Origin of the sequence: Streptomyces natalensis ATCC 27448 (assembly GCF_000935125.1) — a bacterium.
GTDB lineage: Bacteria > Actinomycetota > Actinomycetes > Streptomycetales > Streptomycetaceae > Streptomyces > Streptomyces natalensis.
In genome coordinates this window covers 1-52,888 of the sequence record NZ_JRKI01000035.1, presented here as the reverse complement: position 1 = coordinate 52,888, position 52,888 = coordinate 1, and the positions used below count along the sequence as shown (strand labels likewise).

The window sequence follows — 52,888 nt, the reverse complement described above, 5'->3', positions numbered from 1 at the left end:
CCCGCGGGGTCGTCGTCTCCCACGAGACCGTCCGGCAGTGGTGCGACCGGTTCGGTCCCGAGTACGCGGCCGCCCTGCGCCGCCGCAGGCCGCAGGCCGGCGATAAATGGCACCTCGATGAGGTGTTCATCAAGGTCGGCGGGGTGCGGCAGTACCTGTGGCGCGCGGTGGACCAGGACGGCAACGTGCTGGACATCCTGGTCCAGTCCAAGCGGGACGCGAAGGCCGCGAAGCGGTTCATGGCCAAGCTCATGAAGAAGCAGCGCCGCGTACCCAGGGTGCTGGTCACCGACAAGTACCGCTCCTACGGGCCGGCTCACCGGGAACTGATGGGCTCGGTGGAACACCGGTCTCACAAAGGGCTGAATAACCGGGCGGAGAACGCGCATCAGCCCACCCGCCAGCGCGAACGCGCGATGAAGTACTTCCGCTTACCCCGGTCGGCCCAGAAGTTCCTCGCCTCATTCAGTCAGATCTCGCCCCGTTTCCGGCCCCGACGCCATCTGATGGCCGCATCCGAGTACCGGGCCGAGATGAGCGTCCGCTTCGCTGTCTGGGACCGCATCACCGGCGTCACCACCCTGCCCACGGCGGCGTGAACCAGGGCCGTCACCCGGCCCCACCACGACCCACACACCTCAACCAACCCGCCAGCCCAACAAGTTGACAACGCCATCGGCACCTACAGTGCCCGGCCGGGGTACCGTCCGCGGTCCTGCGATCCAGTCCGAGGCGGGCGAGGTCTAGCCACCGTTCCCTCCACTGGATGAATCCACCCTCTGCTCGGCCTACCCAGCCGGCCCTCGGGGAAGGTCGCGAGGAACCGGCCTCGCGGACGGGCCGAAGCGTGCACCCGAGGGACGAGGACAGGGAGTCACCCAGCCATGACACAGCAATACTTTGACAAGGAGCAGTTGAAGGATCTGGTCGCCATCAGCGACTTCAAGGGCTTCCAGCCTGTGTCGACGGACAGCTACTCGGACGGCGAGATCCTCAAGACCATCATGGCCAAGGGTGGCATGAAGATGCTTTTGTTCTGCGCCATTCAGACCGCCGTTGTGGGGTCCGGAAACAAGGTTTTCGGCGAGTTCATCATGAATGGCGAGACGATCAACGTCAAGACCATCTACAAGGAGTTCGACGTCCGAGACGACCTGAGCCTGCAATCGAAAATCGACCCTGGTGAGCTGACGCCGCGCCGTCTGCAATGCTTCTACCGTGTCCAGATCAACGAGTATCTCCTGCAAAACCCGGATATTGCCCCGTATCTGTGGAAGAAGTTTTCCACTCTGAAAGAGGAGTTCCGGGCCATTACGTTTCCGGGTGCCGAGTCTCTGGTGGCAAACAAAGAGGAGGGGCTCTACCTGCTTGAGACGTACAAAACCCTCGATAACCGTCTGGATCTCAACATCGCTGAGCGCATCCGACGGGTTCTGCTCGCAAGGGGGATCATTACCATCCAGGACATCGTCGAATAGTGGCCGCGCCGCGGTCGGCGGGGGCCGTGCCGGGGCGCGGGGTGGTGTCGAGGTGGTCTATTCGGCGGAGAGCGCGGCGGCGGCCTGTTGGTCGGCGAGGCGGGCGGCGATGGCGGTGCGCAGTCCGTTGTCGGGGGCGCTGGTGCCGTCGACGTCGCGGCGCAGGTCGGCGAGGGTTTCGCGGAGGCCGGGTTCGAGTTCGTCGAGGTCGAGGCGGGCCCGCAGCGCGGAGCCCTGCGGCTTGGGTAGGCGGTCGGCGAGGGCGCGTTCGACGGCGTGCACGGCGCGGGTGGGGTCGGGTTCGGTGAAGTCGGCACCGGCCAGGCCGCTCGGCTTGGTCTGCTGGGTGGCGAGGTAGGTCGGCAGTTCGGTGCGGAGTGCGTGCAGGGTGTCGAGGTCGGCGCCCTTGATGACCTCGGGCAGGGTGCGGCCGGTGTCGAGCAGTGCGCGGGCGCGGTCCCATGCGCGGGTCTGCCGGGTCTCGGCGAGGAGCTGCTCGGCCGCGTCGCCGGCCGGGGCGGCGGTGGCCTTGTTGGCGACGGTGCGTACCAGGGTGGCGGCGGCGTCGGTTTCGCGCTGGATGCGGTCGAGGCCGGCGGCGGCCTGCTTGCGGGCGGCGCGCTCCAGTTCGGCGCGGCGACGGTGGTTGGCTTCGTTGGTCAGGTCGGGGTCGCGGAAGGTGCGGGCCTTGCCCAGTGCGGCATCCAGGCGGCGGCGCAGTTCGAAAGGTCGGTCTTGCGGGTCTGCTTGAGTCGGTGGGTGGCGGTGTTGGCGTCGATGTAGTCGGGGCCGGTAAGGGAGGGCATGGGGTCAACTCCGTTGGATTCGGGGGCGGTTCAGTAGGGGCGGATGTGGAGCGGGTGGCCGTCGGTGTCGAGGGGCGGGGTGCGGGCGGGGGTGAGGCCATGCCGTTCGGCGTAGCGGCGCAGGGCGTCGACCTCGGCGAGGTGGTCGCCGGGCGGACTGTCGGGCGCGTCCTCCTCGGTGGCTTGCTCGCCGGTCTTGCGGGCCTGGTCGTGGATGAGGGCGAGCCATCGGGCGTTGTCGGTGTAGAGGGTGCCCTCGACCCACCACGGGGCGGTGTGCACCATGCCGCGCTCGCCCATCGTGGGATAGGTGCTCAGCGGCCCGGAGCGGGCGTCAGGTGCGGTGATCTTGCGCCAGGGGATGCGGCGGTCGGCGGGGGTGCGGTCGTCCCACTGGGAGCGGTACACAGTGGCGGTGCTCACGGGTGGTGTCTCCTGGACGGCGGGTGGAGTCTGGCGGTGCGCGGGGGGCATGCGGCGGTGCGGCCGGTGAGCCGGTCGTACAAGGCGACGTCTTCGGTATAGACGCGGACGCGGTCGGCGTAACTCATGGATTCCAACGCTGCTGCTGTGATGGGTAGTTGGAAGGTCTCGACGGGCGGGTGTGTGTCGCGCTCGACCTGTTCGGCCCATTGTTGGTAGGCGGGGGAGAGGTAGTTGCCGATTTCCTGGACGCGGGGGCGCGGGGTGGCCTGGTCCTGGTGGAAGTTGTCGGCGGTGACGTGCGCGGGCTCGGTCACTGGGCGGCCTCGGCCTTCTGGTCAACGGTGATCAGGTGCAGGTGGGGGCCGCCGTACCGGCCGCGGGCGGCCTGCTCGCGGATCGGTGTGTGCACGAACCGTGGTTCAAAGTGCCCGGTGGGGATCGTGTGCATTTCGGTGTCGAGGTCGTCGAGCAGGACCGACAGGCGGATGCCGGTGCCGGTGGCGGAGACCTCGGCACCGTCGGGGAGCCGCAGCGACCGCGTGCGGCGGTAGCCCATGGCGCCGAACTCGGGTTGGTGGCCGTCGGTGCTGTCGGGGACTCCGGCGGCGGCCAGCAGCCGCGCGCCCTCGGCGATGGCGAGTTGTACCTCTCGGATGCGGTGACGAAGGCGCGCAGCGCATCGCGGGCGGCGATGTACGCGGCGGAGAGGCTGTCGGCGTCCAGCGGCCCGCCGGGCGCGGCCAACGCGTGGGCCTGGTCGCGGCGTTTGGTGCGCCGCTGCTCGGCGGCGGCCTGGGCGGCGCGCTCGGCCTTGCGGCGGGCGGCCTCGGCCCGCAGCGTGGCGAACCGGCCCAGCTCGCGCGCCTCGGTGACCTGCTGCGCGGTGATCTGTTCGTCTCCGTCGCGTACGCGCTCTTCCAGTGCGGCGAGCAACTGCTCGGCCTCGGCTACTTCCTGCTCGGCCTGCTTGATCTCGGGCGCCTGCTCGGGCCGGTCGGTGGTCGTGGTCGCGGTGGTCATGCTGCGCTCTGACCTCGGTGGTGGCGGTAGTGGTTCAGGGCGTCGGCGTCGATGGCCCACACGCGCGCTCCGACGCGGTCGGCGGGAAGTCGGCCGGCGGCGATCAGGGTGCGGACGTGCCGAGTCGAGCAGCCCATGAGGGCGGCGGCCTCAGCTACACACACCGTGGCCGACGTGGGGGCCGCGGTTCCGGTAGCGGAGGCGGCGCGATCGAACGGCGCGGTAACGGAATCGAACACCTCGGCGCGCTGTGCGGCCGTGTGCAGTGCGTACAGCACACGCCGGATGCCGGAGGTCACCTCGCCCCCGTCGGCGCGCACGCGGGCCGTCAGGTCGCGTACGAGGGCGCGCAGCACGTCACCGGCAACCGCGGCAGGCACGATCACGGCCCCGTCGGCGCGCGTCAGGTGCTCAGCGTCGGTATCGGGGTGGCTCATGTGTCAGCCCCCTGGCCGCCGTAGAGCGCCACGGGGCGCCCCTGGTCGTAGGCGGCGCACCACTCGGCGGCTACTGCGCGGGTGAGGCGTCCCATCATCGAGGTGTCATGCTCGGCGTCGAGTTGGGCCAGTGTGCGGACGAGGGTCGGCGGTGGCTCGGTGACGTGCTGGCCGCCGAGGGCGAGGCCGTCGTGCAAGACGTCGAGTACGTCGAGGGTGGGCAGACGCACGGTGCGGCCGTCGGTGAGGTGGTGGGTGTGCATGAGGCGGCGGCCATCGCGCTGTTTCTCGACGGCGACCAGGCGGCGGGATAGCGGGTCGGCGCGGCTCATCGGCGGCGGCCCTCCTCGTCGGCTTCAAGGACGGCGAGGCGCTGTTCGAGGTCGAGGGATTCGCGCAGTGACAGGCAGGCGTCGAGCAGCGTTCGGGCGGCCTGCACGCGCGCTTGCCCGCGTTCGTTGTCGAGGGCGTTGACCAGGGCGTTAACGGCTTTCGTCGATGCGGCGGCGAGGCGGCCGACGGCGAGGCGTAGCAACTCGGTCCGGTTGTCGGCGACTTCGCGCTGAAAGGCGGGGTCGTCGAGCCACCGCAAGATGGTGCGGCCGGAGACTCCGGCGGCTTTGGCGGCCTGTCCGTTCGTGCGTCCTTGGGCGAGGGCGAGCACGGCGGCGGGGCGGTTCCTACTGGTCACGGTCTTTGGACTCCAATCGGTCTCCCGCGCGCGGGTACGGTGCGACCGGTCGCGGTGCGGGGCGGGGTGCGGCCTCGCGCACGCGGCGCGAGACGCCGAACGACGCGGGCGGACATTCGGCGGTCGGGGATGTCTCTACGAGGGGCACGGCGTCAAGGTCGAAACCTGGGGTCACGCAGTCGGGTGGTCTTCGTTCGCTCGTTTCGCTTGGTGGGGAGATATCGATCCGGTCGAGTGGTTTCGAGACGGAGGAGGGCAAGGCATGGAAATCCCGGGAGTGGACGACGTCCTGGTGGAGGGACTGAAGGAGGGAATCGAGGGGTCGGTCCCCTTTGAAGGCTCCGAAGTGACGCCGGAGACGCTGGCGGCCCATAAGGAGAGCGTGGGCGATTTCCTGCACGGCAAGTGGAAGCAGGGGGTGCTGAAGGGCAGCTCTGCCGAGGAAGCGTTCGCTGTGCAATGCGACGAGAAGAACAACCCGCCGGCTACCCAGGCCAAGGGCATCGTGACGTGCCACATTGCCATCGCCCCGGTCCGTCCCGCGGAGTTCATCATGTTCGAAATCCAACAGACCACCTTTGAGACGGCCTGAATAAGCCTGCCGACGACGGGCGCGGTGCAGGGTTGTGGTGGGTTTTCCGAAACTCCCTACGTGCGCAGGCATGGGAAGAACCGGGAAACCCGCCACTACCCTGCACTTGCCTAGTCAGGGGCTTTCGTCATCGGTTCCGGCGAGCATCAAGTCGAGGTAGAACTGTCCGGCGCTGCGCTTCTTCTTCTCGTGTCCGCGCTTGGCCATCGAGTCGGCGAACGTGACCTCGCTCCCCCGGGGTCTCGCCGTTGTCGTGGCACCAGCGCGACCAGGCCGTGAACAGATCCCGGGCCCTGACGGCGCCATGGGGGGTGATGATGGCGCGTTCGTCGAGGAAGCGGGCCAGCGCGTCACTGGCGGCCTGGTAGGCGGCGGTGCGCATGCGTACGGCCTCGGGAGGGTTCAAGCCCTGGGCCTGGTAGTCGCGCCAACCGTGTTGCACCCAGGCGAGGATGGCGGGGGCCGCGCGCTTGAGCCGGTCGGGCAGTCCCGGGTCGCGGTCGTGCTCGGGGATGGTCACGTCGAACGGCACGACCAGGATGCGACGCCACACGGCCGGGTCGTCACCGGAGACGGCGGGCAGGAAGTTGGTCAGCATGACCAGCGTGTGGGACGGTCGAACGTGATCGGATTCTTGTGCATGAGGTTCGCCTCGATCGGGTCGCCACCGACCAGGCGTTTCATGGTGGCCTCAGCGAACCGCCGGCCCTTCTCGGTCTCCGAGCAGAACGCGAGGCGGGCACCACGAAGACGCATCTTGAACGCCCCGTGCCGCTCGTGCTTGGACTCCATGAGGATCGCCGGATCGACCTCGATCGCGTAGTCGCCAAAGGCCGACATGAGCGCGTCGCGGAGCGTGCCTTTGCCGTTGGCGCCGGTGCCGGTGAAGATCGGCATCACATGTTCACGGACCTCGCCCAACATGGCGTAACCGAACAGGCGTTGAACGAAACGGCGCACCTCCTCATCGGACAGGATGCGGGCGAGGAATGCGGCCCATTCGGCATCCGTGCCCTGAGCGAGGTGCCCGCCGGAGACTTTCGTGATCAGGTCGCCGCGGTCGTTGGGCTGCACGCTGCCGGTGCGCAGGTTCACGGTGCCGGTGGGGGTGTTGAACAGGTGTGGGTCGGCGTCCAGTGCTTTGGACGGGGTGGAGATCGGCGGCAGTGCGGATGCGATGCGCAGCATGTCCTCGATGCCGGCGGCGGATTCCGAGCGTCGTATGTCCTTGTAGAGGGCGTCGCGTTCTTGGCCGGTGAGGCGGTTGAGGTCGGCCAGGGCGGTTTTGACGGTGGTGACGGCGGCCTCGATGTCGGCGCGCTGCTCGTCGGCGGACCAGCGGGCCCCGTCCCAGCGGAACCAGCCCACCCCGTGTACGTGGCGTAGGTGGTCGGCGTGCTCAGTGAGGAATCGCTCGGCCATGCGCAGGTGTCCGCGGTGCCGCTCGGGGCCGGGCAGTGGCGCGTATGGCGCGGCGGACGGGGGAGTGTCGGCGGGTGTGGGCGGGGTGATCAGCATCCGTATCGCCGGGTCGAGCGGTGGGGCGGGCGTGTCGGGGATCAACGGGCCTTCTCCTGGGGGTGGTTGTGGGGGAGGTCGAGTTGTTCGCCGCGCGGGCCCACGTGGCGCCACCAGCCGGGGCGGCCGGGGGTGGCGACGGGCGGCCAGCCGGGGGTAGCCACGCCCGGACGTGCGGAGGCGCGCACGGTGCGGCGGGCGGCGAGTTCGTCGTGGGTCGGCCGGCGGGCGAGGCCGCCCACGAGGGTGCGGGCGTGGTCGTTGGCGTCCGCAGTGACGTACGCGAACCACTGCTCGGGATCGTGGGTCAGCAGGTCGTAGAGCCACGCCTCACGCGCGCTGTGGCGGCGCCACTGCTCGGCGGCGGTGAGGATCGCGACCGAACGGCGCGGGTCGCTCGCGCGCAACGCGCATCATGCGGGACTGCCGTACTCGGGAGCGTCCCGGACGTTGAGTGTGGTCACCTGGGCCGATGCCCACAGGGCTACCGGGTCGTGCGCGATCGTCTCGGGCGGTGCCGGGGAGAGGCGGGCACTGGGCGGCGCGGCGGGGCGATGCGTGGTCCGTGCGGTGCTCACGGGGCGGCCTGTCGGGTGTCGAACCGGGCGGCGAGGTCGGACTCGCTCCACCCCCGCCCCCGGCACCGGGCCACCTCGGCGGCGAGCTGGGCGGGCGTGAGGCTGTAGGTGCTCGGGCCGGGCGGCGCGGTCGGGCAGAGCAGTGGGTCACGGTGCCCGCAGGCGAGCGGGGGCAGGCGGTCGGCCGCATGGCGTCGCGCCGGGGCTATGGCGGGGTCCGTCATGCTGCTGCCTGTCTGGTGCAGGTAGTGGCGTGCGGACGGGCGCGGAAGACCAGGCGCAGCCGCTCACGCTGCCGCACACTCAGCGGCGGCGCGGCGTCCACCAACGCCCGTATCTGGTCGGCGTAGTCGTCGGCGGGGCGGGCGTGGTTCTTCGGCGAGGTGTCGCTCATGGGTCGGTACCTCCACGGTGTCTGGGCATGCGAAACGGCCACGAACCGCGGGGGTTCGTGGCCGTTCGGCGTAGGTGTGAGGTGGGTGTCGGGTCTACAGGTCGTGCTTCCAGGTGATCCGGATACGGGCGCCGGATCGCACCCGCTTGGTTGTCTCGGGCGGAACAAGGGCGGCCAGTTCGTCAGCCTCGGATTCCGCAGCACACAGACAGCACCACAGGCGCCGTCGGCGGTGATTCATCCCCGGGCGCTTTCTGCGTTGCTCACCTTGTGGACGGACCAGCCTGTGAGTTCGGAGAGTCGCCGATGCGTCATTCCCCGTGTCCCGTAGGCGCGCCGTATGGCGCGCAGGCGTCGGCCGAGTTCCTTTCGAGACTCCATACCGACTTGAAACGCGGGGTCCTTCGCCGTGAGTCTCGGCAGCATGGTTACGTCCATGAGTGCCTTGATCACCTCGCGTTGCTGGGTAAGAGGCAGCGTCGGCCAGATGTCGGCCACATCGGACCGGATGAGCCCCCGCAGCACGGGCGCGGTGCTGGCCTCCTCCGCTTACCGTTCGAGGGCTTCGGCCTCGGGTAGCAACTGCGCCTCGATCCGAGCGGCCATGGCCACGGTCATTTTCCCCTTGGCTACCTGGTCGGCGGTCTCGTCGAGGGTGGCGCGCTTCACGCTGGGTGTCAAAATGGGGGTGCTAAACGTCGAAGCGGAACGCCAGACAAACGACCACACACCGGCACGCGAGGAATGGATAGTGCGAGGGCACGCGGCCCCACAACCCACCCCGATGTGGCAGTTCCGCCGGATCCGCAAGTATCCACTCATCGGTGACCACCCGGTCGCAGCCTTGGTGCAGACGGTCCCCGACTGCACCAACATCGCGGACGTCATGCTCGCAGCGGAGTTGGAACACCGCATGCTCGGCATCCGCCGCTACCGCGCCAACCTGACACCCCAGCTCTCCAGCATCACCCTGCCCGGCGTACCCTTTGAACGCCCCCGCAACCAGCATTGCGCCGACGAGTGAGTCCCCTCCGAAGGCGATCGGAGCGCCGATTCTCGTCGACGAGAGCACCTTCCCGGCCTCTGCCCCGAACCCTTCCACGCGGCTGGCAAGGGCCTGGGATTCGAGCTGTACCGAATGATCGCCCAGGCAGTCGACGAATGCCGCACGGGTCAGCGGTGAGCAGCCATCGCTGACCGCGCTGCCCGCACACTACGGCTGCCACTGCGCGGTTCCGAACTTCCGCTGCAGCCTTACACGCCCGTCCTGAGGCAGGCTGGGAAGCGCTTACGGCTGTGCTGGGGGGTGTGGAAGCCTTTGGTGGAGACGGTTGGCACAGCAGATTGGGAAACGCTCCGAGTTCGCCGAGTCGCTTTGAGTGTCGGGAGCGATGCTGACTTTTTGCTGACTTTTCAGCGAGAACTCTGTGCCATCTTGTGATGATTTGATAGCGCCAGCGGGATCATTAATCCGCCAATAGGGTACAGTTCTGCCTGAGTTGACACTCTTCTTGGAGAACGCGAAGAACGTTGCGGATTTCGCTAATTCCTAATTAGGGGATTCGCGGGGACATGGACTACACCTGCATGCCCCTGGGGGAGCGACTCTACGATCTTCCCTGGTTGAGCGGCAAACATGCAGGTCAGACGGACTTTTCACGGCCCTTCGATCATGTGCAGGTGTGGCAGCGTGCGGCCCGGTCTGGCAGGGCTGGCGCTGACCCGATGCTGACTTTTCTGACGGCAAGTCAGGGAGGGTTCGGGCTCTCTTGGGCTAGCGGAGAACCCACATCATCTGGCGTGACCCGAGAGCAACTCGGGCCGACAGGCTGAAGGCCGGCACGCAGCATGCCGCCGGGCGGCCCCGTGCCACAGTCGTGCCAGATTCAGGGGTCAGCCACGGTCAACAGGGGTAGCTAGCGGACGCACTCGTGCCTGCTAGCTCGGTTAGCGAAGTCGAAGGTCCCGCGCCCGACGACCCAGCCTCGCTCCTAAAGCGGTTCCCGATCAGGGCGTGAGGGTATCGAAGCCGACATGAGCGATGATCAGAGGAATGCGTTACGCGACCTTGTCAGTCACTTGGGCGCCGGTATCCGCGATCCGCATTACCGACCTGCGTACGACGCAGCCGCGAACATCTGCTCCGGTGTCTACGAGATGATCCCCGTAGACGTCCACGACCTCGTGCACGAAGCAGTCATGGCCGGATACGCAGCCGCGCTTAGCGATCTGGAGGAAGGCAAGCTGGACGACCAGGTTCGAGAGCGGTCCGAAGTCCTCGAATGAGCTGTGACTCCAGCTGGATGGTGCTGTTCTTCGGCAGCAGTTTGCCGGAGTGGGCGGCAGCGTCGATCTGTGTGACGTGCCAGCCGCCCATGCGGAACTGGCCTCGCATGCGCAGAAGGCGATCGGGGCGCAGATCATCGGCTTCGACATGATTCTTCACCAGGGTGTGCCGATCGTCGTCGACGAGAACACCTTTCCCGGCTTCTACCCCGAACGAAACTCCTCCCCTATGGCGCGCACTACTGCAGCTCCCCGCTCTGCGAGCTCCTCAGGCCCCACCAGCCGAACCCGGATGCAAAGGTGACACCACGCACACCCGTCGGGCAGCCGCGCACGTATGAACTGCTTGCACAGGTCGCTCTCCGAGGAGCTTGCACGTCAGACGCCGGTCAGCCAGAAGAACACGTGAACATCTGAGTGGGTGAGTGGTATTCGGTCATGTCCCCTGCGGGGCTTGGGCTGCAGGCGAAACGATCGTGCGACAGTTCCCGGTTGTGTGGCCGCGCCGCATTGGGGCCCTGACCTCCGACGGAGGGCACGGTGCATACGGCCAGCGCCGAGCGGCGTGGAGTGGGTTTTCGGCCACGGAGCGCTGTAGCGAGGGGCTAAGAGCTTGCAGATCATCAAGGTGTTGCTTCCCGTCCCATGGCTCGTTGATGTGGTATGCGCATCCCGAACGAGACCCGTACCCAACTCGCCATGAAGTTCGTGGCGTTGTTCCCGCATCTGGATGAGCGGCAGCGACGGCTGCTGATGGCCGCAGAGGCCCGTGTCCTGGGACACGGTAGTGTTCGGGCCGTCGCGCGGGCGGCCTCGGTGAGTGAGACCACGGTCCGCAAGGGCGTGTTCGAGCTGGAGACCGGCGAGGAACCTCTGGGGCGGGTGCGGCGGCCGGGCGGAGGCCGCAAGAGGGTCTCAGATCTCGATCCGGGGCTGCGGCCAGCACTGCTGGCGCTGGTCGAGCCGGACGAGCGCGGTGATCCGATGTCGCCACTGCGGTGGACGGTGAAGTCGACCCGCACCCTCGCGCAGGAGCTTGCCCGGAGCGGGCACAAAGTCAGTGCGGACACCGTCGCAGACCTGCTGCGGGAGGAAGGCTTCAGTCTGCAGGCCAACGCCAAGACCATCGAGGGCAGCCAACATCCGGACCGGGATGCCCAGTTCCGCTATCTCAACGAGCAGGCCCGCGATCACAGGGACACCGGCCAGCCGGTGATCAGCGTGGACACCAAGAAGAAGGAACTCGTCGGCGAGTTCAAGAACAACGGCCGCCAATGGCGGCCTGCGACTGATCCGATGCCGGTGAACGTCCATGACTTCGCCGACCCACAACTGGGCAAGGCCGTCCCGTACGGGATCTACGATCTCGCGGCGAACACCGGCTGGGTCAACGTGGGCACCGATCACGACACCGCCGCGTTCGCGGTGGAATCGATCCGCCGCTGGTGGTGCGGCCAGGGCCGGGCCGCCTACCCGCAGGCGACACGACTGCTCATCACCGCCGACGCGGGCGGCTCAAACGGCTACCGCACCCGAGCCTGGAAGCTCGAACTCGCCCGGCTCGCGGCCGAAACAGGACTGACGATCACCGTTTGCCACCTGCCGCCGGGCACATCGAAGTGGAACAAAATCGAGCATCGGCTCTTCTCGCACATCACCATGAACTGGCGCGGCCGCCCGCTGACAAGCCACGAAGTCATCGTCCAGTCCATCGCCGCGACTACCACCCGCACCGGACTGTGCGTCACGGCCGAGCTGGACACCAACATCTACCCAACCGGAGTCCAGATCGGCGACGCGGAGATGGCGTCCCTGCCACTGACCCGACACGCCTTCCATGGCGACTGGAACTATGCCGTGCATCCCCTGCCGTGCCCTGCCGTCCCAGCGCCCCGGGCTCCGCAGAAGCCGGCTCCGGAGTGGGACCATGCTCTGCTGTCTGACCCCGTCCTGACCGGCATGTCCCGGCAGCAACTGAGCGATCTCACCGACACTTTGGCCGTCGACGGCGACGTCTAGCGCGGCCGCCCGCCCCGGCTCGCCTTCCCCGACCAGGTCCTGGCGGCCGTCCTTCACCTGCGGGTCGCCCTGGCCGCGGAACCCCTCGCGGTGCTGTTCGACAGCAGTCGGACTGCCATGCACCGCACTCTGCTGAAGATCAGGAGGTTGCTCAAGGCGCACAGCATCGTCATCCCGCCGGCGGCCACCCCGCCCGCCGTCTTCACAGCCCTCCAAGCTCGGGTTCGAGCTCAAAGCGACAACCCCAACAGCATGATCAAGACGACGTGTTAATGATCTGCAAGCCCTTAGCCGTTCGCCGTACGCCAGGCGCTCGTCTAGATATTCGCGCCTTCCTTGCTCGACGCTCAGGCCGGCCGGGAACTGGCGGGAACCGCCTTCGCCGTGGAGGAGTCTGCGGATCGAGCGGTTGCGGTTCTGGCTTGTGCAGCCGGTCGTGGGCGGCTGGCAGAATCTCCAAGAGTGCCCTCGCGGCCGCGGGGTTCAGCTCGGGCGGCTCCTTGTCGGCCGCAACTCCGGCGCCCCGGCTCCTCCGACACCTCGGCGTGTACGACAGCCCGGCCCCTTGCTTCACGACGGGGCCCGCCTCCCGGACGGCCGGGAGGCGGGCCCCGGTCTCCTACTGGAAGCCGCGGCCGGAGGTGGGCAGCAGTCCGAGGGAGACGGCGCCATCGGCGAGTTCGGAGGCAGGCTGTGGAGCCACGGCCTCCGTCACCGGGGGCTTGGTGTAGGCCGGGTCCTTGGCGAGATCTGATACGAACTCGTTGAGCTTTTCGTCGGTGATGCCGGCCATCAGGAAGACGTGAGCGTAGGGCCGGCGGATGGTGAGCTTTCCTTCGCTGTCCGGGAAGAGGACGTCCATCGTGGACAGTGACCACTTGGCCACCGTCTCGTCGCTGGGCCTGCGGAAGCGCACGGTCAGGGCGCCCTCGGTACGGGCCGGCCACAGTTCCAGGCCCTTGGAGTTCTCCAGGTCGACGAGCCGCTCCTCCATACGGATGGCGAGCGTCTGGGCCCGGTGGATCCGGTCCACCTGGTCCTTGTAGGAGTGGCGGGCCAAGTGGTCCCAGACCGCCAGAGGGGAGAAGCCGTTACGGGACCCTGCGAAGGTGGTGTCCAGGGAGCCGATGTACTGGACTTGGCTGGGCGGCATGAGCTGGTACTTGACCTTGGTCATCATGACACCGCACGGCATGGGGGCGCCCGGCCATTTGTGGCCGCTCATCACGAGGGAGCAGACCATGTCGACCTTCTCGTTCTTCGAGGTCGGCAGCTTGATTCCGAAGTCGAATTCCGGCAGATCCACGTCAGGCGTCCAGCCGAACTGTGCGTCCCGGTAGGCCATCCGCATGAAGGGCGCGTAGGCGGCACCGAGAGCTCCGTCGACATGGATCCAGAATCCACGGCGGTGGTCGATCTCGGGCTCTCCGGTCTTGGCGTTGATGTAGCGCACCGGGCGGTCGATCAGACCGTGCTTCTCGAAGAGGGGCAGCAATCGCTTGGACACGCCACGGACATCGTCGTAGGCGCCCTTGAAGGTGGAGCCGTAGTTGAGGCTGACCATGATGGGGTGGCCCTTGGCCGCGAAGAACTCCACCAGGGTCGCCAGCGCGTCGATGTCGATGGAGCCAGGACCGTCTGCGGCCGTCTCTGACGGGCCGATGCGGGAGGGCACCTCGGTGGGCCACTCCGCCAGCGGATGACCGTCCTTGTCCGTCAGCGGACACTGCCCCTTGTACAGGGTCTCCCCGACCGCGTGGAAGGTTTCCAGGTTGAGGATCCGCACCGCCTTGGCGAAGGAGTAGTGGGTGTCCTGGGAATAAAAGACGACGGGACGGTAGGCGTTGGGGTTTTCCGGGGCGACGGCCTGGACCCAGCGCAGCGGAGATGTGAGCGTGTCCTGGGCCTCAGGGGTCTCTTCCACGATCAGCGCTTTACCGCTGAGGTAGTCACGAGCGTTCCACAGGGCGTACATGTTCCCCTCGGTGGAGCCCATCGAGAGCATGTAGCCCCAGTAGGACTCGCGGTCCTTGGGGTCGTACGGCCACTTGGCGTGCCACAGAGCGGCGTAATAGTCGAGTACGGCACGTTCGACGACCTTGGTGTTGACCTTCAGACCACCGCTGGTGAACGGGTCGCCGATGTTGTTGATGTGGTTCTCCAGGAACCGGCCGAGATCCAACGGGTACCCGTTCATGTCCTCGGTGACCTGATAGCCCAGTAGGTGTTGGCGCTTCTCGGCGAGGTGCAGCTCCATCGCGCTGAGGGCCTTACGGCGCCGGGCGTCGCTCAGCCCGTCGGCCGGGAGCTCGAAGTCGTGGTAGTCCAGGCCCGGTTCCTGCGGGTAGCTGACGTTGGGATCCCCGACCGGCGGGGAGACGAGGGAGGTTTGCCCGTTGGACAGGCCCTGCGCCGCGAGGGCCTCCTCCCAGGTGTGGCCCTCCGGGCCGAACGGGATCTGCGGGATCTTCTGGGTGCGGGCGGTGATCTCTGTCATGGGAGACTCCTGAGGGTGCTGTAGGGGCAGGGGTGGGACTTAGGGGTAGGGGTAGGGGAGCCGTGACCGGTGCTCCGGCTGTCTGCGGTGGCGGGCCGGTCAGTCCTGGGGACGGTGGTAGTTCTCCAGCTAGGCAGGTGTGGGCATCGATTCCCGGTAAGACTGAAGGGGGCCGTAGGTCTGGCGGACGGGGATGACCCCTGTCCGTGACCCCTGTCCACTCGCTGTCCTCGCCCGGCGCCGGCTCGTAGGCGTGACCGGGTATCCGTGGTGGACGAACCCGACGTGCCAGCTGAAGCCTTCGCGGCGGCGTCTGGTCACTGCGGACACCGGCTCCCGCTGACATCGGCTCCCGCGGGCACGGCAAGCATCTGCAGCAGATAGCTTTCGGCCAGGGTCATCGACTCCAGCTCGTCAAGGCTTACGCTCTCGCCGGTGGCGTGGATGCGGCACAGAGGCTCCTCACACCCGATAAGCAGCACCGTAGCCTTCGGGTTGATCTCCTGAAGGAGACTTGCCAGCGGAATGGACCCGCCCTGCCCGGCGTGCTGCGCCTGTGTGCCCGGGTACGCCTTCTCCATGGCCTGCCTGGCCACCTCGTACCTCGGCTGCCGGGTCTCGGCCTGGAAGCCTTTGCCCTTGCCCAGTCCCTCACTTGAAACCTGGACGTCCACGTTGGCCTTCCACGGGTTGACGCTCTTCAGGTATGCGGTGAGCTGATCGACGGCACGCTGTGGATCCTCCTGGGGGGCGATGCGCATACCGACCCGCGCGGTCACCGTGTCCCGCAGTTGGTTGGCGGGATGGTCCATTGGCGGGACGCCCTTGAGGCCGACCACATTGAGGGAGGGCTTGGTGTACAGCCGGCTGCCCAGGGAACCGGTGCCGATCAACTTTACGCCGTCCAGTACGCCGGCGTCCGAACGGAACTGCTTTTCTTCCGGTTCCAGGTCCGTCCATTTCCCCTGAACCAGACCGGGGACGGTGACATTTCCGTCGTCGTCATGCAGTCGGGCCAGAATACGCACCAGTGCCATAAAAGCGTCCGGCGCCGGGCCGCCGTACATGCCGCTGTGACATTCGGCCTTCAGGGTGCTAACCGTGACATCCACCTCCACCACTCCCCGCAGAGATGTGGTGAAGGTCGGCTCACCGATTTTATGGTTACCAGTGTCCGCGATGACGATCACATCCGCCGTGAAGAGCTCCCGGTGTTGCTTCGCATAATTCTCCAGCGCCTCCCGGCCTGTTTCCTCCTCTCCCTCCAGTACGACCCTCAGGTGAACCGGCGGCTTCCCGTCGAATGCCTGGACGGCGCCTGCGTGCATCACGACGCCCGACTTGTCGTCGGCGGCACCGCGACCGGTCATGCGCCGGGCCTTCGCGTCGATCACCGGGCGGAATGCTGTATCGCCCCAGTCTCCGGGCGGCTGCACGTCATAGTGCGCGTAGAGCAGGACCATGGGCGTCCCGGGAGGCGCGCCCGCACACTCGTACTGCGCGTAGACCAGTTTGGCCTCGCCCTCGCCGAGAGACTTCAGTTCGGCGTCTTTGAGCCCGGAATCCTTCAGCAGTTTCTGCGCCGCGCCAGCCGCGTCGTCCACCCCCTGCAGGCTCCCGTTTTCGCCATACACGGAACGGATTTTCACCAAGGACTGGAGGGCGTCGATCAACCCGCCCATCAGACTCCTGACCTTCGCCCGAAGCTCCGGTCCGTGCGAGGCATCTGCCGCGGTTGCATTCATTTCGGCTCCCGTGACCCTTCATTCAGGAAGACATGCGAATGCCGTACCGCACGATTACCGAGAGAGTCCCCATCAGGGCATTGCGCGGTCAACTCGGCCGAGCTTAGGGCGTCTTGCATGCCTACCTTCGCGACTGGCCGCGAGGCAACCCGATCGAGCTACCGCCTGCGACATGCACCGGAAGGTCGACGAAATTGAAATTCGTCCACGAATCACTCGCTGAAACGTATCTGCAAGCCGCACGGTTCCGCCACGGACCACCCGTAAGAATTTCCTTTCTTCCGACGCCACCTGACGATTTCATGTCGCGGGGGACCGTGAACCCGTCCCAGTCCGGTTGAAGTCGGCGCAGCAGCCGAGGATTGCGGCCGACCCGCACGCCGGGCAACTCGTTGTTCCAGGAGAGGCGTGCCCTGCACGAACTCGTCCACCGCCTCGCTCCCCCCGGACCTGCCTGTCGGCCATATGGGGGCTCTTCGAAAGTTCCCCGGCAGCCGCGTGGGAGGCGGCCCTGGAAGCCGACAGGCGCGGCGGCTCCTTTTCCGAAGGCCACGACGCGCTCTTCCGATTCATCCTCGACCACCATCGTCATCGATAACCTGCGCACGACCGGGCTGCGCTGCATCGACGAAATGCGCATGGCGCGCTGACCTCGCGATTGCCACAAACGTCAGGCCCAAAGAGGAGGAGACAGTGCGTAACAGGAATCCACGGATGCCTGCCACAGTGCCCGCGGAAGCAGGTGCCTCGGGGGTCGGCGGCGGTGCCGCAGCGGCGGGGAAGCAGTACCCCACGAAGGCCTCCAGGGGGCCGGGTGCTTCGGGCGACAGTGCGCTGCGGGTACAGACGGTGTTGTTCGACGGGGCCGAGGAGCAGGACTTCATTGGTCCGTACGAGGTTTTCTCGGCAGTGGGGTACCTCCGGGAGGACGCCGTCCGGATGACGTATGCGGCGCTCGGCGGACCCCGCACCGTCACGGCCGCCCACGGCACGCGAATCGTGGTGGATTCGGGCTGGTCTCCCGAGTCCACCGACATCCTTCTCGTGCCCGGAGGCGGCTGGAACCGCGAGGGGCCCGGTGTAACGGAAGAGATCAAGCGGGGTGACCTGCCCCGGGCCCTGGCATCAGCTGTGCAGACCGGGCTGACGATCGCCTCCGTGTGTACCGGTGCCATGCTCTTGTCCGCTGCCAAACTCACCCAAGGGCGTTCCTGCACGACCCACCACTTGGCCCAGCAGGAGCTGGTCAAGGAGGGCGGCATCGTGAAGGACGCCCGCGTCGTGGACGACGGCGATCTGGTCACGTCGGGCGGCGTCACTTCGGGGCTCGACCTGGCCCTATGGCTGGTGCAGCGCGAGGTCGGGTCCGATCTCGCGGTGGAGCTGGAGGCCCTGTTGGAGTACGAGCGGCGCGGCACGGTCTGGCAGTCGTGACAGACACCTCAGGGGTCTCGCTCGTCATGCCGCGATCCCGAGTGCGGTGGGGGAGGGCCGTGCCTTCGTCGAAAAGCCACCGCTGCTGGAGGCAGTGGTACAGCCGGCCGATCACGCTGGCGAGCCGTGCGGGGTGGCCGACCGGTGCGCGTGCATCCCGTCGATGTCCCGGCCGGCCATCCCGCGAAGCCAGGCGGCCCGCCGGAGTCGACCGCCCGTGTTGTCCACCTGGTCTGCCGCTATTGAGGTGCGATCGTCTTGAGCCAGTCGTCGACGGTGACGACTTCCGCCCACTGCGGGAACAGTCGCTCGATGAGGACCCGGTGCACCTCTGGGTCGGTGTCCAGGCAGGCGTCGGGGAGGACGGTGAGGCCGAAGTCCAGGTCGTTCGCCTGGCACAGGGTGGACAGCACCACAGCGCTGGTGGCGATGCCGGTGAGCACGAGGCTGTCGATGCCGCGTGCCCTCAGCACTACGTCGAGATCGCTGCCCGAGAACGCGCTCGCCCGCCTCTTGGTGACCACCACGTCGTCTGGGTAGGGTGCGACCTCGGGGTGGATCTCGGTGCCTGGGGCGCCCTCGACGCAGAGGCCGGCCCGTGCGATGGCAGTGAGCGCCTTGTTGCGCGTGCCGACTTCCGGGAATCCGGGACGTAAGGCGATGACCACGTAGATCACGGGTATGTTCGCTGCCCGGGCCCCGTCGATCGCCCTGCGTAGGCGTGGCAGGTATCCGGAGCCGTCGTCGGCGATGTCCACGATGGCCTGTTGGACGTCCATCACGAGAAGGGCGCTGCTCATATCGTCTCCAGGAACGAAGTCGGTTCGGCGTTGAAACGGGCCGGGCTCTCCATGTTCGGATGCTACGCGGCCTCGGGCACGCTAGTGGTGCGCCCGTCGGGCAAGTGAGACGGGCACAGGCGCTCAGGCACGCCTGGATCCACGGCTTCCGCCGCTGCGGATCCGCTGCGAGATCCGCGACGACATCCACGAAGTCTTCCTGAAACTGGCCTGCTGCGGTGAGCTCCTCTAAGCCTCGATCCTGTCCCGCTCGAAAAGTCGTCGCCGCAGGTGAGCGGGGTGCGGTGGGTCCACTGGGACCATGTCCGCGTGATCGTGTCCTTGCTGTACAAGGTGGCTCGGAAGCTGCTGTCCATACCGTCGGTACTGCTCCGGAGGGAGGCAGCGAAGGACACGGAACTGCTGGTGCTGCCGCACGAGAAGGGGGTGCTGCGCCGGCAGTTGGCCGGTCCGGTCCGCTACGAGCCCGCCGACCGGTTCTGGTTCGCCGTGCTGTCCGCGCTGATACCCCGACGACGCTGGCGCGAGGTCTTCCCGGTCACCCCGGCACCCTGCTCGCCTGGCACCGCAGGTTCATTGGCGCGAAGGGGGACTACAGCGCGCGTCGGTGCACCGGACGCCTGCCTGCCCGAGCAGCGGTCAAGACGCTCGTCCTGCGGCTGGCCCAGGAGAATCCGAGGTGGGGACACAGGCGGATCCAGGGGGAGTTGGCCCGACTCGGGCACCAGATTGCCGCCTTCACGGTCTGGGAGATCCTGAACACCGCGGGTGTTGACCCGGCGCCGCGTCGTTCCGGCCCGACTTGGCGTGAGTTCCTCACCGTCCAAGCCGAGGGCGTCATGGTGGCAGATTTCTTCCACATCGACACCGTGCTGGGTGGGCGGTTGTACGCGCCGACGTTCCTCGGGCACGGTACCCGGCGCCTGCACAGCGCCGGGATCACCGCTCACCCGACGCGGGACTGGACAGTGCAGCAGGCGAGGAATCTCGCCGTCGACCTGGGCAAACGCATGGAGTCCCTCCGCTTCTTGCTGCGTGACCGTGATAGCAAGTACGGCGAGGCGTTCGACGGCGTCTTCCGGGCCGAGGACATAGGGATCCTCAAGAGTGCGCCGCGAGCTCCTCGGATGAACGCTCACTGCGAACGGATCATCGACAGCATCCGGCGCGAGGTCCTCGACCACGTCCTCATCGCGAACGAGGCCCATGCTCGTGAGGTCCGTGCCGCATACAAGCGGCACCACAACGAGCACCGACCCCACCAGGCCCGGCACCAGCTACCACCCGAGGCTCACGAACAGCCCGCCACGGTGCATGACCTCGACACCCGCAAGATAGCCCGTGAGTTCGTGAATACTGACGGGCCGTCTGGTGGGAACCCAGGCTCATCCTGGTACCGGTAGGGCTTCTGGTGTCGGAGTTCGCGCAACGAACCGCCGCGTCAACGTGCTCGACGTCAAGATCGTCGGCGTCGAACCGGGCCTGGTCTGGCAGCGCGCGGGAAGCTCGACGCGGAGGTGCTTCTGGAGTTCCCCTGCGCACGGCTGGCCGACGGGGCTGCCGCACTTGGGCCTGGCTGCGGTCGGCCCTGCGCTGCATGTGTGGCGGGGATCCAGGCCGTGCACGCTGCTGGACAACGTCGCGGCGTACGTGACCAGGGCGCTCAATGGCCGTCGCGAGCAACTGGCGAAGACTGGGGTGGAGCTGTTCTACCTGCCGCCGCGCAGCCCGGAGTTGAACGATTTCGAACACGTCTGGGGCACAGCGAAACACGAGGACTACCCGCGGCGCACCCAGACCAGCCTTGACGCCGCCTACGAGGCCGCCGACCGGGCGACGGTGCGGCAGCGAGACCGCATCCGAAGACCGATGCCGGACCTCACCCAGGCCCTTCAGTTCAAGCCATCTGCCACGCCGGCACCGATGAAGGATCGAGGACGGCCGAAAGTTGCCATCACGCAACGGAATCACACGACTACACTCGATCACCAAGAGGGGTTCCGGCATACACATTCAGGAGGGACAGTGGGCGTTCCCGCTGAGGGCACCTATCTCATCAAGCACAAGACGAGCGGTCTGTACATGACCGTGAGCGAAGGCAGTACGGCGAACTCGGCACACATCGAGCAGCGGGAGCTCAAGGAGAGGTGGGGCAGCCAGCTGTGGCGGCTGAGTAGGGCGGGAGACGGCTACCATCTGCGGAACCTGCACAGCGGCCTGTATCTGCATGTGAGCAGCCACAGCACCAGCAATTCCGCCCTGGTGGAGCAGTGGCCGATGTGGGAGGAGACGGGGCCGCTGTCGGTGAAGGCGGATCCCAACTCGGTGTCCAGTGGAAGCTGGCGGCTCAAAGAGGGTCCGGAGGCAGGCACTTACGCCCTGGAGAACCGTCAGAGCGGCCTGTATCTGAATGTCCGGGGATACAGCAGGGAACCGGGTGAGCTGCTGGAGCAGTACAACGATCCGGCCAAGGGTGCCGCCGGCTTCGCCTGGTGGTCCTTCGAGCCGACCCCCGCCCTGCCGGAGGACCACACCACGATCAGCTACCAAGCCATCGCGCAGCGACTGGAGTTGGACAGCTACGGCGACGACACCGGCGACAAGACAATCGAAGTGTACGGATCGGTCAAGGTGACCTATAAAGACCGGACCACAGCTCTGGTCGACACGAACGAGACCACATCCGTCGAGCTGTTCACCATCGGGCTGGAAGCGACCACCAGCATGGAAGGCCGCAGCGTCGACGTGCCGGTGAAGAAGGACGCCACGGCCATCTACTGGGGACCCGGCAAGTCAGCAGGGGACCGGTCTCCGATCGGGGTGGCCCTCGGGGACGTGGCCTTCGGCGATGACGAGGCGTTCACCCTCGACGTCCGTCTCAAGGACAGCGATCCGCCGCTTGAGCGCGACGACGACGTCGCCAAGGGCACGCTCACCCTCACACCCGACGACACGACCGCGTCCGCGGATGCCTTCCAGGAGAAGAAAGAGGACCTGGAGGGCGACGGCACGCCCAAGCTGGTCTACACGTTCCACCCCACGCCGCCGTACCTGGTGAAGTGGGAGCTCGGCCGCAACAATGCGAGTATCGCAGCTGCCGGCGTACCGGTGGCGCTCGCGGCCCTCCGCGACGACCTCCGACTGGAGCAGCGGTACGAGGACGCGGTCCGTGACCTCGCACAGGCCGCCCAGGCGTACAAGACGGCCACAGAAGCCAACGCCCAGAACACCGCCGGAACTGAGCAGGCCCAGGAGGCATACCGCGAAGCCCGACACCGCCTCGCCCAGGCGCAGCACGAATACATGCCATAGCGCGTAGCGCGGCGCGGGAATCCCTTCGTGTAGTGCTGGCAACATCGGCCCCGGCGCCGACCTGGGCACGCCGGGGCCGATGACGTGACCTCACCGGCGGTCTCACGGAATCAGCAGCGCACTTCACCGGGTCCGCTTAGGACTCCGGGCAACTCATGTGTCCTCGGGCGGGGCCTTCGCCCGGGGCTCGGGGGCGTGGTGCTGTTCGGCGGCCTCGATGTATCGGCGGGCGCCCCAGCTGGTCATGCCGAAGAGGTCCCAGACACGACGGATGTCGCCGTCGGTGGCGAGGACCTCGTCGAGGATGCGGTCCTCGCGGATGGCCTGTGCCGAGATCCCAAGGACGCCGGTCGCCCAGACGTTGCTGGTTGGCTCGGTGTGGTATCCGGTCTGGCCGTTGATGAACAGGTGGGGGTTGGCGGTGTGCGGCCATTGCCGTGCTCGGAACCCGAGGTAGGCCGCCAGCCTTTCGCGTACGGGAGCGGCGAGGAGGATGACCCGGTCGCCGCGGCGGAGCCGGCCGTCGCGGACGTCGGTGAGCAGGATCTCGCGAAGGTCCTTGACGGTCAGCGCGTGGAAGGCGATCAGGGCACCGAGCGCGGCCCGCGTTGGGTCCGCGTCGAGGAGACGCAACTCCAGCTCCTGAGGAGGGAGTTGCTGTGGGAGGCGCGTGACGAGCACGTAGCCCAGTTTCGTGGCGGGGTTCTTGAAGACGAGCTTGAGGGCCTTGAGTACGCGGAAGAGTGCGCGGACGGCGGTGATGGCCTCCCCGCGTGCCGATCCTTCGGCCGGCAGGGCGTCGAGGATGTCCTGCTGGTGATCTCTCGCAGCGACGGATGGGTCGGCGCCCACTGCTGGGCCATCGCGATGATGGGCTGGCTGTAGTTCCGGACGGTTTGGGCGCGCCTGGGCTTGAAGCGGGGTGGCGTGGTGCGACCGTGGTGGAAGGTGGTCAGCCAGGTGCGCAGTTCGTCCCGCATCGGCTCGGGAAGTTCGGCGGTCTGCTCGGTGAACCAGGTCTCCAGGGTGTTGCGGACACGGTCGTCGTCGAGGAATCCGGCGCCCTCCAGGACGGCCAGAGCGTGTTTGACCGGCAAGCCGGGCTTGGTGAAGAGCCGCAGCTCGCTGGCCTTGATCGCGGCCCCCGGTGTGTCCTGCAGAGCGACGGCGCATCGCAGCGTGGCGCAGACCCTGGTGGTGATGAATCTGGTCCAGCCCAGTCGTGCCGCGTGCTCCCGGGCGAAGAACGTCAGCGCGGCGGCCAGCTCGGTGTCGACGGGCGGAGGCAGACGGCCCGGCCGGACCGTCTTCCAGTCCCGCTCCGGCTGAAACAGCAGCAGTTGGCGGTGGGTGGCTGGGCGGAGCGGCCAGCCGAAGGCGGGGCCGGCGGGCTTGGGCCGGCGTTGCTGCTCGCGGACCGCCAGAGGCACCGAGAGGCGGACTCTGCGGTCGCAGTCTCCGAAAAACAGTTGCTGGCCATGGCGGTTGGAGCCGTCAAGGTCCAGCTTGTTGTGGTGCAGGTCTCGTTGGACCAGGCGGGCCTGGCGACGGCAAAGGCGGCAGACGCCCGCCATCAGTGCGGCGGTATGGCCGCAGATCCGGCACGGCTTCCTGTCGGGGTGGCGTTTGCGAAACATTCGGCAGGCCAGGCAGGTGCCACGCGACTGGTCGTAGACGCCCCAGGCCAGGCAATCCGGGCAGGAGGAAGCCATCAAGGGGCGGCCGGGGTGGCACCACAGACACAGTCCGGCGCTGAAGTAGTTGTCCGTGGTGCCACAACGTCGGCATGGTGGCGGCTTCACGGGTCCGTCGGGGTGGCACAGGTGGCAGTAGTCGACGTTGTTGCGCATCACCGGCCGCACCAGGCACCGGGGGCAGGAGCGGGGTTCGTTCATGCCGGTGGTGTCGTTCGGTTGCGGCCCAGGCGTGGCACGGGCAGGCCACTGGTGGCCTCCTGGGCCTCCGGCTTGACCGGACGGAGGGCCGCGACCTTCTCCGGCTCGCGGATCAGCAGTTCGGTGGGCTCGCAGTCGAGTACCGCGCAGATCACGTCCAGGTCGTCCAGCCGGATCGTGGTGGGTGTTCCCGTCCACAGTCCCGACATTTTCCCCGCGCTGATCTCCAGCCCGGCCTCCGCCAGGCGCCGCCTGAACTCCGCGGACTTCCAGATGCCCCGCTCCGCGGCCTTCATCCGTAGGTTCCAGCGCACACGATCACTTCCTTCCGTTCAGCAGCCGGGCCGAGACGCGGTCGTTCGACGACGCCCACGCGCTTTTGACATGGTCACTACGGACGTGTATGTACCGGGTCGTGGTGGAAAGCCACTCATGGCCAAGGGTTTCTTGAATTGCCTTGAGGTCCATGCCATTCAGGTAGAACGAAGACGCGCAGAAGTGCCGCAGGACGTGCGGGGTAAGGCGCCCGTCCCAGTCCGGAAGCCACGGCTGCACTGCTCTGGCCAGCCCCTGGCGGAGCGGGTTGTCGGTGACCCGCCCGCACAAGCCGGTATGGGGGTCGCGTCTCTCGCTGGGCAGCAGCGGAGCGTCCGGGTTGCGCCAGTCGTCGCCGAACTGGTGGCGGACGTCGGTGAGCCACCAGCCCATGAGGTCGTCGACCGCGTTGATGCCGGGTACGACGCGAGGCTTGGGGCCTCGCTTGCGGCTGCCTTTGCCGAAGCGGACGTGCAGCTTGCCGTGGTCACCCAGGTCCGGCCGCCAGTCGCGCAGATCGAGCATCCGCGACTCGTTGATCCTCAACCCGATACGCCGCCACAGCGAGGCGGCCATGTAGTTCCGCGCCGCCGGCAGGTACTTGCGTACGTTGGGGAGGCAAGCCCCCCCAGCAAGTGAACAAATGCACGACTTCGGAAGCACTGGGAGGGAGCCGCTCCTCCCCGTAGTCCGGCTTGGCCGGACGGTTGAACTCGTCGATCGGCTGCTGCACCGCGTAGCCGGTCAGGGCCAAAACGTCGCCCTGATAGCGCAGTTGCACGAAGTCGAAGAATCGGCCGATCCTCCCGGCCTTCCCGTACACCGTGTTGCCCGCCAGCCCCAGCTTGCGTTGACCGCACAGGAACCGGTCGGCGTCCTCAGGGTCCGCCGTCCACAGAGGTCGGCCGACCGACCGGGCGAACTCCAAGCGCGTCATCGACTCCGGCCCCGAGGCTGGCGAGCAGGTACTGGTCGACAATCTCCTGCTCAAAGTCCTGGGTCTCCTGCACCGTGTCCAAGCGGCGCGGAGAGCCGAGCGAGCGCACCACTGCCACAGTCATCCACACCACCGAGTTCGGAGGAACCGACCGTGCGTCGACAATCGCGCCAAGCAGTCAGGAATCCCGATGATTCGTCAAAGTTCCCGCTCCATCGAGTGAACCCGCTCTCAACTGCACCGCAGCCCACCCACGCCTTCTGCTACAGCGGAGAACTCGCGGCAGATCAGACAGTGATACGCACCCGGATCCTCGGTGGCCTGATCAACGAGTACAGATGTGCGGCGTGACGTGCGGCGACGACTTTTCGAGCGGCACAGGGCCGTAGCACCACGCTTGGCCGTGCATTGCGGGCTTGGTCCAGAAGCAGACCTGACCCGGCGCCCGCGGCCTGTGCGCTCGGTTCCGCGACCGCGGCCGGTGTGAAGCGTCGTACATGGCGCCGTGCCCGCGCCGGTGCTCGGCCACCAGCGTCAAGTCCACCGGCGCCGTCACCGGCCCGTCCGCACACAGCAATCCCAGACGAAGCCTGGATAGATCACCTCGATCGACCGGGCCACGAGGATTCGGACAAGGTTGTCACGGGCAATGCCCGGTCACCAGGAACAGGCTCCCGCTGCCGGGCGGTTGCCCAGCAGCAGACAGAACGGTGGCCCGCACCCGCTGGAATCCTGCTTCCGTAAGTACCTGCCGGTACGTGGCGCGGGACCAGAAGACATCGGTGACCTCCTCGTGCCTGCCGTCCGGCCGCCGCAGCCGGCTGCGGACCCTCTCGCCATCGCGGTACGGGCCCGGCGCGGTCGTCCAGCCCTCGAAGTGCGCTGTGCCGACGGAGTCCGGGTCCGCGCCCAGCACGGCGATACGGGCGCCGGAGCGCAGGACCCTGCGCAGTCCGGCGGTCAGGGCACCCAGTCGGGTACGGCTGTCGATGCAGACAAAGACGAAGCAGCACATGCAGGCATCCATCGACGCATCCGGCAGGAAGGACACTGTTCCGTCGGTGCTGAGTTGGTAGTCGACGAGCGGGTGGGGCTGCTGGTGTGCGATGTCCAGCATCGCCGGGGAGGTGTCGACCGCGCACACATGCACCCCGAAGGCCCGGGCCGCCGCTCGTGCCGCCGATCCGGGCCCGCACCCGATGTCCAGCAGTGCGTCCACTCTGCCCTCGGCCAGGCCCAGCGCCGTGAACACCGCGAGGTAGCCGACCGTCTGCGCCGTGGTCTGGGCAGCGGCGGCATAAGCGGCAGCAACACCGGGGTCCTGCCACGGCACCAGATCCGACGTCAACTCGTGGCCCACCAGTCCATCTTCCCCGCACGGGCAATCTCACCTCCGTCAGGACTGGCCGGCGGCGGACTGCGAGGTGCGTTTTCTGGATACAGAAGCGATCAACAGCGCCACGATCACGTTAGGCAACCGCCAGGACCACTGAACACGGCGTGCATGCCGTACGCCACTTGAACGAGTGACGTACAACTCACACGCCGCCGGATGCCCTCGCCTTGTGGTCCCCTGCACGGCCAAGTGGCCCCTCAGAGGCCCCGAACGCTGGGAATTGGCCCCTATTCGGGGAAGCTACAGGACACTCAGCCCTGCAGTTCACCCCCTTCGACGCCGCTGCGGAACGCGGACCACTCGGCTGCGGTGAAGCACAGCGCCTCACGGTGGGGGTTCTTGGAGTCGCGTACCGCGACCGCGCCACCAGGCAGCTGCGCCACCTCGACGCAGTTCGCGTTATTCGTGCTGAAGGACGACTTCTCCCACCTCACGTGCGAGAGGTCCAACGCGTAAAGATCAGCCTTCTCCATGGTGTCCTCCTCGTCAGGGCCGGTTGTGCCGCATCACTACCCGGCTCGGACGGCACCTACCGGCCATACCTCCGAGCCGGACGACCCCTCGGACAGGCTCTACTCCCGAAAGACGCTGACCTGCGGCGAAGCCCTTAGCTTTCAACTCAGCAGCAATACCGGGGGGATCCTCTTCCCTTCAAAATGGTGTAGCACTGGGCGCTTCGCCTTCTGCGCTGCCAATATCGCATCCCTGCGGTGACCCGGTATCGGGTGGTTGATACTGGCCGGGTGGATGACCCGCAGACAGCGCAGCGGCAACTGTCGACCAGGGCCGCCCCCATTCGGCTACCAAAGTGGTACGGCAGCGCCGCACCCGGCCGCGCCTGGGGCGTTGTGTCCGACCTACTCGTCGGGCGACGCCGCCTGGCCGGGCTGGGGCCTGCTGTCACGGTGGTCGGCTCGGGCCGGCCCGCGCCCGAAAGCACCGAGTACGCCGCTGCCGAGAAGCTGGGATACGGCTTGGCCACGGCCGGGTACGCCGTCGTCACGGGCGGCGGCTCGGGTTTGATGGCGGCGGCCAACAAAGGAGCCCAGGACGCTGGCGGGCGATCCCTCGGCCTCGGCATCGTGCTGCCCCGCCCGCACCCGGTCAACCCGTACGTGGATACAGCTGTCGCCTTCCATACGTTCGCTGTTCGCAAGGCGATGTTCCTGCGCCATACCCAGGGCATGGCGGTCCTGCCCGGAGGCGTCGGCACGCTGGATGAACTCTTCGAGGTTCTCGCACTCACCAGCACCAGCACAGTGACGGACTTCCCAGTCGTCCTGCTCGGCACTTGGTATTGGAGCGGACTTCTGGAGTGGCTCGCCGGCCCGGCCCGCACCCAGGGCAAGGTCTCGTCTCACCATCTGGCCCTGGCCCGCATCACCGACGACGTAGAGGAAGCAGTCGCGTGGCTCGGTTCGGCTGCCGAACCAGCAGCCGACGCTTCAGGACCCGGAGCCGTACGCCGGGGCTGGCAACGCCGACACCACGAACGTGAGCCTGGACGTGTGGGTGAGGTCGAGGTAGCCGGTGGCGAAGAAGACCGGGCCGATCGGACCGACATGGGCGAGAACCTGGCTCGCCTTCCACAGGGCGAGTAGCCATGTCGCGCTGATCACCCCACCGAGGGAGGCGGCCCTGCGTGAGCTGGAGTTAGCCAGCCCGGATGACAGGGGGCGCACGGCGGCACGTATGAGCACTGGGGTGGTTGCAGGAAGGTGATTGGCGGGGCCGGGCTGCGGCCGCGCACGCCTCAAGGTGGTGGCCATCGCCGCCGGAGGGGGCGGCCGCCACAAGCAGTCCGATACGCCTGGCCCCGGGGGAGGCCGTGGCGGGGGCGGCATGTCGTGCACCCTGTCCGTGAGCGCAGGCCAGGTAGTGGTCATCCACGTGTGTGCCGGAGGCGGCAAACGCGGCAATGGTGAGCCGGGCTCGGGCGGCGGCTACTCGACCGTATGGGTCGGCGACGTCCACCGACATGAAGTCCCACAACGGCGACAAGGGCTGGGGCCATACTGGTGGGTTTTCGAACACGAATGGCGGCGCAGGCGGAGAGGCCAATCACGTCCCGTCCAACTGCCCCGCAGAGGCCGGGACCTGCGGGCGGGGCGGCAACGGCGGCCACATCGACGCCCCCAACGGCAAGGGCAGCCAGGGCGGCAAGGACGGCTGCGTGATCTTGCCCCATAGGTCGTGCTGCAGCGCGGACCAGTCTAAGCAGAGCAGCCCACAAAGTGCCGGGCTCCGACGTGGCATCTCCCGTCGGAGCCCGCACCTGCTCAAGAGCACCCTGTGACCCGCGGCAGCTGCCGCCGTCGCAGAACCCGATGTCGGGCTCTCTCGCGAAACCAGCACGACGTGCACAGCCCACTCTGGCGGACCTGGCTGTTTGCCCAGAAGACAAGTTCGATGCCGCGGAGGTGGGCCCAACGGCCTTCAGCCACTCAGGACCTCAAGTTCACCCCGGGGCGAGTTTGTTGCGTATCTCGGTCATGCCCTAACAGCAGTCGGGCCATAGCCGCTTGCCCGGGAGCGACCGCGTTCTGACCATCCTCGATGTCACGCAGCGCGTTCTGTAGCACCCGGCCCAGCGTCCAGCGCACCGCCCGTCGGCGGTCCAGAGCCAGCGCGTCCGTCATCAGATCGAACCGGCGCAGCACCTGTCGGGCTGGGATCCTTTCTTCCCAACGGTTGCCGATCGCGGGGAGCAGGTCGAAGCCCGGGTCACCGACCAATGGTTTGGGGTCAATGGCCCGCCACGGCTGTCGGTCCGAACCTGGCAGGGGGGCCAGGACGTTGTCGCAGTGCAGGTCCCCGTGCAACAGCAGGGCGCCTGCTTCACCGGACACCTCCCGTAAGGCGCCGGCGCACGACAGGAGCAAGCGGTGCTCAAGAGGGTCAGCCAGGGACAGTAGGGCTCGGGGCGCAGCGTCGAGCAACGCGGCCGAGATGTCGGTGAGCGTGCGTAACCCGGTCGGTGCGGGCGTCCGTAGTAGCCGGGCCATCAGCTCACTGAGGGCCAGCAGGGCGGCCTCCGCATCTGGCACGCGTGCCAGGGAGCGCCTGGCATCCAGCCGTTCGAGCAACATGGTGCCGCTCTCTGCGTCATGGTCGAGAAGTATGACGGCCCCGGTGCCGCCCCAAGCCCGGAGTGCCTTTGGCTCTCCCACGCTTTCCCGGGTGGGTGGCTGGAGTTTGAGGGCCGCCGGCGTGCCGTCCTCACGCTGTACGGGCAGGACGAGCGCGTTCATGCCGTGTGCCGCCGGGCCATCCAGCCGCAGCCTCCAACCGTCGAGGAAGCCAGCTGCCAGCTCAGGCACGGCAGCAACCCACTCCTGCCGGTCCTCGCCCAGGAATGCGGCCAGCCCGGCCGGAACAGTTACCCGCGAAGAGGTACGTCCAGGAAGCTGACGCCAGGGGTCCAAGCCGCTCAGTGTGCTGCTTGGCCATCGCACCGCGTTCGCTTCCTCCGTTCGGTGAGGGTCAGCACCAGCGCGTCTACCTCATACGACTAGGTTCGCTGGCAGGGAAGGCCGAACGACTGGGTTCGCTGTCAAACGACCGGATTGGGTGTGTGGGTTCTCATTCCGGGTGTCACACACAGACGCCGTGATCTGGACGTTCTTACGGTGTCTCATGCCATGTCATGCGGCCGCGGTGCTCAGATCCGTGTCACTTCCTCGGCCCCCCTGTCACGGCCACGCCTCACCCCGCCCTGCTCCAGCGGCATGGTCGAGGGCCACGTGAACCGCGTGAAATACCTCAAACGTCAAGGGTATGGACGGGCTAACTTCGATCTACTGCGACGCCGCATTCTGCTCACACCGTGAGCCGATCACGCACGGTCATCCAGAAATGTCGATCAGAGCCATTCGAGTTGGCCGCTGTCAGGGCAGAGATTCAACCGAATCAACCTCCCCAACTAAGGTATCTTCGCAGGTCAGGGAGGGTCAGGATGAGGGCAGCCCCTTGATTCCCAAGCTCAGAGCGCGCCTCATTCGGCCGCTGCAGCCGCGCCTGCCAGGCCATCAAGATCAGCAGGGGACTGATGCTGACATTTTGCTGACTTTACAATGCGAGCTATGCCCTTTTTGTATCGATTTTGTATCGCAAAGAGGGCCTCGAATTGCCAACAGAGCGTACCGCTCGTTGAGTTCTTGAGGGTGAGGTAAATGTCGCAAAACTCGTAAATTCCTAATTGGGAATTTCGGGGACATGGACTACATGTCATCACTGCTGGGAGCAGGATGGGACCCGTTCTGCAGTCACAACTCAGTCGGAGGCAACCCACCCGCCAGCCGCGTAACAACGCCGCAGGTCACTACACTTAGACTGGCGGTGCGACACGATAGGGGCAGACCTGCGGCCGCGCTAAACGGCCACATGCAACGCCAAGGGATTCTATTCGCCCTTCATGGTTGCTTCCGCGGGATCGAGCGTCGGGGGCCGAGGTGATGTGTGGTGAAGAACGAGAGAGTCGCGGCCCTGGGCTGTTCGCCCTTCCAGCCGTCTGTGTCGAAATCCCGTACCGACCCGGCGCAATGCCCCCGAGCGAACCGGGAGGCGCCGCAGCGGGACCAGCACGAAGTCGGCAATGCACGGCTTGGGCTCCTTCTCAGCGAACGAGCCCAAGCTGTTGGCCTACACTTGTGTCATCGCGCCCAGCGTCTGCTGGCGTCGCATCCCAGCTCGTGAACCACTGGCGACCGCAAGCAGGATGCTGCTTTCTCCGCCTCGTTCCGGTGAATGTCGGGGTCGCCTCTTGCGCTGGTGGCTGTAAGGGTGCATCGTCCGTCGTGGAGGCGTGAATTGCCCACCATCGGATGAGGCTGACGCTGTGAATCGACTACGAGAGTGCGATTTCGCCGGTGAACCAGGGATGGTTGGTGAATGGTTCAACTCGGTCCAGTGTTTGTTCAGGTGAGGGCACCCCACGTGCGTGGGGAGAACACCCTGCGGAACACGGCGTGCAGGGCCTCGTAGGAAGGACCGCCACGTGCGTAGGGAGAACCCTGGTTCACCTGCGGCTCTGTAATGTGCCGACCGTTTCTTTGCTCACTTTACTCGATGCATCGCGGTGATGGTTCATTGCTCACTCCAGTCAATCTGCTGGAGCAGATCTCGGGTTGGCGTGTGGTGGCTTGGCCGTAGGCGTGGTGCGTTGGTTGGCCTGATTGGCCGGATCTGATCGCCGCCGATGACGAGGGGCTGATCGTCGTGCAGCGGGAAGTCCAACCTGCTGAGGAGAACCGGAAGGCGCCGACCGCCGTCCCGCATGGGCAACGGTGCTATGCGAGAAGAGTGGTCGGCTGACGGAGTGTGGGCGGGCCGGGCGGCTGCGGCGGGGGCGCCTCGACCGTCATCCGCGTATGGATCACTCGCCACAGCCCCTGCAAGACCAGGGTGCAACGCACACCGCATCGCGCTCCTGACCTGTCTGGTGCCGTGACCGGAAAGGTTCACCGGCTCGCGACACCTCCGGTCCGCCCGCACGGCTCCGGTCCGCCCGCACGGCTTCACCCAGGGCAGAACGCAGCTCCCTTCCCCCGGCGCCCCCGATCCGTAGGCTGAAGGGGTGAGCACTCATGCGCCGAACGAAGCCCGCGTCATCCCCCTGCGTCCGCACGCCTCGCCGCCCCGTTCCGGTGGGGCGACCCGTGCCCCGCAGCGACCGGCGGGAGCCCCACAGACACCCGCGCCGAGGGAACCCCTGTGGCGCAACCTCGTCGGCGATGTGCTGCGGCGCGAGCGGCTCGCCCAGGAGCGCACGCTGAAGGACGTAGCGGAGGCGGCCCGGATCTCGATGCCATACCTGTCGGAGCTGGAGCGCGGACGCAAGGAGGCATCCTCCGAGGTGCTCGCGGCCGCCGCCCAGGCTCTCGGGCTCGGCCTCACCGACCTGCTCTCGCTCGCCCAGGACGAGCTGACCCGGTACACCCGGAGCCGGGTGGGCGGGGGCCGCAGGTCGCCCACGGCGCAGTACGACGGCCTCTGCCTCGCCGCCTGACCGGGACCGGCGGCCGGTACGGGGGAACCGGCGGCCGGTACGGCGGGGGCACCACCGCCGTACCGGCCGGCTCGCCGCCCTTCGGCCACGGCCGCACGAGGTCGGACCGAGGTCGGACCGGGGTCTGACCGGGGTCGGACCGGGTCAGACGAACGCGAGCCGTCGGCTCAGCACCTCGTCGGCGAGCCCGTAGGCGACGGCCTCCTCGGCGGTGAGCACCTTGTCCCGGTCCATGTCCGCGCGCAGCGTCGCCACGTCGTGCTGCGTGTGCCGGGACAGGACCTCCTCCACCTGCGAGCGGATGCGAGCCATCTCCTTGGCCGCCAGGCTGAGGTCGGAGACCGTGCCCTGCCGGCCGCCGCTGGCCGGCTGGCCGAGCAGCACCCGCGCATGCTGGAGCACGAACCGTCGCCCGGGATCTCCGCCGGCCAGCAGCACCGCCGCCGTCGACGCCGCCTGACCGACGCAGAACGTCGAGATCGGCGCCTGCACGAACGTCATCGTGTCGTAGATCGCCATCAGCGAAGTGAACGATCCACCGGGCGAGTTGAGATAGATCGAGATCTCGCGCTCCGGGTTCGCCGACTCCAGATGCAGGAGTTGCGCGATGACCACATTGGCGACCCCGTCGTCGATCTCGGTGCCGAGGAAGACGATCCGCTCGTTCAGCAGCCGGCTGAAGACGTCGTAGGACCGCTCACCCTGCGCGGTCCGCTCGATGACGTAGGGAACCGTGTACGACCCCATGTCACAACCCCATCCGTCGGCGCGACGCGGCCGGGCGGATGTCGGCGAGCGACTCCACCACCCGGTCCACGATCCCGTACTCCCTGGCCTGCTCGGCCGTGAACCAGCGGTCCCGGTCGCCGTCCCGCGCGATCGTCTCCTCGCTCTGCCCGGTGTGCTCGGCAGTGATCCGCTCGACGGCCTTCTTGGTGAACTCCAGGTTCTCCGCCTGGATCTCGATGTCCGCCGCGGTGCCACCGATACCCGCCGAGGGCTGGTGCATCATGATCCGCGCGTTCGGCAGTGCCAACCGCTTGCCGGGCGCCCCCACGGTGAGCAGGAACTGGCCCATACTGGCGGCGAACCCCATCGCCAGCGTCGAGACGTCGTTCGGGACGAGCCGCATGGTGTCGTAGATGGCCAGACCCGCGGTGACCGACCCGCCGGGGCTGTTGATGTACAGGCTGATGTCGGTGCGCGGGTCCTCCGCCGACAGCAACAGCAGTTGCGCACATACCCGGTTGGCCGACACGTCGTCGACCTGTGTGCCGAGGAGGACGATCCGCTGGGCGAGCAGCTGTGCCGCGAGGTGGTCGTCAAAGCGGCTGGGCGGTGTGTCACCCTCCTCCGCACGGGGCGGCAGCGTGGTGAGTGAAGTCATCTGGTCTCCTTGTCTTGCCGAGGCAGGAATGCCGTCGACTCCACTCTTGACCTCGGGAGACCCCCGGATGCGGTTTCTCTGCCCACCGCAGATTCGCCACGGGCAGAGCCGACGGCTCAGCCCTTCTCGCGCGGCCGCCGGAAGAACGCCCGTACCTCCTTCACCAGCAGGCCCGGCTCCTCCAGGGCCGCGAAGTGCCCGCCCCGTTCGAACTCCGTGCGGCGCACGATGTTCTCCGTCCGCTCCGCCATGTGCCGCAATCCACGGCAGTTACTGGCCCTATCCTGCAAAGAACCCCCGTATGTTTGAGGACATCTGATGACTCCTTCACTCGAACACGTCACGCAACTCATCCCGCCACCCTCGGATCCCCGAGAAACGGACTGGGACAACGCAGAGCAAGCACTCGGCGTCCAACTGCCCACCGACTACAAGGAACTCATCCACGCCTACGGAGGCAGCAGCTGGGACGACTACCTCTACGTCCTGGAGCCTGGCTGCCCCAATGACAACTACGACCTCATCGAATGGGAAGACCAGCAAACAGAGGCACTGGACGGACTGTGGGAGTTCGAGAAGAAGCCGGTAGAACTCGAAGAAGAAGGCAGCCGAGTCATTCCTTGGGCCAGCACCGACAACGGAGAGTGCCTCTACTGGCTTGTCCGCTCCGGCCGGCAACCAGATGACTGGACGGTCATGGTCAATGAGGCACGCGGGGACCGCTGGGAACACTTCCCATATACGTGCACGCAGTTTCTGGCCTCGGCCCTCACAGGGGACCTGCGCTCCACCATTCTCTCCTCCCGCTTCCCCCTCCCCGTCCACGCGTTCCGACAACTCCACGCGGTGTAAGGCCGACCAGCCGACTCCCGGCGCACCACGCTCGAGGTACTCCGCGGCTCGGCACATATATCCCGGCGCTGTGCTTACGGCAGCTGCGCCGGCCGGATTCGGCAGCCCGCGTGGCAGTTACCACAGGAGCGGGCGATTGCGGGTGACGGGCCTGCGTCGCTGCCGGGCGTGGCCCATGGGCTGCGCTGGGACACGGGTACGTACCTGGCCAGGGTGGAAGTATCGATCGTCAACACCAGCCAGCCCCATAGGATTTGCGCGCGTGTGCGGATCACCGACGGGCGGAGCGCCGACACAAAAGTCGAGGATGTCGACGCGTTCCGCAGTCCACAACACTCCCTGTACGGGCCGCTACGCCGCTACGGGCCGATACGGCCGCGCATCGGCCGTACAGGGAGCGTTGTGGCATCACAGCCCGGTATTCTCTTCCGCGGACCAGGGAGGCTGTAGGAACAGCAGAACGTGGCTGCACCGGTCACACACCAAGACCCTGGTTTCGCGGTGACGCGCCAGCCTCTTGCCCGCCATACGGACCTTGATGAACAGCCGGTGCTGACCCGCGCCAACTCTCTCCGCCCTGACGAGCGGTCCCTCACACAAGGGACATTGAGACGGGTAGCGGCCTGCCACAGGTTCACCACTCAGCTCGTCACGCATTAAGCCCCCTTCATAGCCCAGCAGTTGGCCCGAAGGCTATCCACGGCAGATGACTCCGATCCCCTTGAAGTTCTCCTCAGTCCATGCGCGAGGCGCCAGATGGATCAACGCTCCTTTCGCCCGTCCCGCACGGCCAGGGATACGCCACCGAAACCGTACGCGCCGTGCTCAGCCGCATCTTCTGCCGGGGGCTCTATCGGGCCTCCGTCGTACGACCGCCGGCAGAAGCCGGCACCTTGGGTGTGACCGGTTGGCGGATTTGCCGGTCATCGACCCTGGGGTGGGGCATTCTCGGGCAGGGAGATGCATGGGTACTGGTCGTGGAGGAGCAGCATGGGGTGGCAGACCGAGGAGTTCGGGTCGTCGCACGAGGGCATGGTGGGGGCGGTGCTGGCTGACGGCAGCGAGCCCAAGCCGGTGTTTTTGGACATCGGGAGTGGTTCCCATATGCACCGGACCACGGAGTGGTGGGCCTACGACGGGAAGCTCAGCCGGCCGCGGGCGGATAAGGCGCGGGGTTCGTGTTCGTGCGGCTGGCGCGGAGCGAACCTCTACCCGATCGACTGGACCCAGCGGGATGGCGACGGCCTCCACGATCTCGACACCTCCGGGCCACGCGACGACTGGGCCCAGCACATCGCCGAAGTCGAGTCCCGCTCGGTACCGCTGCCCAGCGAAGTCGAAGACCTGCTTCACCGGCTTGAGGACCAGCTTGACGCCCTCGCCGCCGGAGCGCCACTGGCCGCACTGAAGGCCGTGGCGGCACTGGAGCGCCTCGTCGGGCGCATCGGGCGCGAGGCCGCCTCTACGGTGGAGGCCGACGAACTGTCCTGGGAAACGATCGGCAGGGCCCTCGGGCTCACAGCCAAGGAAGCACGGTCCCGCCTGACCCACGTCAAACTCCGGCGCTGAGAGCGGCACGTCCGGCTGTCGCCGTGCCTGCACTCACTTGGAGGTGGTCAGGGCACGGTCCAGCGGCAAACCGGGCACGGCCCGGTCCGTGATCGGATGAGCGCGGTGAGTGCCTCCTGGTGTGCGAGGGGCCTGTCGGTCCGCTGTGTCTGGGCACAGTGCCCGGTGTCGGGGAGGCGCGGGGCGCATTACTCCGGCCTCTGGGCGAGCGCGTGCATGGCTCGGCCCCTGCTGACGGGGTGAACGCGACGGTCGGCACTGCGGCAACCGCCCATGCGTACAGCCACGGGTCGCCCCGCGACTCCGTTGCCGGGCTGCACGGCCCCATCCGGCGGTGGAAGAGGCGCCGCCCGCTTCTGCTGCGCCGTGCGCCGTGCGCTGTTCGGCGATGGCGTCTGCCCCGGACGTGTTCGGGGCGGCTGGTCTGAAGCGACGTCTCCGGAACGCGGAGGCTGTGCACGTCCGGGATGCATCTACATCATTCATCTATATCGTTCATATATTCGATTTTGCGTCGGCGGGCGGGCCATCCGCCTGATCGGGCCCGTTTTTGCCGGGGCAGGCGGCCGACTCCGATCCACCAAAGCGCTATGTCCTCTTTGCGTAGATACTCTGTGAAGTGTGATCGAGTCTGGACGGCCGAGGCTCCGTCGTCGCCGCGGCCGAGGGAGGCTTGTGCGGATGTCGCCGGTCATCCTGACCGTCGTCATCGCCAGCCTGGCATACGCCACGCCCCCGGAGATGGCCTTCAGCCGCCTCCTGCCCGCGGCGCCGGCCCTCGCCGCCGCTATGTGGCCGGTGCTCCCCACCGTCCTGCTGGGGACGGTCTGCCTTTTCCTGATGATCGGCCTCAGCATCGTGTTCCACGGTCTGGGAACGTGGTGGACGGCGGCGGGGATCATCGCGGTCACCGTGGCGGCCGCGTATGGAAGTCATGTCCGGCTCCAGCGGGAGCGGACCCTCATTCAGGTGCGGCTCGTCGCCGACGCGGCGCAGCAGGTGGTGCTCAGTCCGATGCCGCGCCGCTGCGGCAACGTCGAGATCGAGTCGCTGTACCTCGCGGCCGCGGCGGAGGCCCGTATCGGCGGAGACTTCTACGAGGTGGTCGACACGCGATACGGGGTCAGGCTGCTCATCGGCGATGTGCGGGGCAAGGGCCTGCCGGCAGTGGGGGCGGCCGCGGCGATCGTCAACTCCTTCCGGGAGGCTGCCTACGGGGAGGCCGACCTGGTCAGCGTCGCGCGCCGGCTGGACGCCAGCAGCACCCGTTACAACGCCGCCTATCCCCCCGAGGGGCCGATGGAGCGCTTCGCCACCGCCCTTCTCGTCGAGATCCCGCACGGGGGCGGGCGTATCGACATCCTCAACTGCGGACACCCCCCGCCACTGCTCTTGAACCGCGGGGAACTCCGCGCCCTCAAGCCCACCACCCCCTCGCCGCTGCTCAACCTCGCGGAGCTGATCGGCGATCACTACACCATCGACACCTTTGACTTTGCCCCTGGCGACCTGCTGCTTCTCTATACCGACGGGGTCGCCGAGGCCCGCGCCCGAGGCGGCGAGTTCTTCCCGCTGGCGGACTGGATGCGCCGACGGCCCCCGGCGCCGCCCCACGAGCTGCTCATGGCTCTTCACCGCGACCTCCTCCGCTACAGCAGAGGACGCCTGGACGACGACATCGCCGCCCTCGCGGTGCGGCTGCGCGAGCCCTCGGAGTAAGCCCGGCCCAGGTCACGGCCATGTGACGCCGCCATGTGACGCCGCCACGTGACTCCTCCGTGTGACGTCCGCAGGCGGTGTACTGCTGGTGCCTCCCACGGACGACCTCACGGGTGCGTACGCGACCTGCCGTCCGGCGCAGAGCCAGGCGCGGCTGCCCGGATGATTCTTTGGGTGGAGTGCGCGCTGCAATGGTCCTTCGCCCTGCCGCCAACCGTATCCGCATCCGCATCCGTATCCGTATCCGCATCCGCATCCGCATCCGCATCCGCATCCGCATCCGCATCCGCCCCCGCCCCGCCGGACAGATGCGATCATCACCGTGCCCCGGTCACGACCACGAAGAGGTGACACCCATGGCACGGCAGTCTGCCGCCACCACCCCTTACAACACTGGCATGTTGGGCAATGACAGCCCTCGCGAACGTGAGCGCTTGAAGTCGATCCAAACCAGCGTCGACGCGTTCACCACCGGCGTCGTTGATGGCCTTCCCATCGAAGCGTCCTGGAACTGCCTGGAACTGGGCGCGGGCGCCGGCTCCATCGCGTACTGGCTCGCCGGACGGTGTCCGGACGGACGCGTGGTCGCCGTCGACCTGGACACCCGCCACCTGGATGCGGGCCAGGCTGCGAATCTGGAGATCCAGGAAGCTGACATCACGTGCGAGGACTACGCGCCTGGCAGCTTCGACCTCATCCATGCCCGCTACCTCTACTGCCACCTGCCCGCCCGCGACGCGACGGTCGAACGGGCCGCCCGCTGGCTCGCCCCTGGCGGCTGGCTCGTCATCGAAGAGCCCTACCACCTGCCCGCAGGGACCTCCCCCTTCCCCGCAGTCCAGCGCGTCCTGGCTGCCTATCAGCGCATGTACCGCGAACACGGGGCAGATATGACCTGGGCGCGCAGCCTCCCTGCCCGGCTCGCTCGCAGCGGACTGAGTGAGGTGTCCTTCACCGGGAATCTCGGCTGTATGGGAGGACTCGACAAGGACCGCTGGCGTCCTGTCATCGCCCAGGCCGCCCCCGCCCTCCTGGCCGAGGGCCTCGTCACCGAAGCCGACCTGAGCGAGTTCTCCGGCCTGCTGGACGACCCAGCGTTCATCGACATCCCGCAAGTCACCGTCTCCGCATGGGGGCGCCGCCCTTCGCACCTCCCGGACGGGTCTGCGCGCGCTGGCCGCGGATAGCGAGGGACACGGTCGTTGCTCTTGAGGGACAGCCTGCCGGCATGCTCACGTCCTGACGCAGCACACGGGCCGTCGCGGGGTGGGGGAGTGGGGGAGTGGGGGAGTGGGGTATCTCAGCAGGTCAGGAACCTCGGTGATGCGGCATCATTCACTGCCGCCTCGTGCGACGGCAGCGTATCGTTCGCCCAACTCGTGCGTGCTGCCGGCGCACCCGCAACTGAGCGTCCTCAGGTTTCAGCGCGGCTGGGGCAAGACGACATCACCACCGTTCGATCCTGCCCGAACCACCTTTCCGTTCACGCTCCCGCTCAAGTGGTTGCTGACGTCCCCTCGCTCTCTCATGTGACAGAAAGCAGAGGAGAGCGCCAGCCACTGCCATCAACTCGCGGCGGTACGCACCGCATTCTCTGATAGGTGCGATATCGGCGAACAACTCCGGAGAGCGGACGCACACTCGATAGAGCAGCGTCTTGGTGCGGAGCTACTCCTGGGCGGGTGGGGGTGGGGTGATGAGGTGAACCGGCTGTCGTTCGGCCTCGCGCTCTTCGGTAGCAGCAGTGGGGGGTGGGGTGGGGTGCAGGCCCTCGACCGGTTCCCATCGGGGTGTGGGGGTGGGGGTGGGATAGAGAAGTGGCTTGGCGAGTTTGGAGAGTTTCCGGCGGCCTTCGGCATCCTTGAGCATGCTGGTGCGTGGGGTGCCAGCCGCTTTGGCCTCAAGCCATTCGCGTGCCTCTGTGGTGCCCAGTGCGCCGATGAGTGAGGCGACGAAGGCGTGTGTTTCGAAGAGGTCCAGGGTGGGGCCGTCGTAGGGCTGGATGCCTCTTTTCCAGTTGTACAGAGACCTGCGGTAGCCGCCCGCCAGTTGTGCGGCCTCGGCCTCGCTCACCCCGAGCCATCCCGCGATGTCGTTGACCGCTTTGATGGCCCGTGCGGCCCGGTCTTGTGACACGGGGGCCTCTTCGGCAGCCGGTTCGGCCGGTGGAACGGCGGCGGTTGCCTGCGCGTGAGCTGTGTGAGCAGGTGCTTCCAGCTTCGGAAGGAGCGTTGTCTCCTCGTCCACCGTGGTGGTCCATGTGCACAGCGGGCGCGGCGCCAGCAACTGTGTCAGGCATTCGCTTCTGGTGACGGTCCGCCGGCACAGATCCAGGTAGGCCATGAGCCAGCCGGAGGGAGCCTGGGCCTCCAGCACACTGGTGAGGTTCTGGGTCACTTGGGCCGCAGCATCCGCTGCCGGTTGCAGGCTTCCCGGTGTCGGCCCGTCCAGCAGCGGTCTACAGACCGGCGTCTGGTCGATCCCGGAAAATGCGCCAAGTGCCGCTGTGGCGTCTCCCATTCTTTCCCCCTAGGAGTAGAAGTCGCGCAGGGCCTCCGTGGTCCCCTTCTCGAAGGCGCGAAGTGCCGAGGTGTGCAGTTCTTCCGCCGTTTCCATGATCGAGGCGGACTCGAACGGGCGCGCTCCTTGGTGTGAGCAGTCGTTGTCCAGGATGTAGGTCAAACGGCCCGTGCTCTGGTCCTTCTGGAAGCCGTGCCGGACGACCAGGCTCTGTTCGGGAGTGGGCTGGAACTCCATCACTTGCATCGCTGCGCTGATCGACGGCCCCACCGAGCTGTAGAGCTTCTCTTGGAAGATGTCTTCTCCGATGAAGCGCTTCCAGTCGAGTGGCGAGCGGACCTCGGGATGGGAGAGCTGATTGACGAACCGCAGACCCACACGGTTTTCCACCCGCGGTGAGATCACCTTCTCCACGGCTCTCACCAGCCGGCCCAGCGTGGCGGAGAACTCCTCCCACCCTGGGTAGTCCGTGGTCTCGATCGCGAAGTGATCGTTCTGCAGCGTGACCAGCCAGCCGCCGTTCTGCAGACGCCAGCCCCGGGCCAGGGGGTCGGAGCTGGGGCGCACGCTGACGTGCTGGTCGACCTGGACGTTTATCCCCTGAATGACATGTTCATTAAGAGGGACCTGCCAGCCGAGAGATTCCCGGATGCTGACGGCGCGCTCGATGGAACTGGCTGCATATTCCGTTTCGTGCCGGATCTGGCAGACAACCAGTCCCACGGGGGGTCGCTTGAGAGGGCGATCGTGCGGAGCGCCGGTGAGCCAGCCTGTCACATCTCCACCTCGCTCCCCGAAGCGAGCTCTCCCCTGGCTTGCAGCGGCAACTTTCACGAACTTGCACTCCTCACTGTCTCGCGGGGATCTACTTCCTGTCAACACAAAACAGGACAGTTTGGTGACTCTTTGAAGACGTGCGGCTACGCCTTGCTCAGGCTTCGGTGTGGCTTGCCCAGCACGGTGAGCTCCCGGTACTCCGTCACGGTGATCACATCCAGCCGCTGGAACTCGGGACCTGTGATGATCAGCGTTTTCTCCGCTGAAGCCCGGAGGCGGTCCACCGTCTCCCGCCACCACCGCACGCACTCGCTGCTGGGGGCTTCCGCGGTGGAAAGAAGGACGATCTTCGCGCGGGTCGGCTCGAGCCTGCTGTCGCAGGCGACGGCCCACTCCGCTATCTCGCGGTCAACGGTCTTCCACAGGGCTTTGTCGCTCCGGCGCAGGCTCTCCAGTGCGTCGTTCACGGGCTGCTGGACGTGCTCGATGAACGCGCTCCCCATCGCCGGGCGCCGCCGCAGCCAGGAAAGGGCCTCGCCCACCACTTCCTGCTCGACCTCGCTGCCGAAGCCCTGTACGGGGCGCTGCCGGGCCAGCCAGCTCTTCTCCACCGGCTGATCGAAACGCAGGTCGGCCACCCAGAACCCGGGTGTGTGCAGGTGCAGTGCCGGCAGGTGAACGTAATGCACCATGTTCCCGTTGGCGATCTGGCCCCGCTGTCCGTCGCCCAGGTGAGCTAGATCCACCACAGGTGCCACCTGGGCAAACGGCTTCCTGGGCCGGGGGACATCGGGTTCGGCGATGTCGCACGTCGCGGTAGTGATCATCGCCCACGGTGCAGCGTCGACCGGATCCACCATCATGGGCATGTCCGCCGAATGCGACTGGCCGTAGCGCTTCGACGTCCGGGTCAAGGGTGCGCCCGGCGAGCCGAAAAAGACGAATAACGGGCTCGGGATCACGTCGCCCTGACGGAACTGCTCCAGCCCCTCGAGAGTTCCCTGCGGCCACTCATCACGAACTGACGGCATGCCCTCGTCGACAAAGCTCGCCATGACACCCCCGATCGCACGCTGCTTCGTCAGGCGAAGCCAGGCTCCTGAACCGACCCCCGGCACTCCCGTAACCCAAGAAGTACGCAGAGTCACAATAAGGGATACGGTCGTATGACGTCACCATTCACGACAACTCCCATAGATCAATAAATGAGGTGACCAACCGTCGGGACGCCTCTACCCCGGCACGAACACGCGCCGAGCTCCCGCCGAAAGCGAGAAGGGGTACCCTCCGCGCCCCAACGACGAAGCACACAAGGGACGAAGCGCACCAGGAGCGCAAGTCGCAGAAGAATCAATGGACTTGTGTCGCGCCGGCGACCGGCCCGGCGCACCTCCCGGACCCGCCGGTCGCTGCAACGCCCCCTCCGCAGCCCGGAACATACCGATAAACGGCCCCTGCGCAAGGCCGCCTTCGGCGCTCTCGCAGTGACCGCGTGCCCTGCGCCTGCCCCCCGGACAGATTCAGCCGGCTCCTGGGGACGGCCCGGCAGGGCGACCTGCCGGACTCCCGTTGCACGCCGGCCGACGCCGTTGCGGATCCACGACCAGAGCCTGTTCGATGGGTCGGGGTTCGGGTGATGAGCCGCGGGTCAGTGCAGGTCCGCCTGGAACGCGTGACGGTGGTCGGCGGGGCAGACGAAGACGCGCAGTTCTCCCCACCGGCCGACGACGACCCCTGTCTCGTCGTCGCTGGCCACGGTGAACAGGAGCATCATCGCCGTGCCACAGTCACCGCAGGCAAAGGCCATGGGGTGCGTCAGATGCCAGGTCGGCCAGCCGCCGAGTTTCCAGCCGGCGAGGCGGGTGATGGCGTCACCGCCGTCGCCGGTCTCGCGGACCAGTTCCTCAAGCCGCGGACGGAGTTCCGCCGGCAGCTCCTCACGGAAAGGGAAGTCGGTCACGCGCTCAGTGGTGATGGCGCACGCCTGCGGAAGGTATCCGTCCTCGTCGTACCGCGAGGGGGTCGGCGGAGTCGTCAATCGGCTGATCACGTCGGCGGCCCGACGCCATCGCACCTCAAGCACAGGGCTGACGTCGGCCTGCTGGGCCGGAGGATCCCAGTGCTCATTGGGACACCAGAGGGACCTGTAGGAGGTCGATGCCGACGGGCCACCAGGGTCCCGGCGCGTCGCGCCGGAAGATCTGCGCGACCGGCACCATCGCCGTGGCAGGCACCCCGGCAGAACTGTTCTCGTCGGGCAAGGAGCATTCGGGCCACAATTCGCCACTAGGCCACAGCAGTGGTCCGCCGATCGAACTGCTTCGGCAGTCCGGCTCTGCCCGCTCGGGGTGGAACAGGACCGCGTCGCGCGCGTAGGGAGCGAGTTCGGGAAGCGCCGCGAGTATCGCTTCGGCCGTCGGTCTGGGGGTGCGGGTCATCGTGCCTTCCGGCCGGCTTGTCGTGGATCGCTCGCATGCTGGGCAGGCCGGGAGAGCCTGCCGCTGATCCGGGGCGGTCGGTTGCCGACGCCGGCCGCGTGCTGGTGAACCCGGCACACGGTGGAGTCCACACTCACCATGGATCCATCGATGCGCCCCAAAAATCGCTATCGGCGTCGGCCTGCACGGTACGCAAGACCGTCTCCCACGTGCCGTCCGCCGACCAGCGCCTATGCCTGTCGGCGACCGTCTTCCAGTTCCCGAAGTGCGCGGGCAGGTCACGCCATGGCACAGCCGCTCCCGACCGCCCGTCGCCTCCACGGCTTCATGGTTGAGGTGTCCGGCAAGGGCACCGTGTGTTGCTGCGCGTGTTGCGCTGACGTCGTTTTGGTCTCAGGCAGAAAGGCGGCCTTGCTCCGCACCGACGTGGTTCGAGTGCTGGTCCAGGACGGCACGCAGCTGGTCGGTGTCGGCTGCCGTACTGAGCCCGCGCTTGGGCAGCAGGGTCATGGTGGAGGCGTTTTCGTCCCCGCTCAGCAGGAGGAACATCCCAGGAGTTTCGGCGTAGCGGGGCGTTGCCTGCCAGGTGAGGGTGTTGGTTGCATGGGCGGTCGAGACGGTCACACCGGAGTCGTCGATGACGATGTGTTGCTCTCCCTTGGCTGCCGCCAACCGGTGAAAGCTGCGGGCGTGGAGGCGGGTCTGGCCACCCAGCGCGAGCAGGGCAAAAACTATCAACCCGACGACGAGGGGTATATCGACGCTGCCGTCCTTCGTAATCTTCAGCACCGCCGCAGCAGTCAGGCAGAACGCCGTTGCGGCCATCAACCAGCGCGTGCGCCGAGCGGACTTCGAGGCTTTGGCCCGTGCGCCCAATGCCTCTTGGAAATCCTCAACTGTAGGTGTATACGACAGCTCTATTCGTGCCACGACGGCCTTCCCCATGTGATCTCTCCGGCCAAAGCGACCGGCAAGGGATCCTATATGTCCGAGGTTGCCCAAGCCAGCCGCCGGTTGAGCCGTGCGCTGACGAACCGCCATCGTGACGTTGCTGGTCGTGGGGCAGGTGTGGGGCCTCGATCTGATGCTCGTGCTCGTGCTCGTGCTGGTGGTGGGCGGCTGTTCGTGCTCAAGATCGTCTGGCGTTCCAACGTTCAGGGATTTTGGGGGTATCTGGCATACGAGCGACGTCAGCGTGCTCAGCCCGCGCTTGTGAACACCGTATGAACTCAATTAGGCGGCCTGACCTGCGAGTTACTGCCCAGTTCGGTATCATCCGGAACCGACAGTCGGGTAGGTTTCGGGGGTCGCCGCCACACCGGGAACACGGGGTTCCCAGGGACTAGCGGCACGTAGGGGCATCGTCTCTTGACGACAGCGACCGAGATTTTTCACGTTCGTCCGTACACCCCGCACTGCCAAGTCATCACCGACGAAGGTGATCACGCCGTCATCGGCATCTCGCCGGGGAACTCCTACTTCACCCATCAGCGAGTCCTCGGCCTCGCCACCTGGGGATTGGACAACTTCCGTCAGGTCGATCTCATCTATACGGATCTGCACGTCGCCGACATGTATGAGGCGCTCGGATATCCGGCTGTCGACGCCCAGCGCAAAGCCGTGAAGAACCTACGCGGTGTACGGGCCAAGGTGACCGCCGCCGTTGCCTCGCTCGACCCGGACGGCATCAGGCTCCGCGGCCGCCCCATGTCCGCGCTCCTGGACATCCCCGCCTATCGGGTCATACGCGAGAGCCTCGACGACCGGCTGACCACCGACCCGGGGTTCCGCGATGTCTGTGATCAGCTCGTGGTCCAGTTCCTCACCAGCAAGGTTCTCGACGGGCAGCAGCCCACGGACCGTCAGCGTCAGGTCTGCCTCGACTACATCTGTGCCGAAGCACCGCTGTTCATCGACACCCCCGCGATCATGGGCGTCCCCTCCTCGCTCAACTGCTACCACCAGGCATTGCCGATGGCCGACCTCCTGTACTCACGCGGGCATGGCCTGCGCGCCACACGCAATCAGGGCCACGCCGTCATCACCCCCGCCGGCACTCCTACCGAAGGACACGACCAGTGACGACCGCCCCGACCCTGATCGACTTCCCGTTCTCCCCGCGCGGCGACCGCCTTCCCCCGGAGATCGAGCAGCTTCGCGCCACCCCGGTCACTCGGGTGCGCACCATCGCCGGGGACGAGGCGTGGCTCGTCTCCTCCTACCAGCTGTGCAGACAGGTGCTCGAAGACCCCCAATTCAGCCTCAAGGACACCTCCGCCCCCGGCGTTCCCCGGCAGTACGCGCTGACCATCCCGCCCGAGGTGGTCAACAACATGGGCAACATCACCGGCGCCGGTCTGCGCAAGGCCGTACTCAAGGCCATCAATCCCAAGGCCGGTGGCCTGACGGAATGGATGACCGACCACGCCGCCCACCTGGTCGACGGTCTCCTCGGCTACGGCCCGCCGGTCGACCTGCGCGGACAGTTCACCAACCCCTACGCCGAGCACCTCCACTGCCACATCCTCGGCATCCCCCGCGATGACGCACCGCTGTTGGCGTCCAGTCTCGACATCGCGTTCATGAACTCGGCATGCCCCATCACCGGGGCGCGCCTGAACTGGGACCGGGACATCGCCTATATGGCGGGGCGGCTCAACGACCCCGCCACCGACGGGCTCATGGCCGAACTCGCCGCCCTCCGTGGTGACCCCGACTATGCACACCTCACCGACGAGATGCTCGCCACCGTCGGCGTCACCATGTTCGGCGCCGGCGTCATCTCCACCATGGGCGCCTTGACCATGGCCGTATTCACGTTGCTCCAGAACCCCGAAATATGGGAGCAGTTGTGCGCCGAGCCCGGCAAGATTCCGGCCGCCGTGGATGAGCTGCTGCGCGTGAACCTGTCCATCGCCGACGGGCTGCCCCGCCTGGCCATGAAAGACATGCAGCTCGGCGACACAGAGATCAAGAAGGGCGAACTCGTCCTCGTCCTGGTCGAGGCCGCCAATACCGACGAGAGCGTGTTCCCCGACCCGCACACCATCGACATCGACCGTCCCAACGCGGCCGCTCACCTCTCGTTCGGTTACGGCGGGCACTACTGCCCCGCCGTCCCACTTGGGAAAAAGCACATCGAGACAGCGATCGAGGCCCTCACCACCCGCATGCCCGGCCTGCACCTGGCCGTCCCCGTGGACCAACTCGTATGGCGCACCCGTTTTATGAAGCGCATCCCCGAGCGGCTTCCGGTGGCCTGGTAGGAGCAGAGTAAACGGCGTTAGTTGGCGCCCAACGCCATGCGGTGGCCCTGGCCTGAGGGAGGTCGGGGCCATTGTGTGGTGGGAATCGTGGGGCGGCTCGGCAGTTGCTGGGGGCCGGCTCCACCAGGAGATCCCGCACCGGCTCGACGATGCGGGCCTCCTCGGGTGAGGCGGATCGGTGTGTGGCGTGAGTAGTTGCGTTGTGAGCACGGGCTGGTGGCACCGGTGTTGCTGGACGGGGATCTGCTGGCCTGGCTGGTGTTGGGCTGCGACGAGTTCAAGCAGGTGACGTCCCGTCCTTTGCAGTTCACTCGTGACTCGGGCCAGTGGATCACGTTCCGGCGGGCGGGTGCCGGCCGATTCCCCGCTGTGGCCGGCGTTGCAGCCCCAGCCGGTGTGTGTCTTTGTGGATGGGGCCGAGCATGCGCGGTTGCGTGGCGCGGTCACCGACAGCCTGGAGCAGTTCGCGCTGCGCGGGACCCGCTGCTACACCGTCCGCTGATCGAGGAGTTCGCGGCGGCCGTGGTGAGGAGTCGGGCCGGGTGCTGGTGAGGTGCCAGGCTGGGTGCGGGGGGCCTCTATGTCTTTCGTCAAGCGAGGCGTGGGGTTCTGGGTTCGTAGAAGGTGCCGTCGCGGAGCATCGCGAACAGCACGCTGATGCGGTGGCGGGCCAGGCGGAGTAGAGCCTGCGTATGGGTCTTTCCGCGGGCCCGCCAGCGGTCGTAGTAGGTGTGGGAGGCGGGGTCGTGCAGGGCGGCGAACGCGGACAGGAACATCGCGCGTTTGAGTTGTCGGTTTGCCGCCTCTGGGTGCGTGTTCGCCGTGGATCGAGGTCCCCGACGATTTGGTGGCTGGGGCGAGGCCGGCGTAGGAGGCCAGGTGGGCGGCGGTGGGGAAGCTGGTGCCGTCGCCGACGGTGACCAGCAAGGTGGCGGCGGTCCTGACCGCGACTCCCGGCATCGAGGCCAGGACCTGGGAAAGAGGATGGTCCTCCGGCAGGGCTTTGATCTGGGCTTCCAGAGCCCGACGCTGTTCGTGGACGGCGGCCAGGGACCGGGCCAGGGACGGGATCACGACGTCGAGGGTGCCGGCCCTGGGAACGACGACGGTCTGTTCGTCGAGCGCGTCGAAGATCTCGTCGATCAGCCGGTCGGCCATGCGCGGGGCCTTGGGCCGGATCGCCTCAACGAGTCTGCGGCGACCGGCTTTTCGCAGTGCGGCCGGGGAGCCGTAGCGTTCGAGCAGCCAGGTGATGGCTTGTTGGTCCAGGCGCGGCCCCAGCACGCGTTCCAGGCTGGGGTGGAACTGGGTGAGCAGGCCGCGTATCCGGTTGGAGGTGCGGGTGGCCTCGGCTGCGAGGTCCTGGTCGAAGCCCACCAGGACGGTCAGTTCGGCGGTGATCTCGTCGGTCAGCTCAAGCGAGCGCAGGGTGTGCGGCATCGTGCGGGCGCGTCCGCGATCACCGCGGCGTCCTTCGCGTCGGTCTTCGCCTCGCCCGGATACAGGTCGGCGATCCGCCGCATGGCAAGTCCTGGCAGGTAGGCGACCTTGCAGCCCGCGTCCCGGGCGACGGTGAGGGGGAGGGCGCCGATGGAGGCGGGCTGGTCCACGATCACCAGGACGGTGCCGAACTTCGCCGCGAGTTCGTCGAACACGGCCCGCAGCTTGCTTGTTGCCTGTTACCCGTTTCGCGTTGTCCGTTGCCTGTAAGGCAGTTGGGGGCTGCCGTGCCTTGCACGGCGGTTGGCGGGGTGCGAGTTGTCCGTCCTCGGCGGGAGAGGAGTGGTGGGTTGCCGTGGTGTTCTGCCTGGTGTTGCTTTGAGTGTTTCAGGCGGCGGTTCAGGGGATCGCCTGTCGGTCTTCGCCAGTGTTTTCCTCTCTGGCAGTGGCTGGAGTGTCTGTTTCGTTTGCCGGGCACGTCAGCCGGCCGTGCGGGATGGCAGAATCCCGGCATGACTCATCAGCACGGTCTGCTTTCCGGCAAGGTTTCCCTGATCACAGGAGCCAGTAGTGGGATTGGCGCGGCAACCGCGAGGCTTTTTGCGCGAGAAGGTGCGGCGGTGGTGCTTGCGGCCCGCCGGGTGGACCGCCTCCGCGCTCTTGTGTCGGAGATACGTCGGACCGGAGCCGAGGCGGCGTACATCGCGACGGATGTGTCTCAGGAGGAGGACGTGAGACGTGCCGTGGAATTCACTGTGGAGAAGTACGGGCGCCTGGATCTGGCATTCAACAACGCGGGCGTCGGCTGTGATCACGAGTCCATGCACTTGATGCAACAGGATACGTACGACGACGTGATGGGAACCAATGTCCGTGGTGTGTGGCATTGCCTGCAACACGAGATTTCCGCGATGCTGCACAACGGCGTGGGCGGTTCCATCGTCAACAACAGCAGTGTCGCCGGACTGCAGGCGATCCCTGCCGGGGCGCCTTACATCGCCTCCAAGCACGCCGTCATCGGGCTGACCAAGGCGGCTGCGGCCGAATACGCGCCGCAGGGCATCCGCGTCAACTCCGTGGCGCCCGGGACGACCCGTACCGAGATCATTGCCGGTTGGTTCGATCGGAACCCCGGGCTGGAGGAGCAGTTGCACCGTGCGACGCCGCAGGCCCGTACCGCCGAACCCGAGGAGATAGCCCAGGCCGTCGCCTGGTTGTGCAGCGACCGGTCTTCCTTCGTCACGGGTGCGGTGCTGCCCGTGGACGGCGGGTACACCCTGGTGTGACGTGCGGCGCCGGGACTCCGTGCCGGTATGTCATGGCCCGTCGCGCATCGCGGGCGGGCCCGCCCGGCCGTATGACCGTCTCATGAGCCTCATGAGGCTCCGTGCCGATTCCGGCCCGGGCGCGGGTTCGGTTGCCGTGCTGCTGCTTCCGAGGGGGCGGCCAAAGGCACTTGCCCCTCATTGCGGCCGGTCTGGCTGCGGGCGCGACGAGCAGTTCCTTGCCCGGCGTATCGGGCCGTTCGACGTCTTGCGGAGGGTGGATGCGTTCCCAGGCGCCTGACCGGAGGCTGTCCACCGGGCGGTGCATGGGGACGGTCCCCGGCTCGGTCCTCTCGGACGGCCGTGGACCGGGCGGGCAAGGCGGCGGAATCCTCGGAGTACTGCGCGCGGCGGTGCAGGGCGGCGCTGCGGCGTGAGCCCCGGTGCTGTTGTGGGGCTGACCGGAGCTTCTGCGCTCCCCGCAGGCGGTGGGTGAGGAACGCCGGCGGGCGTGGGACATGCCGCGGACGGGGTCGGCCAGTTTCAGCCAGACGATTGCGGCGGCACCGGGAAGCAGCCGGGCCCTGAGGGGCGCTCCTTGCGGGGCGGCGGGATCGCGCGTTACCGCATGCATGTCCTTGCGTTCCGCGTACGGCCCTGGCACCGGCGCTGGGCTGTTCGCGCGTGCGGGGGACAGCCCAGCGCCGGTGCCAGGGCCGCGCGGTCGGTCGGGGAAAGGTTCGGCGGGCGGCCGCCCGCCGCGGTGTTCCGGCGGAACGCACAGCGCGCACCGCTGGTATCCCGCGGCGATCACCGCGGGATATCAGCTGCCGGGGCCGGTGAGCGTGGTGGTGAACACCTTTGCGCCGTTCTGGTGGCCGGTCACGCGCACTGTGGTGGTGCCCTCACCTTCGGCGGCGGGCTGTGCTCCGATCCAGCACGGGCTGTCGAATTCGACGTAGCGTTCGAAGACCGTGGTGAGGGCTGACGGCCTAAAGGTCCTTTGTGCGGTCACCAGGCGGGCGGCTTGCTGGGCGGCTTCGATCATGACGAGACCGGGAACGTGATCGACGGGGTGGTCGAACAGCGCGGTGTTGCGGAAGTCGCCGCGCAGGAGCCACCGGCCGGCCGTGTCCGTGGGGGTCAGCACCACCTCGACATCGGCGGTGCAGTCCACCTGGGCCGGCGGGACGGGGGCCGGCAGCGGCGCCTGGTCACGCACCGCCTCGGCGTGAGCGCCCCGCAGGCGGCGGTAGACCCCTGGCGGAATCCATTCGAAACCGGTGGCCGCTGTGCCGACCTGCCGCCCGGCACAGTGGATACTCATCGTCATGCGCAGACCGCTGATGGAACGGCCACGCGACTTGGTGATTTCGCAGACAACGTCAAGAACCAGGCTGGTCGGTTTTCTTTCCGCCTCCAGGCGCTCCACGTCGAAGGCGAAGTCGAAGGTGCGCAGCAGCACCGCATGCGTCAGCGGGGCCCCGAACTCCGCGTGCGCGAGCAGCAGTCCGGTCTGCCGCACCATCTGGGCGGCCTTCATGGCCCAGCTGCGAAACCCGCGGCCCGGCGCCCCGCGGTCCAAATCCGGCCATGTGGCCGTGACGCGGAAATTCATGGCCCCGGTGCGGTGCCAGTCGGTCACCAATACGGAGTCGTCGTAACGGAGGTGGACGAATTCCTTGGGTACGCGCGGACTGTGTCCGATGGCACGTCGCGGCGCGGGGAGCGGCAGGTTCCTGTCCGGTGCGACAGGGCTGTGCATACGGCCGAGCCCCAGCGATGGTGTGGACATAGGTCCCCCTCGGTACCTCAAAGCAACAGAGCTTCGGATGGCTCCCAATAAGATACGTACTATCCGGTTTGATTTTCAATGCGGTGCCGCACCGCGCTTCGGAACACTCGTTCGAACGAGGGGGGACGGCGCATGCGGCGGTAACATGGAGAGTTGTCATGGCGAAACAGGCACGGGCGATACAGACGCGGCGGCAGATCCTGGATGCGGCGGGCCTTGTGTTCGACCAGCTCGGATACGAGTCCGCGACCATCACCGAGATCATCGCGCAGGCGGGCGTGACGAAGGGGGCCCTGTACTTCCACTTCGACTCCAAGGAAGACGTGGCCCGCGCTGTCCTCGAGGAGGCCGTCACCACTGAGGGGGTCGTACCGCAGGACTCCAAACTGCAGGAGTGCGTGGATGTGGGGATGGTGCTCGCCCACCGTGTCCCCCGCGAGCCGATGCTCAGTGCCGCCATCCGCCTGTCGACCGACCTGAAGGCCCGTGCTCTGTTCGGCACCTCCTGGACGCCCTGGATCGCCTTCATGGCAGAGCAGCTGGCCCTGGCCAAGGAGCAGGGCGAACTGCTGCCGCACACCGTTCCGGAGGAAACCGCGCTGGTCATCGTCGCGGCATGGACCGGCATGGAGATCGTCACCTCCGACCTCAAGGACGGCGAGTCCCTCCAGCACCGGGTTTCCAGGCTCTACGACCATCTTCTCCCCAGCATCGCCGTGCCGGGTGTGCTGGCCAGGCTGGACACCTCACCGGACCGCGGTACCCGGATCTGGCAGGCCCACCAGGAGCAGGCAGGCCGGGACGTGGAAACGGACAAAGGCATCGATCTGTCGATGTCCGCCTGAAACACCGTTTGCCGCAGCGCCCCGCAGAGGAGCGCTGCCGTGATCCCGCTGCCCGGACGGAGTCGGCGGGTGATGCCCTCTTCGTGCCGGACGCCACGTCCCCCCGGCGATGATCAGGACCCCGCGGTAGGACTCCCGGCTGCTAGGACCGCCGCAGGCAGGCCAGGTCTCCTCAGTGCGCCGCGGCTCGTCCGGCGCAGCCCAGGCGCAGCGCGGCCGGCACCAGCGCCGCCGACGTCGACCGGAAGCGTTCGCCGCCCAAGAGCGTGGACACCGGCCGGCCGGCGCGCCGATCACGGAAGAAAAATCGCGCCGGCCGGCCGCGAAGGGCGTCGTCCGCTGCCGCGGGGGCGAACCGGCCGGCCCGGGGCCGCCGCCGGCGGCAGTGGGCGCGGTCTGTTTCGGTGCTGGCTGACCTGAGTGCGCCTGCTG

At 67.2% G+C, this 52,888-nt stretch carries 55 protein-coding genes and 6 pseudogenes; 23 read left to right on the top strand and 38 right to left on the bottom strand.

The features are described from left to right. Both SNA_RS28190 and SNA_RS28185 read left to right on the top strand, forming a co-directional pair. Nucleotides 1–599 (top strand): IS6 family transposase (locus SNA_RS28190; protein WP_044367360.1); only part of this gene is annotated, 599 nt, incomplete at its 5' end. Nucleotides 600–884: 285 nt separating this feature from the next. After that, nucleotides 885–1,478, top strand: coding sequence for a hypothetical protein (locus SNA_RS28185; RefSeq protein WP_030064166.1), 594 nt, complete (start codon nt 885–887; stop codon nt 1,476–1,478). Between the two features lie 57 nt (nt 1,479–1,535). On the opposite strand, the gene SNA_RS28180 is transcribed toward SNA_RS28185, so the two are convergent. Next, entirely contained in the window at nt 1,536–1,760 is a 225-nt protein-coding gene (locus tag SNA_RS28180) for a hypothetical protein (RefSeq protein WP_030064165.1), read from the bottom strand. Nucleotides 1,761–1,859: 99 nt separating this feature from the next. On the opposite strand from SNA_RS28180, the gene SNA_RS28175 reads away from it, so the two are divergent. Then, nucleotides 1,860–2,261 carry a hypothetical protein gene (locus SNA_RS28175; protein ID WP_157880129.1) on the top strand — a complete coding sequence of 134 codons (402 nt, stop codon included), beginning with the start codon at nt 1,860–1,862 and terminating at the stop codon, nt 2,259–2,261. A 53-nt stretch (nt 2,262–2,314) separates the two neighbouring features. Here the strand turns inward: SNA_RS28175 and SNA_RS28170 are convergent, their stop codons facing one another. The 3 genes from SNA_RS28170 to SNA_RS28160 are packed head-to-tail and all read right to left on the bottom strand — an operon-like array spanning nt 2,315 to nt 3,266. Continuing rightward, complete coding sequence (locus tag SNA_RS28170; RefSeq protein WP_030064163.1) at nt 2,315–2,707, bottom strand: hypothetical protein; 393 nt, start codon at nt 2,705–2,707, stop codon at nt 2,315–2,317. Further along, nucleotides 2,704–3,024 carry a hypothetical protein gene (locus SNA_RS28165; RefSeq protein WP_030064162.1) on the bottom strand — a complete coding sequence of 107 codons (321 nt, stop codon included), beginning with the start codon at nt 3,022–3,024 and terminating at the stop codon, nt 2,704–2,706. Before SNA_RS28165 ends, SNA_RS28170 begins: the two co-directional genes overlap by 4 nt. Continuing rightward, a complete protein-coding gene (locus SNA_RS28160; RefSeq protein ID WP_030064161.1) occupies nt 3,021–3,266 on the bottom strand; it encodes a hypothetical protein in 246 nt (81 codons plus the stop codon). Before SNA_RS28160 ends, SNA_RS28165 begins: the two co-directional genes overlap by 4 nt. A gap of 191 nt (nt 3,267–3,457) precedes the next feature. On the opposite strand from SNA_RS28160, the gene SNA_RS28155 reads away from it, so the two are divergent. After that, complete coding sequence (locus SNA_RS28155) at nt 3,458–3,742, top strand: hypothetical protein (protein WP_030064160.1); 285 nt, start codon at nt 3,458–3,460, stop codon at nt 3,740–3,742. Here SNA_RS28155 and SNA_RS28150 read toward each other — a convergent pair. From SNA_RS28150 to SNA_RS28140, 3 genes are read right to left on the bottom strand one after another with little or no spacing between them, the layout of a single operon-like run. Then, the gene (locus SNA_RS28150) at nt 3,727–4,167 is read right to left on the bottom strand and encodes an excisionase family DNA-binding protein (protein ID WP_044367358.1); all 441 of its coding nucleotides are present in this window, start codon (nt 4,165–4,167) and stop codon (nt 3,727–3,729) included. The two genes, SNA_RS28155 and SNA_RS28150, sit on opposite strands and share 16 nt — an antisense overlap. Next, nucleotides 4,164–4,499, bottom strand: a complete 336-nt coding sequence (locus tag SNA_RS28145) for a hypothetical protein (protein WP_030064158.1) — start codon at nt 4,497–4,499, stop codon at nt 4,164–4,166. Before SNA_RS28145 ends, SNA_RS28150 begins: the two co-directional genes overlap by 4 nt. Further along, a complete protein-coding gene (locus SNA_RS28140) occupies nt 4,496–4,858 on the bottom strand; it encodes a hypothetical protein (protein ID WP_157880128.1) in 363 nt (120 codons plus the stop codon). The genes SNA_RS28145 and SNA_RS28140 overlap by 4 nt, the downstream gene beginning before the upstream one ends. Nucleotides 4,859–5,120: 262 nt before the next feature. Between SNA_RS28140 and SNA_RS28135 the strand changes: the two genes are divergently transcribed. After that, nucleotides 5,121–5,450 (top strand): hypothetical protein, encoded by a 330-nt coding sequence (locus SNA_RS28135; protein WP_030064156.1) that lies wholly within the window; start codon nt 5,121–5,123, stop codon nt 5,448–5,450. A 127-nt stretch (nt 5,451–5,577) separates the two neighbouring features. On the opposite strand, the gene SNA_RS44850 is transcribed toward SNA_RS28135, so the two are convergent. The 7 genes from SNA_RS44850 to SNA_RS44840 form a co-directional block, all read right to left on the bottom strand. Continuing rightward, nucleotides 5,578–6,048 (bottom strand): hypothetical protein, encoded by a 471-nt coding sequence (locus tag SNA_RS44850; RefSeq protein WP_051877167.1) that lies wholly within the window; start codon nt 6,046–6,048, stop codon nt 5,578–5,580. Beyond that, a complete protein-coding gene (locus tag SNA_RS44845) occupies nt 6,042–6,872 on the bottom strand; it encodes a DNA primase family protein (protein WP_157880127.1) in 831 nt (276 codons plus the stop codon). Before SNA_RS44845 ends, SNA_RS44850 begins: the two co-directional genes overlap by 7 nt. Nucleotides 6,873–7,009: 137 nt before the next feature. Then, nucleotides 7,010–7,375, bottom strand: coding sequence for a hypothetical protein (locus SNA_RS28125; protein ID WP_063752428.1), 366 nt, complete (start codon nt 7,373–7,375; stop codon nt 7,010–7,012). Between the two features lie 6 nt (nt 7,376–7,381). Next, nucleotides 7,382–7,546, bottom strand: coding sequence for a hypothetical protein (locus SNA_RS43445; protein WP_198535151.1), 165 nt, complete (start codon nt 7,544–7,546; stop codon nt 7,382–7,384). Further along, nucleotides 7,543–7,770 (bottom strand): hypothetical protein, encoded by a 228-nt coding sequence (locus SNA_RS28120; protein WP_030064155.1) that lies wholly within the window; start codon nt 7,768–7,770, stop codon nt 7,543–7,545. Before SNA_RS28120 ends, SNA_RS43445 begins: the two co-directional genes overlap by 4 nt. Then, a complete protein-coding gene (locus SNA_RS42845; protein WP_157880126.1) occupies nt 7,767–7,940 on the bottom strand; it encodes a hypothetical protein in 174 nt (57 codons plus the stop codon). The genes SNA_RS28120 and SNA_RS42845 overlap by 4 nt, the downstream gene beginning before the upstream one ends. 549 nt (nt 7,941–8,489) lie before the next feature. Next, the gene (locus SNA_RS44840) at nt 8,490–8,621 is read right to left on the bottom strand and encodes a hypothetical protein (protein ID WP_275042036.1); all 132 of its coding nucleotides are present in this window, start codon (nt 8,619–8,621) and stop codon (nt 8,490–8,492) included. Between the two features lie 70 nt (nt 8,622–8,691). On the opposite strand from SNA_RS44840, the gene SNA_RS28115 reads away from it, so the two are divergent. The 4 genes and pseudogenes from SNA_RS28115 to SNA_RS28105 all read left to right on the top strand — a co-directional run bounded on the left by SNA_RS28115 (nt 8,692) and on the right by SNA_RS28105 (nt 12,518). Next, complete coding sequence (locus SNA_RS28115) at nt 8,692–8,964, top strand: hypothetical protein (protein ID WP_198535150.1); 273 nt, start codon at nt 8,692–8,694, stop codon at nt 8,962–8,964. A gap of 1,010 nt (nt 8,965–9,974) precedes the next feature. Next, a complete protein-coding gene (locus SNA_RS28110; protein WP_044367356.1) occupies nt 9,975–10,226 on the top strand; it encodes a hypothetical protein in 252 nt (83 codons plus the stop codon). 49 nt (nt 10,227–10,275) lie between these two features. Beyond that, complete coding sequence (locus tag SNA_RS42840; RefSeq protein ID WP_157880125.1) at nt 10,276–10,530, top strand: hypothetical protein; 255 nt, start codon at nt 10,276–10,278, stop codon at nt 10,528–10,530. Nucleotides 10,531–10,889: 359 nt separating this feature from the next. Beyond that, nucleotides 10,890–12,518 (top strand): annotated as a pseudogene (locus tag SNA_RS28105) (ISAzo13 family transposase). 346 nt (nt 12,519–12,864) lie between these two features. Here SNA_RS28105 and SNA_RS28095 read toward each other — a convergent pair. Both SNA_RS28095 and SNA_RS28090 read right to left on the bottom strand, forming a co-directional pair. Further along, nucleotides 12,865–14,742, bottom strand: coding sequence for a PLP-dependent aminotransferase family protein (locus SNA_RS28095; RefSeq protein ID WP_051877164.1), 1,878 nt, complete (start codon nt 14,740–14,742; stop codon nt 12,865–12,867). Nucleotides 14,743–15,059: 317 nt separating this feature from the next. Further along, nucleotides 15,060–16,487, bottom strand: coding sequence for a M20/M25/M40 family metallo-hydrolase (locus SNA_RS28090; protein ID WP_044367352.1), 1,428 nt, complete (start codon nt 16,485–16,487; stop codon nt 15,060–15,062). 714 nt (nt 16,488–17,201) lie between these two features. On the opposite strand from SNA_RS28090, the gene SNA_RS28085 reads away from it, so the two are divergent. Beyond that, complete coding sequence (locus tag SNA_RS28085; protein WP_030064148.1) at nt 17,202–17,921, top strand: DJ-1/PfpI family protein; 720 nt, start codon at nt 17,202–17,204, stop codon at nt 17,919–17,921. A 239-nt stretch (nt 17,922–18,160) separates the two neighbouring features. On the opposite strand, the gene SNA_RS28080 is transcribed toward SNA_RS28085, so the two are convergent. After that, complete coding sequence (locus tag SNA_RS28080; RefSeq protein WP_030064147.1) at nt 18,161–18,721, bottom strand: cysteine hydrolase family protein; 561 nt, start codon at nt 18,719–18,721, stop codon at nt 18,161–18,163. A gap of 309 nt (nt 18,722–19,030) precedes the next feature. Here SNA_RS28080 and SNA_RS28075 point away from each other — a divergent pair. Next, nucleotides 19,031–20,124, top strand: a pseudogene (locus SNA_RS28075) (integrase core domain-containing protein). 247 nt (nt 20,125–20,371) lie between these two features. Beyond that, nucleotides 20,372–22,033, top strand: coding sequence for an RICIN domain-containing protein (locus SNA_RS28070; RefSeq protein ID WP_157880124.1), 1,662 nt, complete (start codon nt 20,372–20,374; stop codon nt 22,031–22,033). Nucleotides 22,034–22,186: 153 nt separating this feature from the next. On the opposite strand, the gene SNA_RS40585 is transcribed toward SNA_RS28070, so the two are convergent. From SNA_RS40585 to SNA_RS28040, 7 genes are all read right to left on the bottom strand, one after another. Next, on the bottom strand, nt 22,187–22,666 hold the full coding sequence (locus tag SNA_RS40585) for a hypothetical protein (protein WP_051877162.1): 480 nt from the start codon (nt 22,664–22,666) through the stop codon (nt 22,187–22,189). Further along, nucleotides 22,618–23,928 carry a hypothetical protein gene (locus tag SNA_RS40580; protein WP_157880123.1) on the bottom strand — a complete coding sequence of 437 codons (1,311 nt, stop codon included), beginning with the start codon at nt 23,926–23,928 and terminating at the stop codon, nt 22,618–22,620. Before SNA_RS40580 ends, SNA_RS40585 begins: the two co-directional genes overlap by 49 nt. Next, the gene (locus tag SNA_RS28060; protein ID WP_030064144.1) at nt 23,925–24,242 is read right to left on the bottom strand and encodes a helix-turn-helix domain-containing protein; all 318 of its coding nucleotides are present in this window, start codon (nt 24,240–24,242) and stop codon (nt 23,925–23,927) included. The genes SNA_RS40580 and SNA_RS28060 overlap by 4 nt, the downstream gene beginning before the upstream one ends. A 4-nt stretch (nt 24,243–24,246) precedes the next feature. Next, nucleotides 24,247–24,819, bottom strand: coding sequence for a tyrosine-type recombinase/integrase (locus SNA_RS43440; protein WP_198535148.1), 573 nt, complete (start codon nt 24,817–24,819; stop codon nt 24,247–24,249). Further along, entirely contained in the window at nt 24,731–25,180 is a 450-nt protein-coding gene (locus SNA_RS43435; RefSeq protein ID WP_198535152.1) for a hypothetical protein, read from the bottom strand. Before SNA_RS43435 ends, SNA_RS43440 begins: the two co-directional genes overlap by 89 nt. Nucleotides 25,181–25,820: 640 nt before the next feature. After that, the gene (locus SNA_RS38660; protein WP_051877160.1) at nt 25,821–26,540 is read right to left on the bottom strand and encodes a class I SAM-dependent methyltransferase; all 720 of its coding nucleotides are present in this window, start codon (nt 26,538–26,540) and stop codon (nt 25,821–25,823) included. Nucleotides 26,541–26,827: 287 nt separating this feature from the next. Next, complete coding sequence (locus SNA_RS28040) at nt 26,828–27,049, bottom strand: DUF397 domain-containing protein (RefSeq protein ID WP_030064142.1); 222 nt, start codon at nt 27,047–27,049, stop codon at nt 26,828–26,830. Nucleotides 27,050–27,319: 270 nt separating this feature from the next. Between SNA_RS28040 and SNA_RS28035 the strand changes: the two genes are divergently transcribed. After that, entirely contained in the window at nt 27,320–28,177 is an 858-nt protein-coding gene (locus tag SNA_RS28035) for an LOG family protein (RefSeq protein ID WP_157880122.1), read from the top strand. Between the two features lie 843 nt (nt 28,178–29,020). Here the strand turns inward: SNA_RS28035 and SNA_RS28025 are convergent. Then, nucleotides 29,021–30,001: an aminoglycoside phosphotransferase family protein gene (locus SNA_RS28025; protein ID WP_063752429.1), complete on the bottom strand. Its 981-nt coding sequence runs from the start codon at nt 29,999–30,001 to the stop codon at nt 29,021–29,023. Between the two features lie 2,150 nt (nt 30,002–32,151). On the opposite strand from SNA_RS28025, the gene SNA_RS28020 reads away from it, so the two are divergent. Continuing rightward, nucleotides 32,152–32,583 (top strand): helix-turn-helix domain-containing protein, encoded by a 432-nt coding sequence (locus SNA_RS28020; RefSeq protein WP_030064139.1) that lies wholly within the window; start codon nt 32,152–32,154, stop codon nt 32,581–32,583. A 144-nt stretch (nt 32,584–32,727) separates the two neighbouring features. On the opposite strand, the gene SNA_RS28015 is transcribed toward SNA_RS28020, so the two are convergent. From SNA_RS28015 to SNA_RS41675, 3 genes and pseudogenes are all read right to left on the bottom strand, one after another. Continuing rightward, a complete protein-coding gene (locus SNA_RS28015) occupies nt 32,728–33,330 on the bottom strand; it encodes a ClpP family protease (RefSeq protein WP_030064138.1) in 603 nt (200 codons plus the stop codon). Between the two features lies 1 nt (nt 33,331). Beyond that, nucleotides 33,332–33,970 carry an ATP-dependent Clp protease proteolytic subunit gene (locus SNA_RS28010; protein ID WP_030064137.1) on the bottom strand — a complete coding sequence of 213 codons (639 nt, stop codon included), beginning with the start codon at nt 33,968–33,970 and terminating at the stop codon, nt 33,332–33,334. Between the two features lie 116 nt (nt 33,971–34,086). Further along, nucleotides 34,087–34,230: pseudogene (locus tag SNA_RS41675) on the bottom strand (epoxide hydrolase); the annotation flags it as partial. A 58-nt stretch (nt 34,231–34,288) separates the two neighbouring features. Here SNA_RS41675 and SNA_RS28005 point away from each other — a divergent pair. Then, complete coding sequence (locus tag SNA_RS28005) at nt 34,289–34,822, top strand: SMI1/KNR4 family protein (RefSeq protein WP_030064136.1); 534 nt, start codon at nt 34,289–34,291, stop codon at nt 34,820–34,822. 990 nt (nt 34,823–35,812) lie between these two features. Continuing rightward, entirely contained in the window at nt 35,813–36,391 is a 579-nt protein-coding gene (locus SNA_RS28000; RefSeq protein ID WP_044367350.1) for a hypothetical protein, read from the top strand. A 47-nt stretch (nt 36,392–36,438) separates the two neighbouring features. Here the strand turns inward: SNA_RS28000 and SNA_RS45355 are convergent. Further along, nucleotides 36,439–36,864: pseudogene (locus SNA_RS45355) on the bottom strand (DUF6233 domain-containing protein). Between the two features lie 208 nt (nt 36,865–37,072). Here SNA_RS45355 and SNA_RS27995 point away from each other — a divergent pair. Together SNA_RS27995 and SNA_RS27990 are read left to right on the top strand one after the other, a co-directional pair. After that, a complete protein-coding gene (locus tag SNA_RS27995) occupies nt 37,073–38,110 on the top strand; it encodes a PP2C family protein-serine/threonine phosphatase (protein ID WP_044367348.1) in 1,038 nt (345 codons plus the stop codon). 434 nt (nt 38,111–38,544) lie between these two features. After that, a complete protein-coding gene (locus tag SNA_RS27990) occupies nt 38,545–39,297 on the top strand; it encodes a class I SAM-dependent methyltransferase (RefSeq protein ID WP_030064134.1) in 753 nt (250 codons plus the stop codon). Between the two features lie 481 nt (nt 39,298–39,778). On the opposite strand, the gene SNA_RS27985 is transcribed toward SNA_RS27990, so the two are convergent. The 7 genes and pseudogenes from SNA_RS27985 to SNA_RS27965 form a co-directional block, all read right to left on the bottom strand. Then, the gene (locus tag SNA_RS27985; protein ID WP_030064133.1) at nt 39,779–40,507 is read right to left on the bottom strand and encodes a hypothetical protein; all 729 of its coding nucleotides are present in this window, start codon (nt 40,505–40,507) and stop codon (nt 39,779–39,781) included. A gap of 132 nt (nt 40,508–40,639) precedes the next feature. Then, a complete protein-coding gene (locus tag SNA_RS42835; protein WP_275042035.1) occupies nt 40,640–41,407 on the bottom strand; it encodes a TIGR04255 family protein in 768 nt (255 codons plus the stop codon). Between the two features lie 143 nt (nt 41,408–41,550). Further along, nucleotides 41,551–42,462: a hypothetical protein gene (locus SNA_RS42830; RefSeq protein WP_030064131.1), complete on the bottom strand. Its 912-nt coding sequence runs from the start codon at nt 42,460–42,462 to the stop codon at nt 41,551–41,553. A 593-nt stretch (nt 42,463–43,055) separates the two neighbouring features. After that, nucleotides 43,056–43,367, bottom strand: a complete 312-nt coding sequence (locus SNA_RS44370; RefSeq protein ID WP_241779869.1) for a hypothetical protein — start codon at nt 43,365–43,367, stop codon at nt 43,056–43,058. Between the two features lie 163 nt (nt 43,368–43,530). Then, nucleotides 43,531–43,845: a hypothetical protein gene (locus SNA_RS44365; protein ID WP_241779868.1), complete on the bottom strand. Its 315-nt coding sequence runs from the start codon at nt 43,843–43,845 to the stop codon at nt 43,531–43,533. A gap of 26 nt (nt 43,846–43,871) precedes the next feature. Continuing rightward, nucleotides 43,872–44,137 (bottom strand): annotated as a pseudogene (locus SNA_RS40560) (transposase); the annotation flags it as partial. 101 nt (nt 44,138–44,238) lie between these two features. Further along, nucleotides 44,239–44,790 (bottom strand): YcxB family protein, encoded by a 552-nt coding sequence (locus SNA_RS27965; RefSeq protein ID WP_044367347.1) that lies wholly within the window; start codon nt 44,788–44,790, stop codon nt 44,239–44,241. A 423-nt stretch (nt 44,791–45,213) separates the two neighbouring features. Here SNA_RS27965 and SNA_RS27960 point away from each other — a divergent pair, with 423 nt between their 5' ends. From SNA_RS27960 to SNA_RS42825, 3 genes are all read left to right on the top strand, one after another. After that, on the top strand, nt 45,214–45,927 hold the full coding sequence (locus tag SNA_RS27960) for a cyclodityrosine synthase (protein WP_078970260.1): 714 nt from the start codon (nt 45,214–45,216) through the stop codon (nt 45,925–45,927). Further along, nucleotides 45,924–47,111, top strand: coding sequence for a cytochrome P450 (locus SNA_RS27955; protein ID WP_030064128.1), 1,188 nt, complete (start codon nt 45,924–45,926; stop codon nt 47,109–47,111). The genes SNA_RS27960 and SNA_RS27955 overlap by 4 nt, the downstream gene beginning before the upstream one ends. A gap of 313 nt (nt 47,112–47,424) precedes the next feature. Continuing rightward, a complete protein-coding gene (locus tag SNA_RS42825) occupies nt 47,425–47,613 on the top strand; it encodes a hypothetical protein (RefSeq protein WP_157880120.1) in 189 nt (62 codons plus the stop codon). 88 nt (nt 47,614–47,701) lie between these two features. On the opposite strand, the pseudogene SNA_RS27950 reads toward SNA_RS42825, so the two are convergent. Next, nucleotides 47,702–48,778: pseudogene (locus tag SNA_RS27950) on the bottom strand (IS110 family RNA-guided transposase); the annotation flags it as partial. Nucleotides 48,779–49,063: 285 nt separating this feature from the next. Here SNA_RS27950 and SNA_RS27945 point away from each other — a divergent pair. Then, complete coding sequence (locus SNA_RS27945) at nt 49,064–49,837, top strand: SDR family NAD(P)-dependent oxidoreductase (RefSeq protein WP_030063219.1); 774 nt, start codon at nt 49,064–49,066, stop codon at nt 49,835–49,837. 802 nt (nt 49,838–50,639) lie between these two features. On the opposite strand, the gene SNA_RS27940 is transcribed toward SNA_RS27945, so the two are convergent. Next, entirely contained in the window at nt 50,640–51,611 is a 972-nt protein-coding gene (locus tag SNA_RS27940) for a ScbA/BarX family gamma-butyrolactone biosynthesis protein (RefSeq protein ID WP_078970259.1), read from the bottom strand. Between the two features lie 158 nt (nt 51,612–51,769). On the opposite strand from SNA_RS27940, the gene SNA_RS27935 reads away from it, so the two are divergent. Next, nucleotides 51,770–52,456 carry a ScbR family autoregulator-binding transcription factor gene (locus tag SNA_RS27935; protein WP_044367345.1) on the top strand — a complete coding sequence of 229 codons (687 nt, stop codon included), beginning with the start codon at nt 51,770–51,772 and terminating at the stop codon, nt 52,454–52,456. Nucleotides 52,457–52,888 lie beyond the last annotated feature (432 nt).

Bases quoted from the DNA above. Each gene is read 5' to 3' on its own strand.
- SNA_RS28185 (WP_030064166.1), top strand. From the start codon at position 885: ATGACACAGCAATACTTTGACAAGGAGCAGTTGAAGGATCTGGTCGCC.
- SNA_RS28160 (WP_030064161.1), bottom strand. From the start codon at position 3,266: ATGGGCTACCGCCGCACGCGGTCGCTGCGGCTCCCCGACGGTGCCGAG.
- SNA_RS28150 (WP_044367358.1), bottom strand. From the start codon at position 4,167: ATGAGCCACCCCGATACCGACGCTGAGCACCTGACGCGCGCCGACGGG.
- SNA_RS28145 (WP_030064158.1), bottom strand. From the start codon at position 4,499: ATGAGCCGCGCCGACCCGCTATCCCGCCGCCTGGTCGCCGTCGAGAAA.
- SNA_RS28135 (WP_030064156.1), top strand. From the start codon at position 5,121: ATGGAAATCCCGGGAGTGGACGACGTCCTGGTGGAGGGACTGAAGGAG.
- SNA_RS44850 (WP_051877167.1), bottom strand. From the start codon at position 6,048: ATGCTGACCAACTTCCTGCCCGCCGTCTCCGGTGACGACCCGGCCGTG.
- SNA_RS44845 (WP_157880127.1), bottom strand. From the start codon at position 6,872: ATGGCCGAGCGATTCCTCACTGAGCACGCCGACCACCTACGCCACGTA.
- SNA_RS28120 (WP_030064155.1), bottom strand. From the start codon at position 7,770: ATGACGGACCCCGCCATAGCCCCGGCGCGACGCCATGCGGCCGACCGC.
- SNA_RS42845 (WP_157880126.1), bottom strand. From the start codon at position 7,940: ATGAGCGACACCTCGCCGAAGAACCACGCCCGCCCCGCCGACGACTAC.
- SNA_RS28110 (WP_044367356.1), top strand. From the start codon at position 9,975: ATGAGCGATGATCAGAGGAATGCGTTACGCGACCTTGTCAGTCACTTG.
- SNA_RS28095 (WP_051877164.1), bottom strand. From the start codon at position 14,742: ATGACAGAGATCACCGCCCGCACCCAGAAGATCCCGCAGATCCCGTTC.
- SNA_RS28090 (WP_044367352.1), bottom strand. From the start codon at position 16,487: ATGAATGCAACCGCGGCAGATGCCTCGCACGGACCGGAGCTTCGGGCG.
- SNA_RS28085 (WP_030064148.1), top strand. From the start codon at position 17,202: ATGCCTGCCACAGTGCCCGCGGAAGCAGGTGCCTCGGGGGTCGGCGGC.
- SNA_RS28080 (WP_030064147.1), bottom strand. From the start codon at position 18,721: ATGAGCAGCGCCCTTCTCGTGATGGACGTCCAACAGGCCATCGTGGAC.
- SNA_RS40580 (WP_157880123.1), bottom strand. From the start codon at position 23,928: ATGAACGAACCCCGCTCCTGCCCCCGGTGCCTGGTGCGGCCGGTGATG.
- SNA_RS43440 (WP_198535148.1), bottom strand. From the start codon at position 24,819: ATGGCCGCCTCGCTGTGGCGGCGTATCGGGTTGAGGATCAACGAGTCG.
- SNA_RS43435 (WP_198535152.1), bottom strand. From the start codon at position 25,180: ATGACGCGCTTGGAGTTCGCCCGGTCGGTCGGCCGACCTCTGTGGACG.
- SNA_RS28040 (WP_030064142.1), bottom strand. From the start codon at position 27,049: ATGGAGAAGGCTGATCTTTACGCGTTGGACCTCTCGCACGTGAGGTGG.
- SNA_RS28015 (WP_030064138.1), bottom strand. From the start codon at position 33,330: ATGGGGTCGTACACGGTTCCCTACGTCATCGAGCGGACCGCGCAGGGT.
- SNA_RS28010 (WP_030064137.1), bottom strand. From the start codon at position 33,970: ATGACTTCACTCACCACGCTGCCGCCCCGTGCGGAGGAGGGTGACACA.
- SNA_RS28005 (WP_030064136.1), top strand. From the start codon at position 34,289: ATGACTCCTTCACTCGAACACGTCACGCAACTCATCCCGCCACCCTCG.
- SNA_RS28000 (WP_044367350.1), top strand. From the start codon at position 35,813: ATGGGGTGGCAGACCGAGGAGTTCGGGTCGTCGCACGAGGGCATGGTG.
- SNA_RS27995 (WP_044367348.1), top strand. From the start codon at position 37,073: ATGTCGCCGGTCATCCTGACCGTCGTCATCGCCAGCCTGGCATACGCC.
- SNA_RS42830 (WP_030064131.1), bottom strand. From the start codon at position 42,462: ATGGCGAGCTTTGTCGACGAGGGCATGCCGTCAGTTCGTGATGAGTGG.
- SNA_RS44365 (WP_241779868.1), bottom strand. From the start codon at position 43,845: ATGACCCGCACCCCCAGACCGACGGCCGAAGCGATACTCGCGGCGCTT.
- SNA_RS27965 (WP_044367347.1), bottom strand. From the start codon at position 44,790: ATGGGGAAGGCCGTCGTGGCACGAATAGAGCTGTCGTATACACCTACA.
- SNA_RS27945 (WP_030063219.1), top strand. From the start codon at position 49,064: ATGACTCATCAGCACGGTCTGCTTTCCGGCAAGGTTTCCCTGATCACA.
- SNA_RS27940 (WP_078970259.1), bottom strand. From the start codon at position 51,611: ATGTCCACACCATCGCTGGGGCTCGGCCGTATGCACAGCCCTGTCGCA.
- SNA_RS27935 (WP_044367345.1), top strand. From the start codon at position 51,770: ATGGCGAAACAGGCACGGGCGATACAGACGCGGCGGCAGATCCTGGAT.